The following is a 53,174-nucleotide window of genomic DNA, read 5'->3' on the forward strand; positions in this document are numbered from 1 at the left end:
GGGCGATCGCCAGCGCGACCTTGTCGTCGTCGCTGGCGTAGGCCGCCGAATGATCGACGAACTCGTGGACCCACGCGGGCAGGGTCAGGTGGACTTGCGCGTAGAGCATCATTTCACCGGGTTGGGGACGGGCGCCGGGTCTTCGATCGGCATCACGCCGCTGCCGGCGGCGGTGCACTGGCCGCTGCGGCATTGGCAGGACGTGATCGACGGAAAGCCGCACACGCCGACCATGCCCTTCGACTGGCACTGCGCGCGCACTCCGGCCGGGTCGGTGGGGCTGTCCTTGTTGACGCAGGCAGGGTAATAGCCGCAGCAGTTGCCGACGTCCTTCACCGCGCAATCGGCATCGGTCTTGCAGCTCATGTCGAGGACGACCGAGCCCGATTTCACGGCCGTCGATTGCGACGAGTCCGCAGGTCGATCCGCCAAGGCGTGATCCGGCGCCGCAGCGGGCGCTGCGCAGGCGACGAGCAGGAGGAAGATGAAGACGGCGAGGAACGACTGCAGCTTGCGCATGGTGGTTCCGGAAGGTGCGGTGATGCAACGGATTCTAAGTCATCCCGGCTTGAAGGCGGCCGCAAGCGTGCCTTGTAGAGCCGAGCATGCTCGGCTGCTTTCGCTTTCGCCGTTGTGGAAGCCTGGCTCGTCCCGGCTTGCCTCGCTATCGCCACGAAGGTCAAAAGCGTGCCGGGCAAGCCCGGCACCCCCGCCTACGCGGGGGCAGGCTCTACGAGAGCAAGAGCAGCCGAGCATGCTCGGCTCTACCGAGCAGGGCGGCTCGTCAGCCTTTCGACGCCCACGTATCGCGCAGGGTCACGCTGCGGTTGAACACCGGTGCGGCCGGCTTGTGGTCGTAGCGATCGGCGACGAAATAGCCGACGCGCTCGAACTGGAAGCTCTGCTCGGGCGCAGCCTCGGCGGCGGCCGGTTCGACGTAGCCGGTGACGACCTTGCGCGAATCCGGATTCAAATAGTCGACATAGCTCTTGCCGCCCTCGTCGTTGTCCGGATCCGCGACGGTGAACAAGCGGTCGTACAGGCGGATTTCCGCCGGTACCGCGTGCTTCGCACTGACCCAATGGATGGTGCCCTTGACCTTGCGGTTGGCGCCCTCCATGCCCGGGCGCGAAGTCGGATCCAGGGTGCAGCGCAGTTCGACGACCTTGCCGTCCGTGTCCTTCACCACTTCGTCGCAACGGACGATGCCGGCGCCGCGCAGGCGCACGTCGCCGCCCACGGTGAGGCGCTTGAAGCCCGGCGGCGGCACTTCCTCGAAATCCTCGCGCTCGATCCACAGTTCGCGCGAGAACGGGATGCTGCGCTCGCCCTGGCTGGCGTCCTTCGGGTGGTTGGAGAAGGTCAGCGACTCTTCGTGGTTCCCGTCCAGGTTGGTCAGCACCATCTTCAACGGATCGATCACCGCCATGCGGCGCTGCGCGTGCGCGTCGAGGTCGTCGCGCAGGGCGCCCTCGAGGATGGAAATGTCGAGCAGCGAGTTCTGCTTGCTGATGCCGACGCGGTCGACCATCAGGCGCAGCCCGGAAGGCGTGTAGCCGCGACGGCGGATGCCCTGCAGGGTCGGCATGCGCGGATCGTCCCAGCCGTCGACACGGCCGGACTCGACCAGCTGCAGCAGCTTGCGCTTGCTCATCACCAGCCAGTTGAAGTTCAGGCGCGAGAATTCGATCTGGCGCGGCTTGGCGGCCTCGAACGGCAGGCCCTTGTCGGTCAGCGGCTTCACCAGTTCCGGCGAATGCGCCAGGTCCACCTTGTCCACGCACCAGTCGTACAGCGGGCGGTGGTCCTCGAACTCAAGCGTGCACAGCGAATGGGTGATGCCTTCGACCGCGTCGCTGAGCGAATGCGCGAAGTCGTACATCGGGTAGATAGGCCACGTGTTGCCGGTGTTCTGGTGCTCGACGTGCTTGATCCGGTACAGCGCCGGGTCACGCAGGTTCATGTTGCCGCTGGCCATGTCGATCTTCGCACGCAGGGTGCGCGCGCCGTCGGGGAACTCGCCCGCGCGCATGCGCCGGAACAGGTCGAGGTTCTCTTCCACGGAACGATCGCGGTACGGCGAGTTGCGGCCCGGTTCGGTCAGGGTGCCGCGGTACTCGCGCACTTCCTCGGCGCTCAGGTCGCAGACGAAGGCGTCGCCCTGCTGGATCAGCTTCTCGGCGGCGAGGTACAGCACGTCGAAATAGTCGGAAGCGTGGCGCAGCGAATGCCAGTCGAAGCCGAGCCAGCGCACGTCGTCCTGGATCGCCTCGACGTATTCGGGGTCTTCCTTGGCCGGGTTGGTATCGTCCAGGCGTAGATTGCACCAGCCACCGAACTCGGCGGCGACGCCGAAGTCCAGGCAGATCGCCTTGGCGTGGCCGATATGCAGGTAGCCGTTCGGCTCCGGCGGGAAGCGGGTGCGCACCGCCGATTGCCGGCCGCTGGCCAGGTCGTCGCGGACGATCTGGCGGATGAAATCCTTCTTCTCAGGGGTGGCGTCGGCGGGCGAGGAGGTATCGGACATGCGGGGAATGGCGCTGCGGCGGCAAAACGCGATTTTAGCCGACCCCGTCACCCGGCCGCGACGGCGGAAGCCTATGCTGTGCCCTTTTTCCGAGGAAATCCCCGCATGAGCCGTCCGGTTTTGGTCATCGGCAACAAGAACTACTCGTCGTGGTCGCTGCGTCCGTGGCTGCTGCTGCGGCATTTCGGCGTGGATTTCGACGAGATCCGCCTGCCGCTGGACACGCCGGAGTTCCACGCCCGGATCAGGCAGTACTCGCCCACGGCGCGGGTGCCGGCGCTGGAGGACGGCGAACTGTCGCTGTGGGATTCGCTGGCGATCTGCGAATACGCCAACGAACGCTGGCTGGATGGGCGCGGCTGGCCCCGGGAGCAGGCCGCACGCGCGCTGGCACGGGTCGCGGCGGCGGAAATGCATTCGGGTTTCGTCGCCCTGCGCAGCCAGCTGCCGATGAACAGCCGTCGCCGGCCCGACGGTTATCGCTGGGACGACGCGGCGCAGCGCGACATCGACCGGATGCAGGCGTTGTGGGGCGAATTGCGCGGACGTTTCGGTGGCGAAGGCGGGTTCCTGTGCGGCGATTTCGGCATCGTCGACGCGATGTTCGCGCCGGTCGCGGTGCGCTTCGACGGCTATGGCGTGCCGGTAACTGGCCCAGCGGCCGATTACCTGCAGGCGCTGCTGGCCCTGCCGGCCTTGCGCGAATGGCGCGAGGCGGCCGCGGCCGAAACGGAAACCGTCGCGGCCACTGATGCCCTGCGCGCTTGAAAGCGTTGGACACGGATTTACGCGGGTAACCGCGGATAGAACGATTTTGCCATTCCTCCCCGGAATGGCACTCCATTGCGGGTTCTTGACCTTATCCGTGCGTATCCGCGTAAATCCGTGTCCAAACGGTTTTCCCGGCGTATGCTGCCGCCCATGCAGGTCGCCTACCGAGCCGAAAACCTGTTCGACGCCCATCTGGCCCGACACGCGCTGGAGGACGCCGGCATCCCCGCGTTCGTGTTCGGCGAATCGCTGCTGGGTGCGGGCGGCGAGTTGCCGCTGTTCGGCGTGCTGCGGGTCTGCGTGCCGGAGGCGGCGTGGCCGCAGGCGCGCGACGTGCTGCAGGCCGCGGGCTTGCTGGACGCCGCCATCGACCCCATCTCCGACGGTGCGGAAGACCCGGGACTGCTCCCGGCCTGAAAGGAGGTCCGCATGAGCGACCTGTTGGAAAAACTCGGCATCGGCGCCTTCAAGCAACGCCTGCCGCGCGAAGGCGAGGCATTGCCCGGCCGCGCCGAAGCGCTGCCGCTGCGCAACGTGCATTACGTCAACGGCCATCCGCTGCGCGGCGAATTCCCCGGCATGGAGACGCTGGACGTCGGCATGGGCTGCTTTTGGGGTGCCGAACGCAAGTTCTGGCAGCTGCCGGGCGTGTACGTCACCGCCGTGGGCTACCAGGGCGGGCAGACGCCCAATCCGACCTACGAGGAGGTCTGTTCGGGCCTGACCGGGCACACGGAAGTGGTGCGCGTGGTGTTCGATCCCGCGCAGGTATCCCTGGAGCAGGTGCTGCGCGCGTTCTGGGAGAACCATGACCCGACCCAGGGCATGCGCCAGGGCAACGACAGCGGCACGCAATACCGCTCCGCGATCTATTGCCACACCCAGGCGCAGTACGACGCCGCGCTCGCCAGCCGCGATGCCTACGCGCAGCGGCTGCGCGCCGCAGGTTACGGCGACATCACCACCGAGATCGTGTTCCCCGCGCCGCCGTTCTATTTCGCCGAGGACTACCACCAGCAATACCTGGCGAAGAATCCCGGCGGTTATTGCGGAATCGGCGGCACCGGGGTCAGTTGCCCGGTGGGACTGTAGGAGCGCCCCTGGGCGCGACCGCAGTTCTCCGATGCGTGGTAGTGCCCAAGGGTGCTCCTACAGCCAGATGGCGTTCCACCAGGGATAATCGCCGACACGACGAACCAAACCTGCGCGAATTGGATTGGCGACGATATAGCGTGCGACTGCCAGCATGTCATCGTCGTGCCGTAAGGCGCGGTCATGGTAAGCGTGAGCCCACAGACGACCTTGTCGTTTCAGCAAGCGATTGACTTCGTGTGAGCTAACCGATTTCAATCGAGCGACAGTGTCCGGCAGGGTTTCTCCTTCGCCCAATTGCAGCAGCCAATGTGCGTGGTCGGGCATCAGTACCCAAGCCAGAAGACGAGTGGCAGTCAGTCGGTTCCCGGCGTGGAAACAGCGGCAGGCAATGTCGGCGGCACGTGGATCTGCGAAAACTGGTTCGCGCGCGGACGTGACGGCGGTAACGAGGTATATGTGGTGTGCGAGGCTGACGCGGCCTTTGCGCAAGGCGCGGTGGCCGGGAGGAGTATTTGCCATGTCGGCAACATAGAACCGCGCGAGAGTCGTGACTGTCGGCGGACTTGGTCTGCCGAGGTAGGAAAAATCCGAGTCTCAGCCGCGATGATTAGGTCGCGCCCAGGGGCGCTCCTACTGGGCTATCGCATGCCCTGGCGGCTGATGGAACAGACGTAGACCACTTCGCAGGCCCCGGCGCCGCTGTCGTCGCGGCTCAACGAGCTGCGCCAGCGCCAGCCATCGCCGGCATCGGCCTGGACCAGCCAGCCGTCGATGCGCACGCGGTCGTCCTTGCGCACGTCGGCCAGGGCACGGGCGACCGTGTCGTCGGCTGGGATCATGTGCATGTTCGACGCGCTGCGGACGATCTCGGCCGGATCCAGCGGCGGCTGGTCTTCCCAGGAATAGCTGAAGAAGCGCACCGACTGGCTCAGCGACAGGCGCGACAGCGCGTCATCGTCGGCCATGCGTCCCCAGCCCAGGGCCAGGTCGGTCGGCGAAAGCTTCGCCTCGCGATCCCATGAATAGTCTTCGCGCGACAACACCCGCGCATCGACGCTGAAACCGGCCAACGGGGTCAGCGTCGCCGCCTGCAAGGCGAACGGCCGCAGCGACGCAGGCACGTCGCTTTGCAGCGGCGGAGCGCCGGCCGCGACTTGCGGCGGCGGCGGGCAGAACGAGTTGCCGGCGACGCCCGTCGGCGCATGCACCGGACGCGGCGAATACGGCGAGAACCACCAGCCGAGCAGGCCGAGCAGCAACCCGGCGAACAGCAGGCGGTTCAGGGTCACCGACGGATTCCGCTCAGGCCAGGCGCGCGGCGATGCTGTCGCGCAGGGCGTGCAGGTCCTTGGCGAAGATCTCGATGCCGGTGGACAGCTTTTCCTTCGCCATGGCGTCCGCGTCCAGCGCGGCGGCGTAGCCTGCGGCGGTGACGGGCGCGTAGTCGCCCGGGACCGCAGCGCCCGGGGTCAGCTTGCGCGGCAGTTCGCCGTGGTCGGCGTCGAGCTTTTCCAGCAGGTCGGGCGAAATGGTCAGGCGGTCGCAGCCGGCCAGCGCTTCGATCTGCGCGGTCGAACGGAACGACGCGCCCATCACCACCGTCGCGTGGCCGCGCTTCTTGAATTCGGCATAGACGCCGCGCACGAACTTCACGCCCGGATCTTCGTCGATGTTCGCGGGCACCTGGCCGTTGGCCACGTACCAGTCGAGGATGCGGCCGACGAAGGGCGAGATCAGGAACGCGCCGGCTTCCGCGCAGGCCAGCGCCTGCGCGGGGTTGAAGATCAGGGTCAGATTGCAGTCGATGCCCTCGGCCTGCAGCTGGCGCGCGGCTTCGACGCCTTCCCAGGTCGCCGCGACCTTGATCAGCACGCGATCCTTCGCCACGCCGCGTTCGGCGTACATGGCGATGAACTTGCGCGCCTTGGCCACGGTGGCGGCGGTGTCGTGGGCGAGGTCGGCGTCGACCTCGGTGGAAACGCGGCCGGGGATCAGCGCGCTGAGCATGGCGCCGACGCCGACGGTCAGGCGGTCGGCGACTTCGTTGACCACCGCGGCCCTGTCGCCGCCCTGGGCGCGCGCCCAGGCGAGTTCGCGTTCGATCAGTTCGGCGTACACCGGCAGGTCCAGCGCCTTCTTCACCAGCGTGGGGTTGGTCGTGCAATCGACCGGCTTGAGCCGCTTGATCGCGTCGTAATCGCCGGTGTCGGCGACGACCACGGACAGTTCGCGCAGTTGCTGGAGCTTGGAGGGGGCGGATGCGTTCATGCGTTCGGAGAAGTGGAGGGAACGGGATGCACAAGTATGCCCTGTCCCGTGGCGCGGATCGGCCACGGAAAAGTGCTTTCTGCGTGCGGATCAGCGGTGCAGGTCGCCGCTGGCTTCGGGTTGGTAGTCGATTCCGGTCACGCGCAGGCGCAGGGCACGGCCGCCCGGCGCGTTCCAGTCGATGCTCTGGCCGACCGACAGGCCGAGCAGGGCGCTGCCGACGGGGGCCAGCACGGAGACGCGGCCTTTCTCGACTTCGGCTTCGTTCGGATAGACCAGGGTCAGGCGATGGATTTCGCCGGAAAGTTCGTCGCGGCATTCCACCCGCGAATGCATCGTCACCACGTCGCCGGGCATGTCTTCCGGCGCGCGCACCTCGGCGCGGTTGAGTTCGTCCATCAACGCGAGGGCGGCGGGGTGGCGGCGCAGCACCGGCGTGTCCAGCAGGGCTTCCAGCCGGGCGAAGTCGCGGCTGGAAACGATCAACGAAGGCGGCAGGCCGCTGACGGGAAGGGTCGACATGGGAGGTTCCTCTTGTTTTTGATGGGCGCAGAAAAGGAAACGGGCGACGCGTCGCCGCGCCGCCCATCGGATTCCTGATTTGCAGGGCAACCGTAGCCCGGTTGTGCGCCCGGTTCAAGCCGGGGCTGAACGGCGAAAAATATTCAACCAAACCGTTGACAATCGTCCGGGCCGGCGTATATTCAACCTTATGGTTGACAAATACCCGAATCGCCGCGACGCCCAGCTGCTCGACAGCGTGTTCCACGCCCTGGCCGATCCCACCCGGCGCGCGATGCTGAACGACCTGGCCGCAGGCCCATGCACGGTCGGCGAGCTGGCCGCGCCGTTCGACATCTCGCTGGCCGGCGCGTCCAAGCACATCCAGGTGCTGGAACGCGCCGGACTGATCCAGCGCGAAGTGCAGGGACGCGTGCATACCTGCCGGCTCGACGCGCGGCCGCTGCACATGGGCGCGGAATGGATGCGCCACTACGAACGCTTCTGGACCCGCAAGCTCGACGCCCTCGAAGCCCTGCTCAAGGCCGAGGACGCCGCCACCAAGCCCGCCGACGGACGCACGGCCAAGCCGGCGCGCAAACCCCGCAACCCACGGAGCAAGCCATGAACATCGCCATCACCCCCGAAGCCGATTACGGCACCGTGACCGCGCCCGGCACCGTGCGCATCCAGCGCCTGCTGCCCGGCCCGATCGAACGCATCTGGTCCTACCTCACCGACGGCGAGTTGCGCCGGCAATGGCTGGCCGCGGGCGACATGTCGCCGCAGGCCGGTTCGTCGTTCGAACTGGTCTGGCGCAACGACGAGCTGACCGATCCGCCCGGCAACAAGCCGGCGAATTTCGGCGAAGAACACCGGATGCAAAGCCGCATCGTCGAATTCGATCCGCCGCGCCGGCTGGTGTTCACCTGGGGCGACAGCGGCAAGGTCGCCTTCGACCTCGAGCGCCACGGCGACAAGGTCATGCTGACCGTGCTGCACGAAGGCATCTCCGACCGCAACAACATGCTGATGATCGGCGCCGGCTGGCACATGCACATCAACGTGCTGGAAGCGCGCGTCGGCGGGCGCGAGACCGAGCCGTTCTGGGACGGCTGGCAGCGCCTGCGCGGCGAATACGAGCGGCGCCTGTCGGCCTGATCGATCGAATACCCGGAGAACAATCCATGGTCGATATCCTGCATCGGGTCGGCATCGTGTCGGCCCCGGAATCCGTTTACGCCGCGCTGACCACGCAACGCGGCCTGTCCGGCTGGTGGACGGACCAGGTGGACGGCGAGGGCGCCGTCGGCGACACCGTGCACTTCCGGTTCGGCGAGCACGGCTTCTTCGACATGGAGGTGCTGGAAGCCGTGCCGGGCAAGCGCGCGCTGTGGCGGGTCGTCGATGGCCCGCAGGAATGGATCGGTACCCAGGTGTCGTGGGACCTGCGCCGCGAAGGCGACTACACCATCGTCTTGCTCAGGCATGCAGGCTGGAAGGAGCCGGTCGAGTTCATGCATCACTGCAGCACCAAGTGGGCGGTGTTCCTGCTCAGCCTGAAACAGCTGGTCGAAACCGGGAAAGGCAGGCCGTACCCGGACGACGTGAAGATCGACGACTGGAACTGAACCTGGCCCCCGCACCAACCCATCGAGGCGGAACATGAAATACCAAGGCAGTTGTCATTGCGGGCGTATCGCATTCGAGGTCGAAGGCGAACTGGGCGAGGTCGTGGCCTGCAATTGCTCCATTTGCCAGCGCAAGGGCGTGCTGATGTGGTTCGTGCCGCGAGGGCAGATGCAACTGCTTGCCGGCGCGGACGCGATGCGCACCTACACCTTCAACCGGCATGCGGTACGGCATCGCTTCTGCCCGGACTGCGGCATCCATCCGTTCCTCGAAGCCGAAGTCTCCGATGGGCGGGAAATGACGGCGATCAACGTCCGTTGCCTCGAGGGCGTCGACTTGGCGTCGCTGCCGGTCCGGCATTTCGACGGGCGCGCGCTCTAGCTGTCGATTCCGGGCGCGTTGGTTCGTCGAGGAAACGAATTCCCCAGGAAATCGCCGACATGCACCGAGTTCCCACTCCCGCTTACCTGGCCACCGACCGCAACTGGCCGCTGGTCGCCGCCGGCGCCCTGATGGGCTGCGTCGGCGTGGGCGTGCTGTTCGCTCTGGCCGTGCTGCTGACGCCGATGAGCGCCGCCACCGGATGGTCGCGCGCCGGCCTGTCCAGCGCGATGACCCTCGCCTTCCTCGCGATGGGCCTGGGCGGTTTTCTGTGGGGCATGCTGAGCGACCGTTTCGGGCCGCGCGTGTGCGTGCTGGCCGGTTCGATCCTGCTCGGGCTGGCCTGCGTGCTGGCCAGCCATGCCGGCAGCCTGCTGCAGTTCCAGCTCGCCTACGGCGTGCTGATGGGACTGTCGGTCGCCAGCTTCTTCGCCCCGGTGATCGCGGCCGCCGCGTCGTCGTTCGAAAAGCGTCGCAACCTGGCGATATCGCTGGTGTCCGCGGGCGTCGGCGTGGCGCCGATGACGATTTCGCCGCTGGTGGCGTGGCTGGTGACCCAGCACGACTGGCGCACCGTGCTGCAGATCGTCGGCGTGCTGGCCTGGGCGCTGACCTTGCCGGCGGTGTGGTTCGTGCGCACGGCGCCGATCGAAGCGCATGCGGGTGGCGAAACCGCCGGCGGCAACGGCATGGGCTTGGCCCAGGCGGTACGCTCGCGTGCGTTCATCGTGCTGGCGCTGGCGTTCTTCGCCTGCTGCGCGGCGCACTCCGGGCCGATCTTCCACACGGTCAGCTACGCGGTCGGTTGCGGCCTGCCGATGACCGCCGCGGTGACCATCTACAGCATGGAAGGCGCGGCTGGCCTCGGCGGTCGTTTGTTATGTGGCGTGCTGGCCGACAAGTGGGGCGCGAAGCCGGTGCTGGTCGCCGGTCTGGTGGTGCAAGCACTGGCGGCCGCGGCGTATTTGCTGGCAGATAGGTTGGGAAGTTTCTACGCGGTGGCGATCGTGTTCGGCATGGCCTACGGCGGCACCATGCCGCTGTACGCGTCGCTGGCGCGCGATGCCTTCGCGCCGCGGATCCTCGGCGGCGTGCTCGGTGCGGCGACGATGCTGTCCAGCCTAGGCATGGCGCTGGGCCCGCTGTTCGGCGGCTGGCTGTACGATCGCTTCGGCAGCTATGCCTGGCTGTATCTCGGCTCGATGATCATCGGCCTGGCCGCGGCGGGTATCGCACTGCTGTTCCCGGGCAGGCGCCCGCCGGCCGGCGGTATGCCGGCGCTGCAGCCGGGCTGAGCCGATCAGGCGCGCTTCGCGGGCGCCGGCTTGGGTTGGCGCGGCACGGCGTCGAACTGCGGCGAAAACAGTTCGTCCGGCAATTGCTTGAACACTTCCGCCAGCTTCAACAGGAAACCGTGCATCGCCGAACTCTTGCGCCACAGCATGGCGATGCGGCGGCTGGGATGCGAATCGCTGAAGCCGAGCAGGTGGATGTTGTCCGAACGCGCCACCGGCGGCTTCACCGCCAGGGTCGGCAGCAGGGTGATGCCGACATCGGCGGCGACCATCTGCCGCAAGGTCTCCAGGCTCGTCGCGCGGAATTCGGATTTTTCGTTGGCACCGGAGAGGCGGCATACTTCCAGCGCCTGTTCGCGCAGGCAATGACCGTCTTCCAGCAGCAGCAGTTTCTGGTCCGACAATTCGTCGAGCTTCAGCGCATCGCGCCGCGCCAGCGGATGGGTTTCCGGCACCGCCAGCAGGAACGGTTCCTCGAACAGGAATTCCGCATGCAGTTGGTCGTCGTGCACCGGCAGGGCGAGCAGGCCGGCGTCGAGGCGGCCTTCGCGCAGGCGCGACAGCAGCACTTCGCTCTTTTCCTCGACCAGGAGCAGCTCCAGTTGCGGGAAGCGCTCGCGGATGAGAGGCACCACGTGCGGCAGCAGGTACGGGCCGAGCGTGGGGAAGATGCCCAACCGCACGGTGCCGGCTTCCGGATCCTGGCTGCGGCGCGCCGCTTCCTTCATCTGCTCGACTTCAGCGACGATGCGCCGCGCGCGCTCGGCGGCATCGCGGCCGGCAGGCGTGAGCATCACCTTGCGCGGCGCGCGCTCGACCAGCGACACGCCGAGTTCCTCCTCGAGCTTGCGGATCTGGGTCGACAGCGTCGGCTGGCTGACGAAACTGGCCGCGGCGGCCTTGCCGAAATGCTTGTGGTCGGCCAGGGCAACGAGGTACTTCAGGTCGCGCAGGTTCATGCGGGTCCCTTCAGTTCGAGGGTGTTGCCGTCGGGGTCGTGGAAGTACAGCGAAGGGCCGTCGCCCTCGGCGCCGAAATTGATGCTGGCGGGCCCTTGCGCTGCGACGCCATGCGCGGCGAGGTGGGCGACGATGGCGGCTTCATCGAACGGCTCGATGCGCAGGCAGACGTGGTCTACGTTGCGCGCCTCGTCGCCCGCGGCCGCGCCGCCGCGTCGGCCGAGTTTCCCGTCGACCGAAACCAGGTCGATCATCGACGCGCCCGCCCGCAGGTGGCGCAGCCCGAGGTCGTCGCGGCGGCGTTCGACCGCGCAGCCGAGAACGTCGCGGTAGAACGCCTCGGCACGGTCGAGGTCGCGCACGCGCAGCACCACGTGGTCGAGGCGCTGGACGGCAAACGGGCGCGACGCGGCGGCCATGGTTCAGGCCGCCTTCGCTGCGGACTCGGCGGGGGCCGAGTGGCGAATCAGGAAATCGAAGGCCGACAGCGCGGCGGTCGAACCGGCGCCCATCGCAACGACTATCTGCTTGAACGGCTCGGTAGTCGCGTCGCCGGCGGCGAACACGCCCGGCACGCTGGTGTGGCCGCGGTCGTCGATGACGATCTCGCCGCGCGGACTCAGTTCCACCGTGCCCTTCAGCCATTCGCTGTTCGGCAGCAGGCCGATCTGCACGAACACGCCGGCCAGCTCGACCTCGTGCGATTCGCCGCTGCTGCGGTCGGTGTAGCGCAGCGCCCGCAGCTTGCTGCCGTCGCCGCGCATTTCGATGGTCTGCGCGTTCACGTGCACGGTCGCGTTGGGCAGGCTGCGCAGCTTGCGCTGCAGCACTTCGTCGGCGCGCAACTTGCCGTCGAACTCGAGCAGGGTGACGTGGTCGACGATGCCGGCAAGGTCGATGGCCGCTTCCACGCCGGAGTTGCCGCCGCCGATCACCGCGACCTTCTTGCCCTTGAACAGCGGGCCGTCGCAGTGCGGGCAGTAGGTCACGCCCTTGTTGCGGTGCTCGGTTTCGCCGGGCACGCCGGTCTGGCGCCAGCGCGCGCCCGGCGACAGGATCACCGTCTTCGCGCGCAGGGTCGCGCCGCTTTCCAGTTCGACGCCGATCAGCCCGCCCTCGCGCGCGGCCGGGTGCAGGGCCTTGGCGCGCTGCGCGGTGATCAGCTCGACATCGTAGTTGCGCACGTGCGCCTCCAGCGATGCGGCCAGCTTCGGGCCTTCGGTGTATTCGACCGAAGGGAAGTTCTCGATGGCCATCGTGTCCAGCACCTGGCCGCCGAAACGCTCGGTGACGATGCCGGTGCGGATGCCCTTGCGCGCGGCATAGATCGCCGCCGCCGCACCCGCCGGGCCGCCGCCGACGACCAGCACGTCGAACGGCGCAGCGTCCTTCAGCGCTTCGGCCGCGCGCGCCGCCGCGCCGGTGTCGAGCTTGGCGAGGACCTGTTCGATGCTCATGCGGCCAGCGTCGAATTCGGCGCCGTTGAGGTAGATGGTCGGCACCGACAGGATCTGCTTGGCTTCGACTTCGGCCTGGAACAGCGCGCCATCGATGGCCACGTGGCGGATGCGCGGGTTCAGCACGCTCATCGCGTTCAGCGTCTGCACCGTGTCCGGGCAGCTCTGGCAATGCAGCGACATGTAGGTTTCGAACACGAAATCGCCGTCGAGCTCGCGCACCTGCCGGGCCAGCGCGTCGTCGATCTTCACCGGATGGCCGCCGACCTGCAGCAGGGCCAGCACCAGCGAGGTGAATTCATGGCCGAGCGGGATGCCGGCAAAGCCGACCGCGATGTCGGTACCGGCGCGGCGGATCAGGAACGAGGGCTTGCGCGCGTCGTTGCCGCTCGCGCGGGAGATCTTCGGCGACAGCGAAGCGATGTCGGCGAGCAGGCCATCGAGTTCGCGCGAAGCGTCCGAATCGTCGAGCGAGGCGACCAGTTCGATCGGCTGCTGCAGCTTCTCGAGGTAGGCGGCGAGTTGGGTCTTGAGGTCGGCATCCAACATGGTGGGCTCCTGTTTGCGGGCAGGCGTTGCCGCTCGGCAACGCGGGTGCAGAGGCGGAATGGAGAAGGCTGGGGTCAGGGCGGCGTCGCGCCGCCCTCAGCCCAACCCCCTCCCGTTCGGGAAGGGGTGGGTGGTCCGGCTTAGATCTTGCCGACCAGGTCCAGCGACGGCTTGATCGTCTGCGCGCCTTCCTTCCACTTCGCCGGGCACACTTCGCCCGGGTGGCTGGCGACGAACTGGGCAGCCTTCAGCTTGCGCAGCGTCTCGGTGACGTCGCGCGCGATGGCGTTGTCGTGGATTTCCAGGGTCTTGATCACGCCGTTCGGATCGATCACGAAGGTGCCGCGCAGGGCCAGGCCTTCCTCGTCGATGTGCACGTCGAACGCGCGGGTCAGCTGGTGGGTCGGATCGCCGACCAGCGGGAACTGGGCCTTGCCCACGGCCGGCGAGGTTTCGTGCCACACCTTGTGCGAGAAGTGCGTGTCGGTGGTGACGATGTAGACCTCGGCGTTGGCCTTCTGGAACTCGGCGTAATGCTCGGCCGCGTCCTCGACCTCGGTCGGGCAGTTGAAGGTGAAGGCGGCGGGCATGAAGATCACGACCGACCACTTGCCCTTCAGGCTCTCGTCGGTCACTTCGATGAACTTGCCGTTGTGGAAGGCCTGGGCCTTGAAGGGTTTGACTTGGGTGTTGATCAGGGACATCGCGGATCCTCGAGGTTGGAGGGAGGGGTGGGAAACTGCAGCCATACTAGGTTGGCCCGATAGATATCTCAAATTGATTGATGGGATTGGATAGATAGATGATGCCTATCGAGCCGATTTCCAAGCCCTGCACCGGATATATGACCCGCATTGCCGAATTGTTGCGTGAAGCCACCGTCGACCAGCCCGCCGAGGCCCGTTTCGACGCGGAAACCCTGCTCGGCCACGTCCTGGGCCGCGATCGCGCCTGGCTGTTCGCCCATGCGGGCGATGCGGTGGAGGACGCTGCGGCCGGGCGTTTCGCCGGGCTGTGGCGCCGCCGCCAGGCCGGTGAGCCGGTCGCCTACCTGACCGGCCGGCGCGGTTTCTGGACGCTCGACCTCGCGGTGAGCCCGGCTACGCTGGTGCCGCGCCCGGAAACCGAGTTGCTGGTCGAGCTGGCCCTGGCTCGCCTGTCGGCCGGGGCGCCCTCGCGGGTCGCCGATCTCGGCACCGGCAGCGGGGCCATCGCCTTGGCCATCGCCAGCGAACGCCCGCAAGCGCAGGTCGTCGCCACCGACGCCAGCGCGGACGCGCTGGCCGTGGCCCAGGCCAACGCGGGCGAAAACCGGTTGGCCAACGTCGCTTTCCGCCACGGCTCGTGGTTCGCGCCGTTGGCCGGCGAGGTGTTCGACCTGATCGCCAGCAATCCGCCGTACATCGCCGAGGGCGATCCGCACCTGCGCGAGGGCAGCCTGCCGCACGAGCCGGCGGCGGCGTTGTCGTCGGGGCGCGATGGCCTGGATGCGATCCGGGAAATCGTTGCGGACGCGCCTGCGCACCTGCGCGCGGGCGGCTGGCTGCTGCTGGAGCATGGACTCGACCAAGGCGCGGCGATCCGCGAGTTGTTGGCGGCGGCCGGTTTCATCGAAATCGCCACGGAAGCCGACCTCGAGGGTCGCGATCGCGTCACCCTTGGTCGCATTCCGTAGGAGCGCCCGTGGGCGCGACCGGGCTTTCTCGTGAAAGCGTCGTCGCGCCCAGGGGCGCTCCTACAATAGACGGACAGATTTCACCCGAGGACCACCATGCGCACGCTCTATCCCGCCATCGAACCCTACGACACCGGCACGCTGGCCGTGGACGAGCGCCACACCTTGTACTACGAACAGTGCGGCAACCCGAAGGGCAAGCCGGTGGTGTTGTTGCACGGCGGCCCCGGGGCCGGTTGCAGCGAGAAGATGCGCTGCTTCCACGATCCGAACAAATACCGCATCGTTCTGTTCGACCAGCGCGGCAGCGGGCGTTCGACCCCGCACGCGGACCTGGTCGGCAACACCACCTGGGACCTCGTCGCCGATATCGAGAAACTGCGCGAGAAGCTCGGCATCGAGCGCTGGCAGGTATTCGGCGGCTCCTGGGGTTCGACCCTGGCGCTGGCCTACGCCGAAACCCATCCGCAACGCGTCACCGAACTGGTGCTGCGCGGGATCTTCATGCTGCGTCGCTGGGAACTGGAGTGGTTCTACCAGGAAGGCGCCAACCGCCTGTTCCCGGATGCGTGGGAGCACTACCTCGCCGCGATCCCGCCGGTGGAACGCCACGACCTGATCTCCGCGTTCCATCGCCGCCTGACCTCCGGCGACGAAGCCGTGCGCCTGGCCGCGGCACGCGCGTGGAGCGTATGGGAAGGCGCGACTTCGTTCCTGCACGTGGACGACGATTTCATCAGCGGCCACGAGGATCCGAAGTTCGCCCTGGCCTTCGCCCGCATCGAGAACCACTACTTCGTCAACGGCGGTTTCTTCGAAGCGGACGACCAGTTGCTGCGCGACGCGCATCGCATCGCCGACATCCCCGGCGTGATCGTGCATGGCCGCTACGACGTGGTCTGCCCGATCCAGAACGCATGGGACCTGCACAAGGCCTGGCCGAAGGCGCAGCTGCATGTCAGCCCGGCCTCGGGCCATTCGGCGTTCGAGGCGGAGAACGTCGATGCGCTGGTGCGGGCGACCGACGGTTTCGCGTAAGGCCCGAGCCTTCCCGGGAAGCAGGGCGCTCAGCTGGCGATCCAGGCCCGCGCCGCTTCCCGATCGGCGGTGGCGAACGCCTTGACTTCGATGCCGGGCGCCATGGCGTGGCCGAGCGGGGTGATCTTGCGTATCCAGGCCTCGTCGGTGACCACCGCTTCGCGTTCAATATCGCGCCAGTGGCGCATGGCCAGGCGCAGGTCGTCGAACACCGCTTCCGGGGTCACGCCTTCGAAACGCGGCATTTCGGCGTAGATGCGCACCTTGGCATGCCGGCGCAACTTGTCTTCCAGGCTCGCGGAAATGGCGTCGAGGGTTTCGCCGCGCAGCTTGCCGGTGATGCGGAAGCCGACAACATTGTCGGCATCGAAGGGAATGGTTTCGATCATGGCGTCCTCGCTGCGTTGACGATGCCGGTACTCCGCCACAGGACGGGGGAAGTCGGCGTCAAGCGAACGCTGCGCGGGCGTTAAGCGCGGATCCCGGGAAGGATCACTCGCGCGGCGTGCCGTCGAGATTGTGGTCGATCATCCATAGTCCCGCCCACAGCTTCGCGTCGAGTTCGTAGCCTTCGCCCATCTTGCGCGCCAGCCACGCCGCGGCTTCGCTGCGCGGTATTTCGTGCACGGTGATGTCCTCGCTGCCGTCGCCGCCGCCCGGGCCGACCTTGCGCAGGCCGGTGGCGCGGACGAAGGCGACGCGTTCGTTGCTCATGCCCGACGAGGTCGGGCCGGTCATCAGCAGTTCGGCGCGCTCTGCGGTCCAGCCGGTTTCCTCTTCCAGTTCGCGGATCGCGGATTGCTCGATGCTTTCGCCCGCATGGATGTCGCCGACCAGGCCGGCCGGCATTTCGATGGTCGGTGCCTGCAGCGGCACGCGGAACTGTTCGACGAACACGACCTTGTCGTCCGGCGTCACCGCGACGATGATCGCGGCCAGGCCGCCGGCATGGGTGCGTTCGGCGTATTCCCAGGTGCCGCGCACCTGCATGCGCAGATAGCGGCCGTCGTACACGGTTTTCGCGGGTGCGGTCTTCGGGTTCATGCCGCCATGGTAACTGCAGGCGGATGACAGGCGTTCGCTACAGCGCGGCTTCCTGCAGGCGCCGGCGGGTCATCGGGCCGAAGCGCAATGCCTCGGACAAGCCGTCGAGCATGCCGGCGTCCGCGCCGTTGCGGCGGAAATCGGCTTCGGCCTCGTGCAACGGCGCGTCCAGCGCGATGGTGGTCAGTTGGCGCCACAGCAGGGCCTGTTCGCGCTGCTCGCGCAGGCGCGCGGCCATCTGCGCGGCGCCGCGCAGGCGCAGGAACTGCACTTCGTCGACCCGCGCCAGCAGCGTATCCAGGTCGCCGAAATGCGCCAGCAGGACGGCGGCCGACTTGCTGCCGATGCCGCTGATTCCGGGGATGTTGTCGACCGCGTCGCCGCACAGGGCCAGGTAGTCGGCGATCTGCCGCGCTTCGACGCCATGGCGCGCCTTGACTCCGGACTGGCCCCAGCGCTGGTTGCGGGCGAAATCCCATTGCTCGTCGTGCTCGTACAGCAGCTGCGACAGGTCCTTGTCCGCCGACACGATCACCCCGCGGAAGCCGCGCGGGCGCAGCGCGTGGAGGGCGCTGCCGATCAGGTCGTCGGCTTCGTAATCGTGGTGCGCCAGCACGTTGAGGCCCAACGCAGCGCACAGCGCCTTGCAATGGCGGAACTGGCGCCTGAGTTCCTCCGGCGCGGCTTCGCGGTTGGCCTTGTACGCGGGATACAGGCGGTTGCGGAAGCAACTGTCCAGCGCTTCGTCGAAAGCCACGGCGATGTGTTGCGGGCGTTCCCTTTCCAGCAGTTCCAGCAGGAAACGGGCGAAGCCGTGCACCGCATTGGTCGGCCAGCCTTCCGCGTCGTGGAATTCGTCCGGCATCGAATGCCAGGCACGGAACACGTAAAGGCTGGCGTCGATCAGGTGCAGGGTCGGCTTGACTGCCGGCAGCGGGGCCGCGCTCACGGCGCGAAGTCGCTCAGCAGCGCCGCGGGGTCCGGACGCTCGCGTTCGGGCGCATCGAGCTTCGGCGTGCCGATATGGATGAAGCCGACGACCTTCTCGTGTTCGCTTACGCCCAGCCGTTCGTGGATGACTTCGTCGTAGGCCGCCCAACCGGTCAGCCATTGCGCGCCGAAGCCCAGCGCCTGCGCGGCTTGCAGCAAGGCGAAACACACGCTGCCGGCGCTGAGCAGTTGCTCCTGTTCCGGCACCTTGTGGCCGGGCGTCAGTCGCGCGATTACGGCGATGATCAGCGGCGCATGGGTGAAGCGCCCGCGTTCCTTGTCCAGCGCGGCTTCGGAGGCGTTGGGTTCGCGTTGCAGCGTGCGCTGCACCAGCCACTCGCCCAGCGTGTGGCGCGCGTCGCCGGCAATGCGCAGGAAGCGGAACGGCACCAGCTTGCCGTGGTCGGGCACCCGCACCGCGGCCTGCAGCATGCGTTGCAGGGTGGCGTCGTCGGGGCCGGGTTCGCCGAGTTGTTTGGAGGGCACCGAGCGGCGCCGATCCAGCGCCTCGAGTAGGGGAAGGTCGCTCATGCAACCAGTTTACCGGCTGGCGCGAGCTGGCGCCGCCGGGCTTTGCTAGCATCGGCGGCGATGACCGATCCGGCGAGGGCCCCCATGGCAGTCGAAGTGCTGGTGTTGAAGGAAACCGCGGCGGGCGAGCGCCGCGTCGCGGCCACGCCGGAAACGGTGAAGAAACTGGCCGCAACCGGCGCCAGCGTGCGCATCGAGGCCGGCGCGGGGCTTTCCGCCGGCTTCACCGACCGGGCCTATGCCGATGCCGGCGCGAAGATCGCCGAAGGCGATGCGCGCGGCAGCGCCGACCTGGTGCTGTGCGTGCAACCGCCGGACGCGGCGGCGATCGGCCAGCTGAAACCTGGCGCCACGCTGGTCGGCGTGCTGCAACCGCAGGGCGACGCTGCGCGCGGCGAAGCGATCAAGGCGCAAGGGCTCACGGCATTTCCGTTGGAAAGATTGCCGCGCACGACCCGTGCGCAGGCGATGGATGTGCTCAGCTCGCAGGCCGGCATGGCCGGCTACAAGGCGGTGCTGATCGCCGCGCAACTGGCGCCGCGCTTCTTCCCGATGCTGACCACCGCGGCCGGCACCATCCGGCCGTCGAAGGTGCTGATCGTCGGCGCCGGCGTGGCGGGATTGCAGGCCATCGCCACGGCCAAGCGCCTCGGCGCGGCGGTGGAAGGCTTCGATGTGCGTCCGGAAACGCGCGAGCAGATCGAATCGCTGGGCGGCAAGTTCCTCGACCTGGGCGTCAGTGCGGCGGGCGAGGGCGGTTATGCGCGCCAGCTGACCGACGAGGAACGCGCGCTGCAGCAGCAGCGCCTCGCCGACCACCTGAAGGGCATCGACGTGGTGGTCTGCACCGCGGCGGTGCCGGGCCGTCCGGCGCCGAAGATCATCAGCCGGACGATGGTCGAAGGGATGAAGCCGGGCAGCGTTATCGTGGACCTGGCGGCGGAAACCGGGGGCAACTGCGAGGTGACCGTGCCGGGGGAGAACGTCGAGCATGGCAACGTGCTCGTTTCCGGTCCGTTGAACCTGGCCAGCATGGGCGCAGTGCACGCGAGCGAGATGTACGCGCGCAACGTGTTCAATTTTGTTTCGCTGTTCCTCAAGGATGGGGCGGTGAACTTCGATTGGGGCGATGAGTTGTTGGCGAAGACGGTTTGGCCGGAGCGCGCCGGCCAGTAGTCCGGCGCATGGCGAGACTTGTCTGCAAATCGTGCGGAGCAGATATCGGCGCCTTGCGCGTCATCTCGTGTTGGCCGTCCCGAATAAGGTGCAGGCGATGTTCGGCCAGGCATCGCATCAGCCATGCGGGGGTCGTGGGGGCCGTTTATCTGCTGGCGTTCGTGGCGCTTGTGCTTGGAATCAAGATGTTCGCCGATCGCTTCGAGGTCAGACACGGAACTACGGTTTCCGTCGGGCCGATTCAGAGTGTTCTCGAATTCGGTGCGCCCTTCCTCGCCCTAGCGATAGTCGGCCCGATTTACGCATGGGTTCTTGGCCGCTACTTTCCTTTGCGGCTTGATCCTAGCAAGTAGGATGGGTGGAGCGTAGCGATACCCATCATCAAAGTGTCCGCGAGTGGATTGATGGGTATCGCCTTCGGCTCCACCCATCCTACCTAAGCTGCCCAAGCAAAAACCGCCGGAAATCCGTCGGTTTTTGCATTTCAATTCCTCGGCGGCGGCGGGATTGGTGGCATGTCGTCCTGCTTGGACGCATTCTTGTCCATCCACTCGCGCCGCTGTTCCGGCGTCATCTTGCCCCACTGATTGCGGAGCTGCTGGCGTTGCTCCGGCGTCATCCCGCGCATCTTGAAGAACAGGGCGCGTGCCTCGCGGCGCTGCTCGGGACCCATGTGCTCGAAGCGGCGCATGCCCTTGCGCGCCTGCTGGCGCTGTTCCGGCGTCATCGACTTCCAGCGGTTGGCGTGCTCGAACATGCGCGCGCGTTCTTCCGGCGAACTGTTCCAGCGATCGCGCATCGGCGAGATCAGGGTTTCGCGCTGCTGCGGCGTCAGCTTGTCCCATTCGGGCAGGTTCCCTGCTGGCGCGGCCTGCGCCAGTGCGTTGCCGCACAACAGGCCCAGCGCAAGCAAAAAGGAAAGGCGGATGTTCGTCTTGTTCATGGCTTACTCCGAGGCCAGGCGCTGCCCTTCGGCAGAAGCCAGCCACACGTACAGATCGGGGTTTTCGTCCAGCGAGGTGGAATAGTCGGAAGTGGCGGAGGCCGACGCGACCGGTTGCGCGGGCGCCACCGGGGTGGAAGTGCGTGGCACGAACTGCACACCGATGGCCACCGCGAACACCGCGGAGAACGCGGTCGCGGCGATCCAGCGCCAGGCGTGGCCCGGACGCGCGGGTTGGGCGGCGGCCTGGCGCGCGGCACGCAACTTCGCCAGCGTCTGCGGCGAAATGCTGGCCAGCGCCGTCGCGTGCAACTGTTTTGCGCGGCGGTCGAAGGCGTCGTTGTCGTGGATGTCGCTCACCGGAATTCCTCCAGCTGTTTCTGCAAAGCGTCGCGCGCGCGCGACAGATGGGTTTTCACCGAGCCTTCCGAGCAGCCCATGATCCGCGCGGTGTCGGCCACGTCCAGCTCTTCCAGCACGCGCAGGGTGAAGGCCTCGCGCTGGCGCGCGGGCAACGCGCGCAACGCCTGGGTCAGGCGCGCGTAGGCCTCGCGCTGATCGTGCGCCTGCGACGGCCCCACGCCGGGATCGGCCCAGTCGACCAGGCTGTCTTCGCTGCGTTCGCTGGGCGGGGCGAGCCAGCGCAGGCGGAAGCTGCTGCGCCGCTGCACGTCGACGATCTTGCGCCGCAGGATGCTCCAGAACAGCGGGGTCCATTCGGCGGCGGGGCGCTCGCGATAGGCCAGCATCTTCATCATCGCATCCTGCACCGCGTCGAGCGCGTCGTCGCGGCTGCGCAGGCCCGCTTCGGCGAAGCGGAACGCGCGCGTGCCGATTTCGGCCAGGAACTGTTCCAGCGACGCCGCCAGGCGGGGCGGCGCCGGGTTTTCAAGTTCCGGGCTGGCGACGGGATTCACCAGCAAAGCTTAGCTCCTGCGATCCCAGCGCCGGTCGAAGCGGTCGCCGCGACGATCCCAGCGGGCTTCGGCACGTTCGCCCTTGCGGTCCAGGCGGCGGTCGATGCGCTCGCCGCGCGCGTCGAGTCGCTGGGCCAGGTGGAAACGGCCATGGGCTGCGGCGACCGCGGCGCGCCGGTCGTAGCGGGCTTCGATGCGGTCGCCACGGGCGTCGAGCCGGTGCTCGATGCGTTCGCCCTTGCGATCGAGGCGATGGTCGACGCGGTCGCCGAAATCCCTGGCGGCGGCGCTGCCGGCGACGCCGAGCAGCAGGATGGTCAAGCCGAGCAATGAACGGTGTCGCATGGCGGTCTCCTCTTCTCGTGGCGGGGGCGGTGTTGCGAGGGTGAAAACGCCCGCGGAACGTTGCGGTTGACACCTTTCCTCGATTTCCCGACGGGTTCAGCCGCGGTTATGATGCGGGAGGGCGGCGTGCCCCGGAGGGAAGCGGATGAACGACGGTTTCGTGGCCTTGTACATCTTCATGCTGGCGGCCATCGCCGGCCACGTGATCATCTCGCGGGTGCCGGTGATCCTGCACACGCCGCTGATGTCGGGTTCCAACTTCATCCACGGCATCGTGCTGATCGGCGCGATGGTGGTGCTGGGCCACGCCGACACCACGCTGGAAAAGGCCATCGGCTTCCTCGCCGTGCTGCTGGGCGCGGGCAACGCCGCCGGCGGCTACGTGGTCACCGAGCGCATGCTGGAAATGTTCAAGTCCAGCAAGAAGCCCTCGGGCAAGGAGGGCAAGTAATGGGCCTTTCCGAATTCCTGCCGATCCTGGTCAAGACCAGCTACCTGGTCGCCGCCACGCTGTTCCTGCTGGGCCTGCAGCGCATGGCCAGCCCGACCACCGCGCGCAGCGGCATCCGCTGGGCCGGCCTGGGTATGGTCATCGCCACCGTGGCGACGCTGTTCCTGCCGGGGCTACACAACATCACCCTGATCCTGCTGGCGGCGGTGATCGGCATCTTCGTCGCCTGGGCCTGGGGCAAGCAGGTCGCGATCACCGACATGCCGCAGATGGTCGCGCTGTTCAACGGCATGGGCGGCGGCTCGGCCGCGGCGATCGGCGCGGTGGAATTGCTGCGGTTCGCCGCGCTGGCCAACCGCGACACCTCGAACTGGAGCCCCAGCGCCATCGCCGAACTGGCCGCGCGCCAGCCGGGCAAGGTCACGCTGGCGCTGGCGGTGGTCGGTTCGTTGATCGGCGCGGTGTCGCTGTCCGGCTCGATCATCGCCTGGGCCAAGCTCGACGGGCGCATGGACAAGCGCTACACCTTCCCCGGCCAGCAGTGGTTCAACGCGCTGGTCGCGCTGGGCACGGTGGTGCTCGGCGCGCTGGCGGCCTGGAAACTCGGTGTGCCGGTGATCGTCGCATTCTTCCTCGCCGCGCTGGCGCTGGGCGTGCTGATGACCCTGCCGATCGGTGGCGCCGACATGCCGGTGGTGATCTCGCTGTACAACGCGTTCACCGGCCTGGCGGTGGCATTCGAAGGCTATGTGTTGGGCAACGAATCGCTGATCATCGCCGGCATGATGGTCGGTGCGGCGGGCATCCTGCTGACCCGGCTGATGGCCAAGGCGATGAACCGGCCGATCAGCAACGTGTTGTTCTCCAACTTCGGCGGCAGCAGCGGCGAGGCGCAGGAAATCAGCGGTTCGCAGAAGCCGATCGAGGCCGCCGACGTCGCCGCGATGATGGCCTTCGCCGAACGCGTGGTCATCGTGCCCGGCTACGGCATGGCGGTGGCGCAGGCGCAGCACAAGATCTGGGAACTGACCCAGCGGCTGCTGGATCGCGGGGTCAAGGTCAAGTTCGCCATCCACCCGGTCGCCGGGCGCATGCCGGGACACATGAACGTGCTGCTGGCCGAGGCGGGCGTGCCCTACGACCTGATCGCCGACATGGACGACATCAACCCCGAATTCGCCAACACCGACGTATCGCTGGTAATCGGCGCCAACGACGTGGTCAACCCGGTGGCGAAGACCGACCCGGCGTCGCCGATCTATGGCATGCCGATCCTCGACGTGGTCAATTCGAAGAACACCATCGTGATCAAGCGCGGCAAGGGCACCGGCTTCGCCGGCATCGAGAACGCGCTGTTCTACGCCGACAACACGCGCATGCTGTATGGCGATGGCGCGGAAATGGCCAGTGCGCTGGTCAGCGAACTGAAGGCCCTGGACGGCGGGCATTGAGTCGGCGTTTGCAGGTCGGGGCAACGTCCCCGACCTTTGCCGAGACGGTCGGGGCGTTACCCCGACCTGCCCGTGACGACGATCAGCGATCCAGCGCCTTTTTCACGAACCACGCGATCAGCACGCCGATCAGCATGTGCATCGCGATGCTGGACGCCACCCATGCGACGTTGTTGAACTTCGGCATGCCCGCTGCCGACAGCGGCAGCACGATGAAGTTCATGACCAGGTACAGCAGCAGGCCATAGGCTGCGCCGAGCGCGATGACGTGCCGGCGGAAGACCGCGTGTACGCGCGCCGCCAGCCAGTAGGCCAGCAACATGCCGAAGATGATCATGTAGTGAGACAACGCACCGACCAGCGCGCTGCTCATGCCCATGCCTTCGCTGGCCTTGCCGTACCAGCCGCGGGCGATGGAATGCAGGATGTCGACGAAGCCCACGCCCTTCGACGCCCAGAACAACCAGGCGAACAGCAGGTCGGCGCTGCCGATGAGCGCAGTGCCGATCAGGAACGGGCGCCAGGGAAGGCCGGTTCCGATTCCTTCCGCGGCAACGCGCCCAGGCGCGGCAGGCGAGAGACTCTTGAGCATGGTTCGATTCCCCGAGGTGGTGATTGTCAGGCGGCGCGGATCCGCAATCCCTCGATGCCGCGTCGCACTTCGGATGCGGTCGTTCCGAACGCGCTCTTGAAGACGCGGCAGAACGCGCTCTGGCTTTCGAAGCCCAGCATCTCGGTGATCTCGCAGACCGGCATGTCCGTGTCGTTGACCATGCGCCATGCGCGCTCCATGCGCAAGCGCGCGGCATACTCGAACGGCGTTTCGTCGAACACCATGCGATGCACGCGGATCAGGTGGAAGGTCGAATAGTTCGCCATCCGGGCAAGACCGGCCAGGTTGGGGCGCTGGTCCTCGCTGTGGCGGATCGCATGCCTGACCCGCAACAAGCGCATCAGCATCTGCTGCCGCCTGGCGAGCCCGCGGCCGCCGCACCGGGCCAGCCTGCCATGCAGTTCCTTCTGCGAATCGTGCAGGCTGTCCGAAAGCGCGATGGCCAGGGTACGGTCGTGTTCCGGCGTACGCGGCGCGCCTTCCTTCGCCATGCAGCAAAGAACATGGGCGACATCGCGGCAGATGCGGCCTTGCCAAAGCAACAGCTCGGGGCAGGGAATCGGGTCGCGTTGCGGAGATAGCCAGTTCCATGCGCGCCTCGGGCCGGTAACGACGATCCAGCCGTGGTGCGCGCCACTGCGGCATTGCAAGGGTGCGTCGCGCCACACCTGGACTTGTCCGGAAGTCAGTTCCCACTCGCGGCCATTGGCCTCAAGGCGCAAGCGGCCGCGTACGGCCCAGCACACGCTGATCCATCCGGCGGGGATTTCGACTCGCGCGCCGCGGCCTCGCGCCAGGACCGAATGCAGCTCGATGCCCGGATCGTTCCCCAGGACCAGCTGATCCGACATGCGAAGCCTGTGCCGATGCAGTTCCATCGAGGTGGGTCCCGGACGAGGTGCGCGACGGAGGTCGCGCTCATGGCGGAAACATAGACCTGTACCCGCGGCCCATTGAGAGCCAATGCATCCGTTCGCATGGGAGCCAATCGCCGGATTGGCGAGGGCATTCCGGCAAAAGGAAGGCCGCAGCATCCGCCGCGGCCTTCCAAATTCCGACAGAGAGAGCAATGCCGGTGCAGGCACTGTGCATCCTGGAGGAATCGGCTGCTGTGCGTGCGTTGCGCCGCTGTTGCGCTGGAATTGCTCGAAACCGTGTGCACGGATACGGGCGCCAGGTACGCAATTCCCGCATAACGCGCGGGCCCGTCCACGGCTAGAGTACGTTCACTGACGTCGGAATCGCGGAGCGAACAATGCGCCTGACGCCCTTCTGTTCGATGCTGCTGCTGGTTTCGCTGGCGCCTTCGCATGCTGCCGCAATGGAGGCGACGTGCCAGGCGGCCAGCGGTATGACGTTCGTCCCGCTGATCGAGCTGTACACCGCGGAAGGCTGCAACCAATGCCCGCCTGCGGATCAGTGGATGGAGCGCTGGAAAGGCCGGGCCGACGCCACTGCGCTCGCTTTCCATGTCGACTATTGGAATGACCTGGGTTGGCCCGACCGGTTTTCCTCGGCAGCGAATACCGCGCGCCAGCAGACCCGCGTTGCCAGTGCCGGCAAACGTGTGGTGTACACGCCGCAGGTGATGCTGGGCGCGAAGACCATGCTGGACTGGCGCAAATCATCGTCCGTAGACGCGCTGGTCGAACGATTGGGGCAAGACCCCGCGTCCGTCAGTCTGAAACTTGCGGCATCGCGTTCGGGCAAGGGCGTCGATGTGGGCGTGCAGGCCGCGCCGGTACTGACCGGAACGAAGGCAATGGCAGCCGACGGTCGGCTTTGGCTGGCGCTTTACCAGGATGGGCTGGTCACCGATCGCGTCGCCGCGGGCGAAAACAAGGGAAAACGGTTGCGCCACGAGCGTGTGGTGCGCGCATTGCATGGCCCATGGCGGCTAGGGGAAAAGGGGATTTCTGGCCACGTCTCCGTGGAGTTTCCAGCCGACGCCGTGGACGCCGACATGGGGCTGGTGCTGTTCGCGGAAACCGCCGATCTGGGAAAGGGGCTGCAGTCGCTGCAGCTGCCGTTGTCCTCGTGCACGCCGTAGATCCGTCCGAGCCTCCACGAACGTCGCGGGCGAAGCTCACGCTTAAGTTCTAAGGCGAGTCAACCTCGCCTCCGTCATCAGGGCGTTATGTGGCGGATGAGCCGACGTCGACGGAGTCCTTTCGAGAGTCTTTCCGCAACCATCGGGAATCCGCCAGTCGAGCGGTGAGAAGCCATGCGCGTCGTCCGTCTTCTGTACGGATCGATGCGCATGCCTTGCGCCAACCATGTGCAAGTCTTGCGAAAAGAGATGGGCTATCGAGAAGCGGGCGAGATCCGCCGGAAGTGGAAAGTTTCCTGCGGGAGAAATACGCAATCCCCGCATAACGAACTCATAAAGATAACGTTAACGTCGATTGGGCGACGTCATCGTCGCACTTGCTTCGCTGGCCGGCGCGACAGTCGATCGCGTTTCTCAAGACCCAATCGCAGAGAGTGCAAATGATCATTTCCCGGAATTCCAGGAATTTCTACAAGAATCTGAAACGAACCGCGCTGAGCATGGCGTTGGGCATGTGTTTCGCGGGCGGCGTGCAGGCGCAAAGCACCAGCGGCTCCATTTTCGGCAAGGCCCAGGCTGGCCAGGCCATCACCATCACGAACGTCGATTCGGGCGCGAGCCGCACGGTGACCGCGGATGCGAACGGCAACTATCGCGCGGTGTCGGTGTTGCCGGGCAACTACAAGGTCAGCATCGGCTCCGACAGCCGCAACGTGCTGGTGCACGTTGCGACCGGCTCGCAGGTCGACTTCACGACGGGCGCCGCCACTACGCTGGACACGGTAACCGTCACCGGCTCAACAGGACCCGGCATCGACGTCTCGCAGACCGATACGCGCACCGTATTCACCGCCAAGGAACTGGCGCAGTACGCGGTAGGCCAGAACCTCAACGACGTGTCGCTGCTGGCCCCGGGCGTGATCTCCTCCACCTCGTACGACATGTCCGCCGCGCCCGGCATGGCCATGGCAGGCAGGCCTGCCGTTTCGCGTAGCGGCATTGGCAGTTTCGGCGGCGCTGCTGCTTCGGAAAATGCCTACTACATCAACGGCTATCCAGTCACCAATCCGTTGGCCGCCATCGGCTTCACCGCATTGGGCTTCGATTCCATCGATCAGCAGCAAGTGCTGCTGGGCGGTTACGGCGCCGAGTACGGCCGTTCGACCGGCGGCGTGGTCAGTGTCATCACCAAACGCGGCACCAACGAATGGAAGGGCGGGGTGTACGCGGTCTGGACCCCGAAGTCGCTGAAAGGCAACGCGGAGGACATCTACTACCCGGATACCGGCCACTGGTCCGCCGACAGCCACTACACCGACACCGCCGCGGCCCAGAACCCATTGAACTGGACGGACGGCACGCTGTACCAGCACCGCAGGCAGAACACGGCGGAAAGCTTCAAGTACGGCGTGTGGGCAAGCGGCCCGGTCGTCGAGGACAGGCTGTTCGTTTATGCCAACGCCGAGCGCGAAAAAACCGATGGCACCGCCGTACGCTTCTCGCGTCTGGCCAACGTGGCGGCTCAAGGTTGGAACGATTTCAGCTACACCTATCCGCGCTGGACGGCGAAGGTGGACTGGAACATCACCGATAAGCACATCCTTGAATTGACCGGCGTCCAGGACAATACCCAATACGATTTCGCCTATTCCGGCTTCGACTACAACACTCTCCAGCACGACAACATCGTGGCCGTCAGCGGCACCACGGAGGATAATGCCCGCCTGTACATCGGCAAGTACACCGGCTACTGGACCGACAACCTGACGGTCTCGGCCCTGTATGGCCAGCAGAAGATCGACCACCTGCCCGCGAAGGTGCCGGGCTACGACCCCAGCAAGACTTTCATCAATATCAATTCGGCCAACGTGCCGGCTGCCTATTCTTCGATCACCAGTCCCCAGCCTTACCTGAGCGTCGGCGTACCGACATTCGACAAGACCAAGGGTTATCGTTTCGACGTGATCTACGCCCTGGGCAACCACGAGTTGCGTGCCGGCGTGGACCATTTCGAGGCCGAGTCGTTCCGCTTCAACAGCTTTTCAGGACCCGGCTACCGCTGGACCTATGCGTTCGGCAGCCCAAATGCAGCGATTGATGCGAGCCATGGCGTAGGTTCGCCGGCCAGCGGCGGCGGCCTCGGCACGCAGGGTTACTACGTGACGAAGGACTACAACACGACCGGGGGCAACGTGCGCACCGTGCAGCATGCCTGGTACCTGGAGGACCGCTGGCAGGTCACCGACAACTTCCTGCTGTCGCTGGGCTTGCGCAACGATGGCTTCGACAATTACAACGGCGACGGCAAGATCTACGTCAGCCAGAAGGACAACTGGGCGCCTCGTATCGGCTTCTCCTGGGACGTGAAGGGCGATTCCAGCCTGAAGGTCTACGGCAATGCCGGCCGCTATCACCTGGCCATGCCGAACAACGTGGCCATCCGCGCGGCCAATGGCAGTCTGATTGCCAGCCAGTTCTACACCTACACCAGCATCAATGCCGATGGCACCCCCAACGGCCTCACGCCGATCCCGTTGACCACGCAGGAGTTCGTCTGCGGCAATGGTGCCGTTTCGACGAACAAGGAATGCGGCGTGGCCCCCGATCCGCGCACGGTTTCGGCTGACGGTCTGAAGGCGCACTACCAGGACGAATACATCCTGGGCATGGAACAGGTGCTCAGCGATACCACGAGTTGGGGCGCCAAGCTGACCTATCGCGACCTGAAAAGTGCGATCGATGACAACTGCTCGCCGGTGCTTGGCGGAGCCTGCTTCATCCTCAACCCGGGCGAAGCGAACACTTTCTGGATCCAGCAAGAGGATGGCAGCTTCGAGAAGGTGACCTATAGCGCCGAGGAACTGGCCCTGCCGAAGTTGAAGCGCCGGTACGCCGCCCTGGATCTTTTCACCGAATACAACGATGGCATGCTGCGCGCCAAGCTGGAGTACACGCTGGCGCACAACTGGGGCAACGCCGAAGGCCAGCTGAACTCTTCGACCGATACCGGTGCCGGCGGCCAGGCCGACGTGTCCGTATCCCAGGACTGGGACTTGCCGGAGCTGATGGCGGGTGCCGGCGGTCCCCTGCCGAACAATCGGACCCACCAGGTCAAGGCGTTCGGCTCCCTCAAGCTGAGCAACCAATGGCGCGTGGGTGGTTCGGTGATCGTCCAGAGCGGCCGTCCACGCAGTTGCACCAGCTTCTGGCCATACGCCAAGTCGGGCATTTACAACAGCGCTTCCTACTACTACTGCGGCGTGCCCGGTGGCCAGACCGCGGTCAACGATCCGAATGCCGTACCGAATGCGGACTACCACTTCTCGCCGCGAGGCGCAGCCGGCGAAACTCCGTGGACCGCTACCTTCAACCTCAACGTGACCTACACGCCCAACTGGCTCGAAGGCCTCAGCGTCGGGGTGGATGTCCTGAACCTGTTCGACACCCAAACCCCGACCGCGTTCTTCGACCGCTCCGCGGCTAACCGTACGCAGATTTCCCAGCGATATGGCCAGGTGCTGTACTACACCGATCCGCGTAGCGTCCGTCTCACCGTCCGCTACGATTTCTGACGGAGGGGCTGTCCTGCCGAGTCGTGGGCCGACCCCGAAAGGGGTCGGCCTTCTGCTTCGGGAGGCTTGAAGCCACGACCGAATGTGCGGGCTGGACAGCAGCCGACCCGTGCCGGGAAACAAACCCGATTTTCGTGCACATCAGCGGTGCGGGCATCCGGGCCAACAGCATGGCCTGCGCATCCCTCCGCGCATCTTGTCGAGGCCGACTTCGATACGCCGTTTTCGGGTTTCTTCCTTCTTGGCCGATGTAACCCAGCATATCCACTCATTTCGCGCGATCGGGGTTATTCCGGTCCAGAGATTCCTGGCTACATCATCGGATTCGATGGCCTTCCGAAGGTCGGATGGGAGCTCATGGACCGTGCCGCCCGCGATCGCTTTGGTAGCCATGCGTCAATCGTGCCACGCCTTGCGGTCGCCCGACATCATGCCGGCCTTGCGTTCGCCTGATATTGATTTCCAGCAGTCAGGACCGTAGATCCGAAGCATCGCGACGCAATGCCACCGAGGTCGATTTATGTGCTCGCGCCAGAGCCGACCAGCCAGTTCTGGCGGCTCTCGCAATCACGCCGAGGGACATGCACGAGTGGCCGCAGTCGCTTGCGGCAAGGTGAAGCGGTGATTCGCCGCGCGCGTTACCCGTTTCCGCGCACCACGTGCGTGCGTGCCAGGAATGCACAGGGAATGCCGATCAGGCCGATGTAGACGGCATAGCACAAGGCTTCCCACTCCAATGGCAGCGCGTGCGCGTGGGTGACGGCGGCACTGAAGTAGCGCACGAAGACGTGGAAGATCAGCCAGTACATCAGCGCGCCGTACAAGGCGCCGCAGACCACGGGCCTGCGCAACAGCACGCGGAAGCGGCGCGACAGATGCTGGTAAGCCGCCATCACCGCCGACAAGGTGCCGATGTAGAGCAGCACGCCGAACGCGGCGCTGGCCCATCCGCCCTGGTAGGCGGCGGGGCCCATCGCCCATGCGGCGATCGATTGCAGTACGCGCAGGCCGGCGGAGCCGTGTCCGCTCCAGTACAGGGCAGCCAGGGCCAAGTCGACCACGGCCGCCGCGGTTCCGCCGAGCAGCCAGAGGGGAGGGGTGAGCGATGGCGCGATCCGGATCGGCGAGGGGAGGGAATGCGTGGTCATGGCGGCCTCATCGGTGGCGTCGGCGATTGGCCCCATCAAACCCCGGATAATTGGCCCTATAAAGATCCAATTGGCTACACTGCAATGGGGCCAATTGATCGAAGGGCTTCGCGTGTACCTGGAACTCGATGGCAAAGGCCCGCTGCACGGGCAACTGACCCGGGCGCTGAAGGCGGCGATGTTCGGCGCCAGCGTGCAGACCGGCTCGCGCCTGCCCCCGACCCGGGTACTGGCGCGCGAACTCGGAGTGTCGCGCAACACGGTGCTGGCCGCCTACGAACAACTGCGCGCCGAAGGTTTCCTCGATAGCCGGGTCGGGTCGGGCAGTTACGTCACTCCACCGCTGCAGACCACCACCGCCCCGGTGGCAACGGGCCCTGTCGAGCCCCAATCGGCGTACGCCCGGCGTGCGCGCGAGCTGCTCAACCCGGCGCGCCTGTTCGGCCAGCGCGAGTCGATGCCGAGATATGCGTTCCATTACGGCAAGCCGTCGACCAATCCGGCGTTGACCAGTGCGTGGGCGCGCGAGCTGTCGCGCGCGGCCCAATACACCCAGCCCGACTATCCGACGGCACAAGGCCTGCCCGTGCTGCGCGAAGCGGTCTGCGACTACCTCGCCCGGCGCCGCGGTGTGCATGTCGTCCCGGACGACGTATTGATCGTCGGCGGCACCCAGCAGGCGATGACGTTGACCGCGCGCGTGCTGCTCGACGAAGGCACCGAAGTGGCGATGGAGGACCCGCAATACAACGCGGTCCGCACGGTGTTGAAGGCGCACGGAGCGCGCGTGGTGCCGGTGCCCGTGGATGCGCAGGGCATGTGCGTGGATGCGCTGCCGGCGCGGCGCCCCCAACTGATATGCGTGACGCCGTCGCACCAGTTTCCGCTGGGATCCGTGCTGTCGTTGCCGCGACGACTGGCCTTGCTGGAATACGCGCGCCGCCACGATTGCTGGATCTTCGAGGACGACTACGACGGCGAGTTCCGTTACGACAGCAAGCCGCTGGCGGCCCTGCGCTCGCTCGACAGCGACAACCGGGTCGTCTACATCGGCACGTTCTCCAAGACCCTGTTCCCCTCGGTCCGGCTCGGCTACATGGTGGTGCCGCCGCAACTGCGCGGCGACTTCGTCGCGGCGAAATGGCTGGACGACTTCGGCGCACCGACCGTGGAGCAGGCGGCATTGGCCGGATTCATGGCCGATGGCGGCTTCGAACGCCATCTCGCCCGCACCGCCAAGACCCTGAAGGAGCGGCGCACCGCGCTGCTCGACGGCCTGCGGCGGCTGGCGGGCGACCGGGTCGAGATCGCCGATTCCCACGCCGGCATGCATCTGGTGGCATGGCTGCGGGGGCGTGATCGCATGCAGGGCGAGGCCTTCATCGCCCACGCACGCACGCGGGGACTGTGGCTGGCGTCCATTTCCCAGTACTACATGACGCCACCGGACCGGGCGGGGCTGTTGCTGGGCTACGCGACCTTGTCCGTGGCGGAGATCGAGCAGGCGGTAGCCCTGTTCGCGCAGTGCCTGGACGAAATGCCGGAGTAATCGCGAAGCCGGATCAGCGCCCAAACCACGCCGCAATTGCGACCGCCACCGCGATGCAGGCCTTGTCGAAGGCAGTGTTGGCCAGTCCGGCCAGCAACCACACGTAGCCGAGACCCGGTTTCGACAGCGACTCCCACAGGTCCAGGCCCATCGGCAGGCCGATCTGCAGCGCGGCGATGCCCCAGTTGGCCAAGGCGACCACGGACAACGTACCCGCCACCGCCAGCGCGGCACGCGCCCAGCCCGGGCGCCAGCCGCCCAAGCGCAGCATCCACGCCGCATCCAGCGCCGCGATCACGGCCATCCAGCCTTTCTGTCCGTTGCCGTACAGCGCCAGCAGCACCCATGCGGCGGCCACGCCGAGGCAGCCGACAGCGAGCATGAACAAGGGGAAGGCGACGGATCGGCCGGAGCCGCGCGCGGTGGAAGGTTCGCTCATTGGGGCTCCGGCATGGCCGCGCAGGATAGCGCGACGGCACCTCGATGCGCCGGGTGGGACATTGTGTCCGCCGCATGGCCCCGGCGGGCGGTGCGTCGAACCGTTAAAATGCGGCTTGCGCCGCGCGATGCGGCCCCCATCTGTCTTCCATGTATTCCCGCAGCAGCGAACCCGTCCAATTCGAACGCGATTGTGCCGCCGTCATGGTGCCGCAGGGCGACAGCGTGACCCTGCCCGCGGGCAGCTACGGCTACATCACCCAGGCGCTGGGCGGCAGTTACACGGTGTTCGTCGAAGGCAACCTGTTCCGCATCGCCGGCAAGGACGCGGATGCCATCGGCAAGGAGCCGCCGGAATCGCTGAACCTGCCCGAAGGCGCCGGCGACGATGAGGTCGAGGCGCTGGTATGGAAGCAGTTGCGCACCTGCTTCGATCCCGAAATCCCGTTCAACATCGTCGACCTGGGCCTGGTGTACGAAGCCAACCTGAAGCGCCGCGACGATGGCAAGCGCGAGGTCGAGGTCAAGATGACCCTGACCGCGCCGGGCTGCGGGATGGGCGAGATCCTGGTCGACGACGTGCGCAGCAAGCTGGAGATGATCCCGACCATCGCCGAGGCCGACGTCGAGCTGGTGTTCGACCCGCCGTGGGGCCGGCACATGATGAGCGAAGCGGCGCGGCTGGAAACCGGGATGCTGTAGGCGGGGTGGTTGCCGGCGCATGCGTCGCCGGTGAAAGCCCGGCGGACGCTTCGGCGGCATAATGGGCGGGTTTCCACGAGGATTTCCCCCATGAACGCCCCCGCCGCCTCCCCGCTGGTCTACCAGGTCACTCCTTCCGATCGTGCCCGCAGCGCCGAACAGCGTGCGGCGATCCTTGCCGGCGAACTCGGCTTCGGCAAGTACTTCACCGACCACATGGTCGCCATCCAGTGGGACAAGGCGAAGGGCTGGCACGACGCCCAGGTCCACGCCTACGGTCCGCTCGCGCTGGATCCGGCGGCGTCGGTACTGCATTACGGCCAGGAAATCTTCGAAGGCATCAAGGCTTATCGCCATGCCGACGGTTCCATCTGGACCTTCCGTCCCGACGCCAACGGGGCGCGCCTGCAGCGTTCGGCACGGCGCCTCGCGTTGCCGGAACTGCCGGTGACGGAATTCACCGAATCGCTGCGCCAGCTGGTCGCCATCGACCACGACTGGGTGCCGTCGACGCCGGAAAGCAGCCTGTATTTCCGCCCCTTCATGATCGCCACCGAAGCCTTCCTCGGCGTGCGCGCGGCGCAGGCGGCGGGCTACTACGTCATCGCCAGCCCGGCCGGTGCGTACTTCGCCAAGGGCGTGGCGCCGGTGTCGATCTGGCTGTCCGAGGACTATGCCCGCGCAGCCAAGGGCGGCACCGGCGCGGCCAAGTGCGGCGGCAACTATGCCGCTTCGCTGCTGCCGCAGCAGGAAGCCTATGCGCAGGGTTGTTCGCAGGTGCTGTTCCTCGATCCGGTCGAAGGCAAGTACCTCGAGGAGCTCGGCGGCATGAACGTGTTCCTGGTCTACAGGGATGGCCGCATCGTCACTCCGGAACTTTCCGGCAGCATCCTCGAAGGCATCACCCGTTCCAGCATCCTGCAACTGGCGCGCGACCGCGGTCTGAAGGTGGAAGAGCGCAAGGTGTCGATCGACGAATGGAAGGACGGCGTGGCTTCGGGCGAAATCAGCGAAGTATTCGCCTGCGGCACCGCCGCGGTGGTCACCCCGATCGGCGAACTGAAGGGGAAGGGCTTCTCCGTCGGCGACGTCAACGCACCGGCTGGCGAAGTGACCATGGCGATCCGCAAGGAATTGACCGACATCCAGTACGGACGCTTGCCTGATCGCCACGGTTGGCTGGTCAAGCTGCGCGACTGATCTCGCGCCGCAGACAGCATCATGACAAGGCCGGCCATGCGCCGGCCTTTTCTTGTCCGTGTCCTTGCCCGCATTCGCGCAATGCGGACATTGCGCTGCGCAAATCGGTAGCCGCGTCCGGCGGAGAATCGCGTGCATTTCACGCCGTCGTCACGGCGGGCCGCGCGCACGCCCGTGAAATCGTGACTGCTGCCGCAATCGCGAGCCAGTGCGGAAACGGTTTCACTTATTACCAATTTTCCTTTACCGAATCCGGTCCGCCAATACGGCAGATGGGCTAGGTTCCGGTCAGCCCGCGGTCACATGGGCTACTCCCGTTCGGAATCCGTCGCGTGCGCCCAGGCGAACGCGGCCGGGGGTTTGTTGTTGCGATACCACCCGATCCGCCATCACAAGAGGGAAGTTCTGATGTCCGAGATTTCGCAGCACCGCGTGCACAAGAAAACGAAGATCCTGGCCATGGCCACCGCCACGGCGATCGCCGCGCTGGTCGCGACTTCGGCCAGCGCCAGCGGCCGCGTCGAACTGAGCGGCTTGCAGTCCGATACCCGGTTCGACCGTTTCATCGTCAAGTTCCGCGACGGCAGCGACGCCACCGCGCTGCAGGGCTCGCTGAATGCCGCCGCGCGCGCGTTGCCGGCCGCCAAGGGCAAGGCGCTTGGCCTGCAGAAGCTGCGTCGCCTGGCCGTCGGCAGCGACGTGGTCAAGGCCGACCGCAAGCTGGATCGCGCCGAAGCCGAAACGCTGATGCGGCAGATCGCCGCGAACCCGGACGTCGAGTACGTCGAAGTCGACAAGCTCAACCACGCCACCCTGACTCCCAACGACACTCGCTACAGCGAGCAGTGGGGCTACTCGGGCACCTACGGCATCAAGGCCAACCAGGCCTGGGACACGACCAACGGCAGCGGCGTGGTCGTCGCCGTGCTCGACACCGGCATCACCAACCACAGCGACCTCAACGCCAACATCCTGCCGGGCTACGACTTCATCGGCGACACCAGCGTGTCGAACGACGGCAACGGCCGCGACAGCGACCCGAGCGATCCGGGCGATTGGGTCGCGGCCAACCAGTGCGGCGGCACCCATTCCGCGCAGAACTCGAGCTGGCACGGCACCCACGTGGCCGGCACCATCGCCGCGGTCACCAACAACGCCAAGGGCGTGGCGGGCGTGGCCTATGGCGCCAAGATCGTCCCGGCACGGGTGCTCGGCACTTGCGGCGGTTACGACTCGGACATCGCCGATGCCATCGTCTGGGCTTCCGGCGGCACGGTCAGCGGCGTGCCGGCCAACGCCAATCCGGCGGAGGTGATCAACCTCAGCCTGGGCGGCAGCGGCGCCTGCGGCACCACCACGCAGAATGCGATCAACAGCGCCGTTTCGCGCGGCACCACCCTGGTCATCGCCGCCGGCAACGACAACACCAACGTGTCGAACGCCTCCCCGGCCAACTGCAACAACGTCATCGCGGTCGGCGCCATCACCAGCACCGGCGCGCGCGCGTCGTATTCCAACTACGGCTCGCTGATCGACATCGCCGCACCGGGTTCCAACATCCTGTCGACGCTGAACTCCGGCACCACCACGCCCGGCAGCGAAACCTATGCCGCGTACAACGGCACCTCGATGGCGACCCCGCACGTGGCCGGCGTCGTCGCGCTGATCCAGTCCGTCGCCACCACGCCGAAGACGCCCGCGCAGGTCGAAGCGCTGATCAAGGCCAACGTCACCGCGTTCCCGTCGACCCCGTCGCAGCCGATCGGCCCGGGCATCCTCAACGCCAAAGCCGTCGTCGATGCCGTCAACGGCACCACGCCGCCGACCGGCAACACGCTGACCAAGGGCGTCGCCGCGACCAACCTGTCGGCCTCGACCGGCGGCTACGTGAAGTACACGATGGACGTGCCGGCAGGCGCATCGAACCTGAGCTTCACCATCTCCGGCGGGACCGGCGACGCGGACCTGTACGTCAAGTTCGGCAGCGAACCGACCGACAGCGTGTACGACTGCCGTCCGTACAAGTCGGGCAATGCCGAGACCTGCACCTTCGCCACGCCGTCCGCGGGCAAGTACTACGTCAACCTGAAGGCCTATTCGTCGTTCTCGGGCGTCAGCCTGGTCGGCGACTACAGCACCGGCGGTGGCGGCGGCACGCAGACCTACACCAACTCGGGCGACTACACGATCAGCGACAACGCGACCGTGGAAAGCCCGATCACGGTGTCCGGTCGCACCGGCTCGGGCCTGAGCAGCACGCAGGTGGCGGTGAACATCATCCACACCTACATCGGCGACCTGAAGGTCGACCTGGTCGCACCGGACGGTTCGGTGTACACGCTGCACAACCGCAGCGGCGGCAGCGCCGACAACATCAACAGCACCTATACGGTGAACCTGTCGGGCGAAGCGTTGAACGGCACCTGGAAGCTGCGCGTCAACGACAACGCCGGCGGCGATACCGGCTACATCAACAGCTGGAGCATCACCTTCTGATCGGCGATCAATGATGCGAAACGAAGAACCCCGGCGATGCCGGGGTTCTTTCTTCAGGCCGCCTCGAAGCGGTTTTCGGCGACGTTCTTGCGCACCTTGGCCGGATCCCAGATGCGGCCGTTCATCGCGATGTACACGCCAGCCGGCAACGATTGCACCGCGCCGATAGCGCAGCCGATGTTGAACTCGGCGTCCGAGCCACGGAAGCGCGCCGGGCTCAGCGCACCGGTCATCACGATGGTCTTGTCGGGGATCGATTTCAGCACCGCGCCCGTCTGCACCATGCTGTCGGTGCCATGGGTGACCAGCACGTGGCGGGTCGGCTGCGCGGCGATGGTGGCGCGGATCAGTTCGCGGTCGGCATCGGTGATGTGCAGCGAGTCCTTGCGCAGGATCGGAATCACCGTGAAACGGAAGGTCACGCCGAGTTCGCGCAGGATCATGCCGATCTGCGGGTCGCCGATCTGGTAATCGGACTTGTCGTCGAAGTAGATCTTGTCGATGGTGCCGCCGGTGGTGACGATCAGCAGTTCGTCCATCGTGGTGCTCCGTCAGGTTCCAATGGGTGAATTTTACGGCGTGCCGGTCTTGCGGCCGAAGCGCTTGCGCAGCCCCGGCCAGCTCGACGCGAGCACCACGACCAGGGCGAGCACGATTTCCAGCCACGCGTAGGCGGCTTCGCCCGGTCGTGTGTACGCCACCATCACCCCGTGGCTGAACCAGAACAGCGCCAGCACGCCGGCCCAGAACGCCGCCTTCGCGCTGCCGCGCAGCACCCCGGCCAGCGCAAGCAACGGGGGCAGGGCGAACACCAGCAGCGCTGCGGTGCGATGGCGGTCGTCGTGGAACCACAACGAATACAGCAGCGACAAGGCGAACAGCGCCGTGCCCAGCAGCAGGCGCGATACCTTCATGCTCCCGCCCCGATGCGGCTGGCCAGTGCGGCCACGCGCCGTCCCAGTGCACGGGCGAGGGCGGCTTCCTCTTCGCTCGGCTGCGGATCGTCGCTGCCGCCGGCGACATGGCTGGCGCCGTACGGCGTACCGCCGCTGCGCGTGCTACTGAGCAGGGTTTCGGTGAACGGAATGCCGACGATGACGCAGCCGTGGTGCAGCAGCGGCACCTGCATCGACAGCAGGGTCGATTCCTGCCCGCCGTGCATGGTGGCGGTCGAGGTGAACACCGCTGCCGGCTTGTCGACCAGGGTGCCGCTGGCCCATTCGGCGCCGAGGCCGTCGATGAAGTGCTTCATCGGCGCGGCCATGTTGCCGAAGCGGGTGGGGCTGCCGACGATCAATCCCGCGCATTCGGCGAGATCGTTCTTCTCGACATAGGGCGCGCCGTCTTCCGGCACCGGCGGCGCGGCCGTCTGCGTCGCCGCGACCACCGGTGGCACCGTACGCAGGCGCGCGGCCATGCCGGGCACTTCGCCGATGCCGCGCGCGATCTGCCGCGCCAGCCGCGCGACCGAGCCGCCGCGGCTGTAGTACAGCACCAGGATTTCGGGCATGGGTTCTCCGGGGAGTGATCCGAGGTCCGACGCATTATCGGTTAACCTTGCCGCGATGGAACCGCTGACCACGCTGAACCGTTGGGGCGAGCGACTGCGCGACCGCGACCGGATGCGCACCTTCGCCCGTTTCCTCGCCCGCCGCTTCCTCGACGACCGGCTGTTCCAGGCGGCCGCGGCGCTGGCCTACACCACGGTGTTCGCGCTGGTGCCGCTGGCGATGGTCGTGTTCGGTGTGCTTTCGGCGTTCCCGGTGTTCAGGGAATGGAGCGCCGACCTGCAGGACTACATCTTCTCCAACTTCGTGCCCGGCGCGGCCAGCGCGCTGAAGTCGAGACTCGCCGACCTGCTGCAGAACACCGGCACCCTGACCGCGACCGGCGTGATCGGCGTGATCATCTCGCTGCTGCTGACCCTCAACAGCGTGGAAAGCACGTTCAACCGGATCTGGCGCGTGGCCGGCGCCCGGCCCAAGGTCTCGCGCTTCCTGGTGTACTGGACCGTGTTCACCCTGGGCGCGCTGCTGGCCGCCGGTTCGTTCGCGCTGTCGGCCAGCTTCTATGCCCTGCCGCTGTTCTCGACCGCGGAAGGCAAGGTGCTGGAGCGCATCTCGCTGGCGCTGGCGCCGGTGTTGATCGAATTCATCGCCATCGTCGCGATCTACCGGGTAGTGCCGCACCGGACGGTCAAGCTACGCTACGCCATGGCGGGCGCCTTGCTCGCAACGTTGTTGCTGGAAGCGATCAAGTGGGGGCTGAGCGTCTACCTGTCGACGTTCAACTCGTACCAGAACCTGTACGGCGCGTTGGCGGCGCTGCCGATCCTGCTGCTGTGGATCTACCTGTGCTGGGTCGCGGTGTTGCTGGGCGCGTCGCTGGCCTCGTCGATTTCGGCGTTCCGCTACCAGCCGGCGTCGCAACGCCTGCCGTTGGGCTACGAGCTGTACGGCCTGCTGCGCCTGATCGGCCGCTTCCGCGAGGCGCGCGGCGAAGGCCAGGGCCTGCACATCGACCAGATCATGGAGCTGGAGCCGTCGCTGACCGACTCGCTGATCCAGCATTTCATTTCCCAACTCGAACAGGCCAGCGTGCTGCGCCGGGCCGAGAACGGCGAATGGCTGCTGGCGCGCGACCTGGACGGCGTCAGCCTGGCTGAGCTCTACGAGACCTGTCGCCTGCGCATTCCGGTGGCCGAGGCGTACCTGCCCGCGCAGGGCGATGCGCTCGGCGCGGCCTCTATCGCGGCGCTCAACGAATTGCGCGTGCCGCTGCGCGAACTGCTGAAGACACGCATCGACGATCTGTACAAGGTGGACCATGGAAAACAGTAGGAAAACCCGCGGGCTGCTCGGCGTCGTCGCGGCGTTGGCGCTGGCGGGTTGCAGCCGCAGCGCGGAACCGCCCGCGCCTGCGAAGGCCGAACCGGCGAAGGCCGAAGCCCCGGCCGTGGCCGCCGCGACCGCGGATTTCCCCACGCTGAAACTGCCTGCCGTCGATGGTTCGACCTATGAGCTGGCCGCGCATCGCGGCCGCTGGGTGGTGGTCAACTTCTGGGCGACGTGGTGCGGTCCGTGCCTGAAGGAGATGCCCGAACTGTCCACGCTGGACCAGCGCCGCGGCGACATCGACGTGGTCGGCCTGGCCTACGACGACATTGAAACGAAGGACATGCAGGCGTTCCTGAAGGAACACCCGGTCGCGTACCCTATCGTGATCGTCGATACCTTTTCGCCGCCTGCCGATTTCGCCACGCCACGCGGCCTGCCGACGACTTACCTGATCGCGCCCGACGGCAAGGTGGCCAAGCAGTTCCTCGGCCCCGTGACCGCCAGGGAAATCGAAGCGTTCGTCGCCAAGGGCGCGTGATGGCTGCGGCGCGCTTCATCGTGGGAGGCAAAGTGCAAGGCGTGTTCTTCCGCGCCTCGACCCGCGAGCAAGCGCTGAAGTCCGGCTTGCGTGGTTACGCGAAGAATCTTGCCGACGGCTCGGTAGAAGTGCTGGCGGTCGGCGATGCGGAATCCATCGACGCGCTCGAAGCGTGGTTGCGCGTGGGCCCGCCCAAGGCGCAAGTCGACACGCTGGTCCGTGTCGCGACGGGCGATGGCGGAGCAGGCGAGGGTTTCGCGGTCCTTTGAAGACGCTGCCGATGCGTTACGGCGCGCTTTCCTGCAAGCGGGCCGCGCGTTTCATCTGTTCTTCGGTCAACGGCGGCGGCCTTGCGATAGCGGGCTGTTCGCGATCCTTCCAGCCGGGAATCCTGCTTGCGCCCTTGGCGACCTTCTGCGCGACGTAGCCGACGAGTAGCGGGATCACGCCGCCATTCTGGCCGACCTGTTCCAGGCTGGGCGGTTCGCGATAGGCACGGTCGAAGCGCGATGACTTCGGGTCGATGGGGTTCTTGAACCGGTCGAGATCGAGGAACTCCGGGCGCGGCGCGGTCACGCGGATGGTGTCCAGCGTGGTCGCGTTCCCGTCGGCCGGAACGATAGCTTCCTTGCCTGAATCTTGCGCCATGGCTTTGAGTGAAAAGACCAATGGCAAGGCAAGAAAGATCGCGTGGGTGCTTATCGCCATTGCCTACCGCGCATCCAGCCGTGGCCCGACAAGAAGATCCCTCCCGCCAAAATTAACAACGTGCCCGTCAAAGACACAGAGGAGAGAGTCAGTTCCTGCCGGCGGGAGAAGAAGACGATGTAGCCATGCTGGTTGTATTCGATAACCTGGCCGGTCGCCGGATTCGGCGTGCGTGGGGCGCTGGAGACATAATCTTGCTTCAGCCATGGCCCAAATCCGAATAGCAACAGAGCTCCGAAAAAGCACAGCACCATCGGCAGCGCTAACTTCTTAACGCCGGACATCGAAATCCGCGATCGGTTCGAGCACCCCATAACGCTCCTTGCACGGTTTGGCCTTCAATGGCGGGAAGTCGACCTTGGCCTCGGGCACGCGCGTGTCGGGCAGGCGTTCCAGCAAATGGTGGATCAGGGTCAGGCGGCCGCGCTTCTGGTCGTCGAAATCGACCAGCGTCCACGGCGCGTTGGGCGTGTGCGTGGCCTTCAGCATCGCCTCGCGCGCCTTGGTGTATTCGTCGTACTTCGCCCGCGCCTGCACATCGATCGGCGACAGCTTCCAGCGCTTCAACGGGTCGTCGAGGCGTTCGGCGAAGCGCTCTTCCTGCTTGTCCTGGTCGCAGCACAGCCAGTACTTGAACAGCAGGATGCCGTCGTCGGTCAACAGTTTCTCGAAGGCCGGGGCCTGCTGCAGGAAGGCCTTGTATTGGGCGTCGGTGCAGAAGCCCATGACCTTCTCCACGCCCGCGCGGTTGTACCAGCTGCGATCCATCAACAGGATTTCGCCGGCGCCCGGCAGGTGCGGCACGTAGCGCTGGAAATACCACTGGGACGCCTCGCGCTCGGTCGGCTTCGGCAGCGCCAATACATGGCATTGGCGCGGGTTGAGGTGTTCGGCGATGGCGTTGATCGCGCCGCCCTTGCCGGCGGTGTCGCGGCCTTCGAAGATCACCACCACGCGCTTGCCGGCGTGCTGCACCCAGCGCGCCATCGCCACCAGGTCCAGTTGCAGCGGTTCCAGCAGCGCTTCGTAGTCCTTGCGTTTCAGTTTTTTCATGGTGTTCCTGAAATGCGCTCTTGACGCGGATCATCACGGATGAGCACGGATAAATGAAAAATTCAGAATGCTTTATCTGCATTCTTCCGTGTAAATCCGCGTCCAAAAAATCAGCGTTTCTTATGTTGTGCCATGCTGCGCGCGACTTCGAGCAGCGCGCCCTGCTGGCGCGTATTGAGTGCGCGATAGGCGGCGAGCAGATCGTGTTCGCCCCTGGTACGCGCCGGATCCAGCGTGCTGGCCAGTTCGCCGAGCAGCGTGCCCGCAGGCACGCCGAAGGTGCGCGCCAGCTCGGTCAGCTGGTCCTTGCCCGGCAGCTTGTCGCCGCTGAGCCAGGACTTCACCGTGGCCGCGCCCGCGCGCGGGATTGCGGCGGCGATGTCGGTGGCGGTCAGGCCGCTGGCCTTGGCCAGCAGGCGTAGCGTGGTGTCCAGGGACATGCTTGCTCCTTCGAGGATGGCCGCCGTGCCGGCAGCGTAGCACTCAGGCGGTCAGCGGCAATCGGAAGCGCAGCGTGTCGTCGTGGGCCTCCCAGCCGAGGTGGCGGTACAGCGCCTGCGCGCTGGCGTTGTCGTGGTTGGTTTCCAGTTCCAGGCGAAGCGCGCCCTCGCCGCGCGCGAAATCGGCGGCGGCCTGCAGCAACGCTTTCGCCACGCCATGCCGGCGCGCTTCGGCGACGACATACAGATCGTTGAGGACCCAGACGCGTCCGGCGGACACCGACGAGAACGACGGGAACAACTGGGTGAAGCCGACGGTTTCGCCATCGATGCGCGCAAGCAGCACGACCGATTCGCCGCGACGCAGGCGTTCGCCGACGAAATCGCGCGCGATGGCCGCGTCCGCCGCTTTTCCGTAGAACTGCCGGTACAGGTCGAACAAGGGCGCGACCGCATCGAGGTCGTCGATGCCGGCGCGGTGGATGGAAACGGTCATGGTCGGGCTCGTTGCGGGACGAACCCGGAATTTACGGTGCCGCGGTCAGTCGCGCCAGTTCGTCGGCCTGGTATTCGCGGGTCAGGCGGTCGACGAGTTCGTCGAGGTCGCCCTGGGAGCCCTGGCGGCGGTCCGTCTTGGGATCAGATTGCTGGCTTTACATCGACATACCATCGGAGGGTCTGTCTATAAAATTGACCGTTGCGCCTGATGATTTGGGCGACTATAACTACTAATGCACCTTGGCATGGTCATGTGCGTATGGAGGTGCGTAGTGGCAGGAGTATCGCTGCTGTTTTGTGAGCTCCTAGCTCCCTATGGAAAGAAGGTGCTGCTGACAAGGATAAAGACCAATGGGTACATGGAAAAAGCGCAGTCTAGTTGCAACGACTTTTATTGCTGCTGTACTTATAAGCGCTAGTGCTACCGCAGTGAACGCAAATAAAGTGACTATGCTCTATTACCAAGATGCTGCTAAGACGATCCTGGTTGGAGAGAAGACGGTTTTTTGCGATGGAACCACTGAAATGGAAGGCATAAGGACGCAATACGCAACGCAGGTTACCGAACCCTGCAGTCCGCCGGTTCCGGATTGCTACTATTGGTACTTCAACGCATTCGGCGAAAAAATCTGTTACTAGGCGTGATCGATGTTGTGATCATCGCTTTATTCGGGGGGTTCTGGCTCTTTGTGGCCATAATTGCTAGTTGTTCCCGAACTTAAGCCCCAATTCTTGGGGGCTTTTTTATGCGTTCGTAGTCAAGCGCGCCAGTTCGTCGGCTTGGTATTCGCGGGTCAGGCGGTCGACGAGTTCGTCGAGGTCGCCCTGGATGATGTTGGGCAGGTCGTACAGGGTCAGGCCTTCGACGCGATGGTCGGTGATGCGGCCCTGCGGGAAGTTGTAGGTACGGATGCGCTGGCTGCGGTCGCCGCTGCCGACCTGCAGGCGGCGCGTCTCGGCCTGCGCGGCCAGCTGCTTGCTGCGCTCGGCTTCCAGCAACTGCGCCTTCAGCCGCTTCATCGCGCGCTCGCGGTTGGCGTGCTGGCTGCGTTCGGTCTGGTTCTCGACGACGATGCCGGTCGGGACGTGGGTGATGCGGATCGCCGATTCGGTCTTGTTGACGTGCTGGCCGCCCGCGCCCGAGGAGCGGAACGTGTCGATCTTCAGGTCGGCCGGATTGATCGCGACCTCGTCGACCGCTTCGTCCTCGGGAATGATCGCCACGGTCGCGGCCGAGGTGTGGATGCGGCCCTGCGACTCGGTTTCCGGCACGCGTTGCACGCGGTGCGTACCGGATTCGAACTTCAGCTTAGCGAACGCGCCGCGCCCGCTGACCTTGGCGACGATTTCCTTGTAGCCGCCATGCTCGCCGGGATTGTCCGATTCGACCTCGACCTTCCAGCCCTGGCGTTCGGCGTAGCGCGCGTACATGCGGAACAGGTCGCCGGCGAAAATCGCCGCTTCGTCGCCGCCGGTGCCGGCGCGCACCTCGAGGAACAGGTTGGCGTCGTCGCGCGCATCCTTGGGCACCAGCAGCAGCGAGAGCTCGTCTTCCAGCTGCGCCAGCCGGGCCTGTGCGGCTTCGATTTCCTCGTCGGCCAGTTCGCGCAGCTCGGGGTCGTCGCGCATCGCCTGCGCGGCGTCGAGATCGCGCTTGGCCTGGGCCTCGGCGGCCAGCGCCGCGGACACCGGTTCGAGCTGGGCGAATTCGCGCGAGTAGTCGCGGAAGCGCTGGTTGTCGCCGAGTACCGAAGGATCGGCGAGCAGGCGTTCGAGTTCTTCGCGGCGTTCGGCGAGGGCTTCGAGTTTGCGGCGCAGGCTGGGGAGCATGGGAAGGCGACGAACGAATGGAGGAGAGGAAACGAACAAAGGCAAGCGCGCGTCGCTAACCCTCGCGTTCCTCGTTCCTTTCCTTTCGTTCATCGCTTCCAGCGAACAGCTTTTCCGCCGCCCGCGCCAGTTCGGCGTCGCCGCTGAGCGCCGCTTCGCGCAGCGCGGCAGTCGGCGGGTGCAACAGGCGGTTGGTCAACGTGTGGGCGAGGAAGTCGAGCACTTCCGCCGGATCGCGGCCATTGGCGAGCTGCTGGCGGGCCCGTCCCAGCACCTCGTCGCGCGCGGCTTCGCCTTGCGCGCGCATGCGCTTCAGCGGGGCGTGATGGGCGCTGGCCTGCACGGTTTCGAGGTAGCGACCGACCTGCAGTTCGATGATCGCCTCGGCGGCGTCCGCGGCTTCGCGGCGGCTACGCCGGTTGTCTTCGACCGCACGCTCCAGATCGTCGACCGTGTAGAGGAAGGCATCGCCCAGCTCGCCCACGCCGGCCTCGATGTCGCGCGGCACGGCCAGGTCGAACAACAGCATCGGCTTGTGCTTGCGCGCAGCGAGGGCGGCGGCGACCTGCGCGCGACGGATCACCGGCTCGCGGCTGGCGGTGGCCGAGAACACCACGTCGGCTTCGGCCAGGTGGCGGTCCAGTTCGGCCAGCGGCAAGGCGTAGCCGCCGTGGCGGCTGGCCAGTTCCTGCGCGTGGGCGAGGGTGCGGTTGGCGACCAGCAGGCGGCGCACGCGTCCGTCGCTGAGGTGCTTGGCGGCGAGCTCGATGGTTTCGCCGGCGCCGACCAGCATCACGGTCGATTCGCTGAGCCGCGCGAACGATTCCTGCGCCAGCCGCACCGCCGCCGAGGCCACCGAGACCGGGTTGGCGCCGACGCGCGTGTCGGTGCGCGCGCGCTTCGCCACCGCGAAGCTCTGCTGGAACAGGCGGTCCAGTTGCGGACCCAATGCGCCATGCTCGCGCGCCAGCGCCCAGGCTTCCTTCACCTGGCCGAGGATCTGCGGCTCGCCGAGCACCATCGAATCCAGCCCGGTGGCGACGCGGAACAGGTGGCGCACGGCATCCCCGTCGCGATGACGGTACAGATAGGCGTCCAGGCCTTCGGCGTGGTCGGAGAGCCACTTCGCCAGCGCGTCGCCGTCCTCGGCCACCGCGTACAACTCGGTGCGGTTGCAGGTGGACAGCAGTGCGGCTTCGCCGACCTGCGGCAGCGCATGCAGCGAGGCCAGCGACGCGGGCAGGATTTCCGGGCCGAACGCCACCCTTTCGCGCAGGTGAACCGGCGCGGTCTGGTGATTCAGGCCGAGGACCCACAACGTCATCGTTCAGGTGCTTGCGTTAAGCTGCTGGCTGCCAAGAGTCGCCATTTTACGGCCCACATCCGCCTTATGCCCGCAATGATGCGTATTGCCGCCGTTTTCTGCCTGTCGCTGGCGCTGGCCGCGCCGGCTGCGGCGAAAAAAACCACGACCGCCAAGCCCGACGACGGCCTGACCGCGGTGATGGCCGGCGAATTCGCCCTGCAGGCCGGTCGCCTGCCCGAGGCGACCCAGTGGTACCTGCAGGCCGCGCGCGCCGAATCCGGCGACGCCGGCCTCGCCGAGCGCGCGACCCGCATCGCCTTGCTCGCCGGCGACGACAAGAGTGCCGCGCAGGCGCTGAAGCTGTGGCAGCAACGCGGCAAGCGCACCGAAGTGATGCGCGGCGCCGAGGCCACGCTGGCCTTGCGCCAGGGCGACCTGGCCGCGGCCAGGCGCGAGCTGATCGCCTTGCTGCGCGAACCGGACGATCTGGGCTGGCGCTTCGCCCTGGCCGCGTTAACCAGTGGCCAGCGCAAGCCGGAAGTCGTATCCAAGACGATCGGCGAATTGCTCGACGCCAACGCATTGCCGGGCAAGCTGCCGGCGTGGATCGGTTTCGGCAGCCTGGCCCAGCGCCTCGACCAGAAGGACCTCGCCGAACGCATCGTCGGCGAAGCGGTGAAGCGTTTCCCCAACGAGCCGCGCATCGCCTTGCTGCATGCCAGCCAGCTACGCCAGATCGGCAAGCCGGACGAGGCGGCGAAACTGCTGGCGACGCTGGAGCCGGCTTCGTTGCTGGTGCCGGAATTGCGCAGCGGCATCGCCTACGAATACGACGCGATGGGTCAGCCGGTCGCCGCCGCCCAGGCGATGGCGCGCGGTCCGCAAGACAACCGCACCTACGGTACGCGCGCCTCGCTGCTGGCCAAGGCCAAGGACCAGGCCGCGCTGGCTGCGCTGTACGACGAATTGCGCAAGCAGGCCGCATCGCCCGATCCGCAGCGCCTGCTGCTGCTGGGCGAAATCGCCCAGTTCCTCGAGCGCCCTCAGGAAGCGCTGGAGTGGTACCAGCGCGTGCCGGGTGGCCAGGAGCGCGTCGAAGCGCGCCTGCGCATCGCCAACAGCCTGTACGAGCTGGGCCGGAAGGACGAAGCCTTCGCCGCTGCGCGCAAGATGCAGGCCGACGCCGCGATCGACGACACCGCGCGACAGGCGGCCTACCTGTTGGAAGCCGAGCTGCGGCAGAAGGACAAGGACGACGCGGGCGAATTCGACGCGCTGGCGCGTGGCTTGGCCGCGTGGCCCGACGACAACGCGATCCTGTACGCGCGCGCGCTGGCCTGGGAGCGTCGCGACCGCATCGACCATGCCGAAGCCGACCTGCGCCGCATCCTGGTCACCGAGCCCGAGAACACCGCCGCATTGAACGCGCTGGGTTACACGCTGGCCGACCGCACCAATCGCTACCAGGAAGCGCTGGAGCTGATCGATCGCGCGCGCGCCGCCGAACCCGATGACGCGGCGATCATCGACAGCTTCGGCTGGGTGCTGTATCGCCTCGGACGCATCGACGAGGCGCTGGTGCAGCTGCGCCGTGCCTACACCATGCAGAAGGATCCGGAAATCGCCGCACATCTCGGCGAGGTGCTGTGGGTGCAGGGCCAGAAGGACGAGGCGCGCAAGTATTTCGAAGAGTCGCGCAAGCTCGATCCGGAAAACCGCTCGCTGTTGCGCGCGCTGCAGAAGACCGGCGCATGAGGAACGTCTTCCTGTTCGCGCCGTTGCTGGCGCTGCTGCTCGCATCCTGCGCCACGCAATCGGCCAGGCCGGTGCCGCCGGCGGATGCCGGTTCCATCGATTCGGCACGACAAATGCAGCTCGAACGCGAACGCATCCTGCGCGGGCAAACCGACTGGTCGTTGGCCGGTCGCGTCGCGATCAGCAATGGCCGCAAGGGCGGCAGCGGGCGCATCGACTGGCAGCAACAGGGCGACACGTACACGGTCTCGCTGAGCGCGCCAGTCACCCGGCAGAGCTGGCGACTCAGTGGCGGCTCGCGTGGCGCTCGATTGGACGGTATCGAAGGAGGTCCACGCGAGGGCGCCGACGCCGCGCGATTGCTGCGTGAGGCGACCGGTTGGGAAATCCCGGTCGAGGCCCTGGGTGATTGGGTCCGTGGGGTATCCGCACAGGGTTTGCCGCAAGCCACGATGCAATTCGACAGCCAGGGCCACCTGAGCCATATGGAGCAGGGCGGCTGGGCCATCGATTACCGCTGGCCGGAAACGACGTCGGCCGCGCCGGTCCTGCCGCAGCGCGTCGACGCGGTGAAGGGCGAGGCCAAGGTCAAGTTGATCGTCGACGAATGGGCGCCGATTTCCCCATGAGTCCCGTCGATGTCGATGCCGGCTGGTCGTCCTGGCCAGCCCCGGCGAAGCTGAACCTGTTCCTGCAGATCACCGGCCGCCGCGCGGATGGTTACCACGAGCTGCAGACCGTGTTCCGGCTGCTGGTCTGGGGCGATACCGTCCGCCTACGGATCCGTGACGATGGCCAGATTCGCCGTGTGGGCGAATCCGTGCCGGGCGTCGCCGAGGCCGACGACCTGCTGGTTCGGGCAGCCAGATTGCTGCAAATGGAATCAAATTGCAGTCAAGGTGCGGACATCTCCGTCGAAAAGCGCATCCCGGCCGGCGGCGGTTTCGGCGGCGGCTCGTCCGACGCGGCGACCGTGCTGGTGGCCTTGGACCGGCTCTGGGGGCTGGATTTCGACCTGGACCGGCTGGCTGCGCTGGGCCTGCGCTTGGGCGCCGACGTGCCGGTCTTCGTCCGGGGCGAGAACGCCTGGGCCGAGGGCGTCGGCGAAAAGCTGGTGCCGATCGACCTGCCGCCGGCCTGGTACCTGCTGGTCGATCCGGGCGTCCACGTCCCCACCGCGGGACTTTTCCAAGCCCATGATTTGACGCGCAATGCTGCACCCGCGAAAATAGAGGACTTCGCTTTTGGTCACTTGCTCGGCAATGCGTTCGAGCCGGTCCTGCGTCGCCGCGAACCGGCCATCGAGGCCGCCTTCGTTGCGCTGGCGCAATCCGGCACGCCACGCCTGACCGGCACCGGCAGCGGCTGTTTCGTCGAATTCGCCGATCGCGCCTCCGCCGAGGCCGCGCTCGCGGGCTTGCCGGAAGGCTTGCGCGGCTGGGTCGCCGCGGGTGCGGCGCGTTCGCCGTTGCTGGACGTGCTTGAAGCGGGAACAAACGCCTAGGGGCGTCGCCAAGTGGTTAAGGCACCGGGTTTTGATCCCGGCATTCGTAGGTTCGAATCCTTCCGCCCCTGCCATCCCATCCACCGCCGAAGTCAGAGTGAAGCGGAGTACGACGATGCAACCCGAAGATCGCCAGTTGTTGGTGTTTTCCGGCAACGCCAACAAACCGTTGGCCGCCAGCATTTGCCGCGAACTGGGCATCCGCCAGGGCAAGGCGCTGGTCTCGACCTTCTCCGACGGCGAAGTCCAGGTGGAGATCGAAGAGAACGTGCGCCGGCAGGAAGTGTTCGTCGTGCAGCCGACCTGCGCGCCGAGCGCGGAGAACCTGGTGGAGCTGCTGGTGCTGATCGACGCGCTGAAGCGCGCCAGCGCCGCCAGCGTCACCGCGGTGGTGCCGTACTTCGGCTACGCCCGCCAGGACCGCCGCCCGCGTTCCTCGCGCGTGCCGATCACGGCCAAGGTCGCGGCGAAGATGTTCAACGCGGTCAGCGCCGACCGCGTGCTGACCGTCGACCTGCACGCCGACCAGATCCAGGGTTTCTTCGACATCCCGGTCGACAACGTCTACGCCTCGCCGCTGCTGCTCGCCGACATCTGGCGCGCCTACGGCACCGACAACCTGATCGTGGTGTCGCCCGACGTCGGCGGCGTGGTCCGCGCCCGCGCAGTGGCCAAGCGCCTCGACGACGCCGACCTGGCGATCATCGACAAGCGCCGTCCGCGCGCCAACGTCGCCACGGTGATGAACATCATCGGCGACGTCGAGGGCAAGGATTGCGTGCTGGTCGACGACATCGTCGATACCGCCGGCACCCTGTGCGCGGCGGCCGCGGCGCTGAAGGCGCGCGGCGCCAAGCGCGTGGCGGCGTACTGCACTCACGCGGTGCTGTCCGGGCCAGCGGTGGACAACATCAATGGCTCGCAGCTGGACGAACTGGTGGTGACCGACACCATCCCGCTGTCCGAAGCCGCGAAGGGCTGCAGCCGGATCCGCCAGCTCAGCGTGGCGGAACTGCTGGCCGAAACGATCCGCCGCATCGCCTTCGGCGAGTCGGTCAGTTCGTTGTACGTGGATTGAAATCCGGTCCGCGGCCGCGAGGCGGCGGACCCAACCTGGCTCTTCTGGTCGCGGAAGAGTCGTCAACGCCGCCGCGAGGCGGCTTACAAAGCGAGTAGTGAAAATGTCCGATACACATGTCATCAACGTGCAGCGCCGCGAGGACGAGGGCAAGGGTGCGAGCCGCCGCCTGCGTACTTCCGGCAACGTGCCCGCCATCGTCTACGGTGGCGAACTGAAGCCGGTCAGCATCCAGCTGAACCACAACGAGGTCTGGCTGGCCAGCCAGAACGACTGGTTCTATTCGTCGATCCTCGACCTCAGCCTCAACGGCGACATCCAGAAGGTGTTGCTGCGTGACCTGCAGCGCCATCCGTTCAAGCAGCAGATCATGCACCTGGACTTCCAGCGCGTGAACGAGAACGAGACGCTGCGCACCGCGGTGCCGCTGCACTTCCTCAACGAGGACAAGTCGCCAGCGGGCAAGTCGGCCGAGGCCGTCGTGACCCACGAGCTGAACGAAGTCGTGGTCGAGTGCTTGCCGAAGGACCTGCCGGAGTTCATCGAAGTCGACCTGGGCAACCTGGCCGTCGGCGACGTGATCCACCTGTCCGAGATCAAGCTGCCGGCCGGCGTCACCGTGCCGGAACTGAAGCTGGGCAAGGAACACGACGTGGCCGTGGTCATCGCCAAGCTGGGTCGCGAGGAAGCCGTCGACGCCGAAGCGCCGGAAGCCGCCGAAGTGCCGGCCGCCAAGGTCGCGAAGAAGGAAGAAGAGAAGAAGGACGCCAAGAAGTAATCGTCCCGCGTCGCGCCCGCTCCGGCGGGTGCGATGGCGACGGTCTTGCTCATGGCAGGCTTGCGACTCATCGTCGGGCTGGGCAATCCCGGTGCCGAACATGCGAAAACCCGCCACAACGCGGGTTTTCGTTTTGTCGACGCGCTCGCCGAAAAGGAGGGCGTGCGCTTCGGCGTGGAAGCCAAGCTGTTCGGCGAAACCGCCAAGGTGCACGTGGCGGGGCAGGCGATCTGGCTGCTGAAGCCGTCCACCTACATGAACCTCAGCGGCAAGTCGGTGACGGCGGCGCTGCGCTACTGGAAGATCGCGCCGGAAGAGGCGCTGCTGGTCCACGACGAACTCGACCTGCCGCCGGGCGCGGCGCGATTGAAGTTCGACGGCGGCCACGGCGGCCAGAACGGCCTGCGCGACACGATCCAGTTGCTGGGCCATGGCAAATTCCACCGCCTGCGCATCGGCATCGGTCATCCGGGCCACAAGGACAAGGTCACGCCGTGGGTGCTGGGCAAGCCGGGCAAAGACGACGACATCCTGATCGGCCGCGCCATCGATGACGCCATTGCGGTGCTGCCGCTGGCGGTGCAGGGCAACTTCATGGATGCGATGACCCGCCTGCACACACAGAAATGAGGGGAGCCGTTAACCGATAGCCGGTAGCCGAAACATCGCTTTCGGCACGCCGGCTACCGGTTACCGATTTCCGGTTACCGGAGCAAGACATGGGCATCAAATGCGGCATCGTCGGCCTGCCGAACGTCGGCAAGTCGACCCTGTTCAACGCGCTGACCAAGGCGGGCATCGCTGCGGCCAATTTCCCGTTCTGCACGATCGAGCCGAACGTCGGCGTGGTGCCGGTGCCGGATCCCCGCCTGAACCAGCTGGCCGAGATCGTCAAGCCGCAGAAGTGCGTGCCGACGGCGGTCGAGTTCGTCGACATCGCCGGCCTGGTCGCCGGCGCGGCCAGCGGGGAAGGGCTGGGCAACAAGTTCCTGGCCCACATCCGCGAGGTCGATGCGATCACCCACGTGGTACGTTGCTTCGAGCATGGCGACATCGTCCACGTCGCCGGCAAGGTCGACCCGATC

63 protein-coding genes, 1 tRNA gene and 2 pseudogenes (2 of these 66 only partly in view) are annotated in these 53,174 nt (G+C 66.4%); 32 read left to right on the forward strand and 34 right to left on the reverse strand.

Annotation, left to right across the window (positions count from 1 at the left end; translation table 11 throughout):
• The 3 genes from J5837_RS09520 to J5837_RS09530 all read right to left on the reverse strand — a co-directional run.
• Positions 1-109, reverse strand: partial view of a nucleoside deaminase gene (locus tag J5837_RS09520; RefSeq protein WP_210536522.1) — the start only. It extends 455 nt beyond the left edge of the window; only the first 109 of its 564 coding nucleotides appear in the window; it begins with the start codon at positions 107-109; the stop codon falls past the left edge of the window.
• On the reverse strand, positions 109-519 hold the full coding sequence (locus tag J5837_RS09525) for a hypothetical protein (RefSeq protein ID WP_210536523.1): 411 nt from the start codon (positions 517-519) through the stop codon (positions 109-111). Before J5837_RS09525 ends, J5837_RS09520 begins: the two co-directional genes overlap by 1 nt.
• A 265-nt stretch (positions 520-784) precedes the next feature.
• Complete coding sequence (locus J5837_RS09530; RefSeq protein WP_210536524.1) at positions 785-2,527, reverse strand: glutamine--tRNA ligase/YqeY domain fusion protein; 1,743 nt, start codon at positions 2,525-2,527, stop codon at positions 785-787.
• Between the two features lie 105 nt (positions 2,528-2,632).
• Here J5837_RS09530 and J5837_RS09535 point away from each other — a divergent pair, with 105 nt between their 5' ends.
• The 3 genes from J5837_RS09535 (at position 2,633) to msrA (ending at position 4,390) form a co-directional block, all read left to right on the forward strand.
• Positions 2,633-3,295 carry a glutathione S-transferase gene (locus J5837_RS09535; protein ID WP_210536525.1) on the forward strand — a complete coding sequence of 221 codons (663 nt, stop codon included), beginning with the start codon at positions 2,633-2,635 and terminating at the stop codon, positions 3,293-3,295.
• A 153-nt stretch (positions 3,296-3,448) separates the two neighbouring features.
• Entirely contained in the window at positions 3,449-3,715 is a 267-nt protein-coding gene (locus tag J5837_RS09540; RefSeq protein ID WP_210536526.1) for a putative signal transducing protein, read from the forward strand.
• 12 nt (positions 3,716-3,727) lie between these two features.
• The gene (msrA, locus tag J5837_RS09545; RefSeq protein ID WP_210536527.1) at positions 3,728-4,390 is read left to right on the forward strand and encodes a peptide-methionine (S)-S-oxide reductase MsrA; all 663 of its coding nucleotides are present in this window, start codon (positions 3,728-3,730) and stop codon (positions 4,388-4,390) included.
• Between the two features lie 57 nt (positions 4,391-4,447).
• Here the strand turns inward: msrA and J5837_RS09550 are convergent, their stop codons facing one another.
• From J5837_RS09550 to rnk, 4 genes are all read right to left on the reverse strand, one after another.
• Positions 4,448-4,912, reverse strand: coding sequence for an REP-associated tyrosine transposase (locus J5837_RS09550; protein ID WP_210536528.1), 465 nt, complete (start codon positions 4,910-4,912; stop codon positions 4,448-4,450).
• Positions 4,913-5,031: 119 nt separating this feature from the next.
• The gene (locus J5837_RS09555) at positions 5,032-5,682 is read right to left on the reverse strand and encodes a hypothetical protein (protein ID WP_210536529.1); all 651 of its coding nucleotides are present in this window, start codon (positions 5,680-5,682) and stop codon (positions 5,032-5,034) included.
• A 13-nt stretch (positions 5,683-5,695) separates the two neighbouring features.
• A complete protein-coding gene (locus tag J5837_RS09560; protein WP_210536530.1) occupies positions 5,696-6,661 on the reverse strand; it encodes a transaldolase in 966 nt (321 codons plus the stop codon).
• Between the two features lie 90 nt (positions 6,662-6,751).
• Entirely contained in the window at positions 6,752-7,183 is a 432-nt protein-coding gene (gene rnk, locus J5837_RS09565; RefSeq protein WP_210536531.1) for a nucleoside diphosphate kinase regulator, read from the reverse strand.
• A gap of 190 nt (positions 7,184-7,373) precedes the next feature.
• On the opposite strand from rnk, the gene J5837_RS09570 reads away from it, so the two are divergent.
• From J5837_RS09570 to J5837_RS09590, 5 genes are read left to right on the forward strand one after another with little or no spacing between them, the layout of a single operon-like run.
• On the forward strand, positions 7,374-7,790 hold the full coding sequence (locus J5837_RS09570) for an ArsR/SmtB family transcription factor (protein WP_210536532.1): 417 nt from the start codon (positions 7,374-7,376) through the stop codon (positions 7,788-7,790).
• A complete protein-coding gene (locus tag J5837_RS09575) occupies positions 7,787-8,323 on the forward strand; it encodes an SRPBCC family protein (RefSeq protein WP_210536533.1) in 537 nt (178 codons plus the stop codon). The genes J5837_RS09570 and J5837_RS09575 overlap by 4 nt, the downstream gene beginning before the upstream one ends.
• A gap of 26 nt (positions 8,324-8,349) precedes the next feature.
• Positions 8,350-8,793, forward strand: coding sequence for an SRPBCC family protein (locus J5837_RS09580; protein WP_210536534.1), 444 nt, complete (start codon positions 8,350-8,352; stop codon positions 8,791-8,793).
• A gap of 34 nt (positions 8,794-8,827) precedes the next feature.
• Complete coding sequence (locus J5837_RS09585) at positions 8,828-9,175, forward strand: GFA family protein (protein ID WP_210536535.1); 348 nt, start codon at positions 8,828-8,830, stop codon at positions 9,173-9,175.
• A 59-nt stretch (positions 9,176-9,234) separates the two neighbouring features.
• The gene (locus J5837_RS09590; RefSeq protein ID WP_210536536.1) at positions 9,235-10,470 is read left to right on the forward strand and encodes an MFS transporter; all 1,236 of its coding nucleotides are present in this window, start codon (positions 9,235-9,237) and stop codon (positions 10,468-10,470) included.
• A gap of 5 nt (positions 10,471-10,475) precedes the next feature.
• On the opposite strand, the gene J5837_RS09595 is transcribed toward J5837_RS09590, so the two are convergent.
• From J5837_RS09595 to ahpC, 4 genes are all read right to left on the reverse strand, one after another.
• Positions 10,476-11,429 (reverse strand): LysR substrate-binding domain-containing protein, encoded by a 954-nt coding sequence (locus J5837_RS09595; protein WP_210536537.1) that lies wholly within the window; start codon positions 11,427-11,429, stop codon positions 10,476-10,478.
• Positions 11,426-11,848, reverse strand: coding sequence for a VOC family protein (locus J5837_RS09600; RefSeq protein WP_210536538.1), 423 nt, complete (start codon positions 11,846-11,848; stop codon positions 11,426-11,428). The genes J5837_RS09595 and J5837_RS09600 overlap by 4 nt, the downstream gene beginning before the upstream one ends.
• Before the next feature lie 3 nt (positions 11,849-11,851).
• Entirely contained in the window at positions 11,852-13,435 is a 1,584-nt protein-coding gene (ahpF, locus tag J5837_RS09605; protein WP_210536539.1) for an alkyl hydroperoxide reductase subunit F, read from the reverse strand.
• 140 nt (positions 13,436-13,575) lie between these two features.
• Entirely contained in the window at positions 13,576-14,139 is a 564-nt protein-coding gene (gene ahpC / locus J5837_RS09610; protein ID WP_210536540.1) for an alkyl hydroperoxide reductase subunit C, read from the reverse strand.
• 140 nt (positions 14,140-14,279) lie between these two features.
• On the opposite strand from ahpC, the gene prmC reads away from it, so the two are divergent.
• A complete protein-coding gene (gene prmC, locus J5837_RS09615; RefSeq protein ID WP_210536541.1) occupies positions 14,280-15,110 on the forward strand; it encodes a peptide chain release factor N(5)-glutamine methyltransferase in 831 nt (276 codons plus the stop codon).
• 96 nt (positions 15,111-15,206) lie between these two features.
• Positions 15,207-16,148 (forward strand): prolyl aminopeptidase, encoded by a 942-nt coding sequence (gene pip / locus J5837_RS09620; RefSeq protein WP_210536542.1) that lies wholly within the window; start codon positions 15,207-15,209, stop codon positions 16,146-16,148.
• 29 nt (positions 16,149-16,177) lie between these two features.
• On the opposite strand, the gene J5837_RS09625 is transcribed toward pip, so the two are convergent.
• The 4 genes from J5837_RS09625 to J5837_RS16420 all read right to left on the reverse strand — a co-directional run bounded on the left by J5837_RS09625 (position 16,178) and on the right by J5837_RS16420 (position 18,713).
• The gene (locus tag J5837_RS09625) at positions 16,178-16,537 is read right to left on the reverse strand and encodes a SpoIIAA family protein (protein WP_210536543.1); all 360 of its coding nucleotides are present in this window, start codon (positions 16,535-16,537) and stop codon (positions 16,178-16,180) included.
• Between the two features lie 103 nt (positions 16,538-16,640).
• Positions 16,641-17,192, reverse strand: a complete 552-nt coding sequence (locus tag J5837_RS09630) for an NUDIX hydrolase (protein ID WP_210536544.1) — start codon at positions 17,190-17,192, stop codon at positions 16,641-16,643.
• 37 nt (positions 17,193-17,229) lie between these two features.
• Complete coding sequence (locus tag J5837_RS09635; protein ID WP_425504836.1) at positions 17,230-18,141, reverse strand: 5'-3' exonuclease; 912 nt, start codon at positions 18,139-18,141, stop codon at positions 17,230-17,232.
• A complete protein-coding gene (locus J5837_RS16420) occupies positions 18,138-18,713 on the reverse strand; it encodes a nitroreductase family protein (RefSeq protein ID WP_244755854.1) in 576 nt (191 codons plus the stop codon). Before J5837_RS16420 ends, J5837_RS09635 begins: the two co-directional genes overlap by 4 nt.
• 84 nt (positions 18,714-18,797) lie before the next feature.
• Here J5837_RS16420 and J5837_RS09640 point away from each other — a divergent pair, with 84 nt between their 5' ends.
• Positions 18,798-19,889 (forward strand): NAD(P) transhydrogenase subunit alpha, encoded by a 1,092-nt coding sequence (locus J5837_RS09640; RefSeq protein WP_210536546.1) that lies wholly within the window; start codon positions 18,798-18,800, stop codon positions 19,887-19,889.
• Positions 19,890-20,373: 484 nt separating this feature from the next.
• Here J5837_RS09640 and J5837_RS09645 read toward each other — a convergent pair whose 3' ends face one another.
• The 4 genes from J5837_RS09645 to J5837_RS09660 are packed head-to-tail and all read right to left on the reverse strand — an operon-like array spanning position 20,374 to position 22,094.
• A complete protein-coding gene (locus J5837_RS09645) occupies positions 20,374-20,832 on the reverse strand; it encodes a DUF3106 domain-containing protein (RefSeq protein ID WP_210536547.1) in 459 nt (152 codons plus the stop codon).
• A 3-nt stretch (positions 20,833-20,835) separates the two neighbouring features.
• Positions 20,836-21,192 carry a hypothetical protein gene (locus J5837_RS09650; protein WP_210536548.1) on the reverse strand — a complete coding sequence of 119 codons (357 nt, stop codon included), beginning with the start codon at positions 21,190-21,192 and terminating at the stop codon, positions 20,836-20,838.
• Positions 21,189-21,755, reverse strand: a complete 567-nt coding sequence (locus J5837_RS09655) for an RNA polymerase sigma factor (protein WP_210536549.1) — start codon at positions 21,753-21,755, stop codon at positions 21,189-21,191. The genes J5837_RS09650 and J5837_RS09655 overlap by 4 nt, the downstream gene beginning before the upstream one ends.
• 3 nt (positions 21,756-21,758) lie before the next feature.
• Positions 21,759-22,094 (reverse strand): hypothetical protein, encoded by a 336-nt coding sequence (locus J5837_RS09660; protein ID WP_210536551.1) that lies wholly within the window; start codon positions 22,092-22,094, stop codon positions 21,759-21,761.
• Between the two features lie 145 nt (positions 22,095-22,239).
• Between J5837_RS09660 and J5837_RS09665 the strand changes: the two genes are divergently transcribed.
• Positions 22,240-22,545 carry an NAD(P) transhydrogenase subunit alpha part 2 gene (locus J5837_RS09665; RefSeq protein WP_210536553.1) on the forward strand — a complete coding sequence of 102 codons (306 nt, stop codon included), beginning with the start codon at positions 22,240-22,242 and terminating at the stop codon, positions 22,543-22,545.
• Positions 22,545-23,996: an NAD(P)(+) transhydrogenase (Re/Si-specific) subunit beta gene (locus J5837_RS09670; RefSeq protein ID WP_210536554.1), complete on the forward strand. Its 1,452-nt coding sequence runs from the start codon at positions 22,545-22,547 to the stop codon at positions 23,994-23,996. The genes J5837_RS09665 and J5837_RS09670 overlap by 1 nt, the downstream gene beginning before the upstream one ends.
• A gap of 82 nt (positions 23,997-24,078) precedes the next feature.
• Here the strand turns inward: J5837_RS09670 and J5837_RS09675 are convergent, their stop codons facing one another.
• Positions 24,079-24,588 carry a hypothetical protein gene (locus J5837_RS09675; RefSeq protein WP_210536555.1) on the reverse strand — a complete coding sequence of 170 codons (510 nt, stop codon included), beginning with the start codon at positions 24,586-24,588 and terminating at the stop codon, positions 24,079-24,081.
• A 26-nt stretch (positions 24,589-24,614) separates the two neighbouring features.
• Positions 24,615-25,460 carry a helix-turn-helix domain-containing protein gene (locus tag J5837_RS09680; protein ID WP_210536556.1) on the reverse strand — a complete coding sequence of 282 codons (846 nt, stop codon included), beginning with the start codon at positions 25,458-25,460 and terminating at the stop codon, positions 24,615-24,617.
• 404 nt (positions 25,461-25,864) lie between these two features.
• Here J5837_RS09680 and J5837_RS09685 point away from each other — a divergent pair, with 404 nt between their 5' ends.
• Together J5837_RS09685 and J5837_RS09690 are read left to right on the forward strand one after the other, a co-directional pair.
• Positions 25,865-26,659: a DUF1223 domain-containing protein gene (locus J5837_RS09685; RefSeq protein WP_210536557.1), complete on the forward strand. Its 795-nt coding sequence runs from the start codon at positions 25,865-25,867 to the stop codon at positions 26,657-26,659.
• 440 nt (positions 26,660-27,099) lie between these two features.
• Complete coding sequence (locus J5837_RS09690; protein ID WP_210536558.1) at positions 27,100-30,231, forward strand: TonB-dependent receptor; 3,132 nt, start codon at positions 27,100-27,102, stop codon at positions 30,229-30,231.
• A 141-nt stretch (positions 30,232-30,372) separates the two neighbouring features.
• Here J5837_RS09690 and J5837_RS16640 read toward each other — a convergent pair whose 3' ends face one another.
• Both J5837_RS16640 and J5837_RS09700 read right to left on the reverse strand, forming a co-directional pair.
• Positions 30,373-30,624, reverse strand: a complete 252-nt coding sequence (locus J5837_RS16640; protein ID WP_210536559.1) for a YdeI/OmpD-associated family protein — start codon at positions 30,622-30,624, stop codon at positions 30,373-30,375.
• 245 nt (positions 30,625-30,869) lie between these two features.
• A complete protein-coding gene (locus J5837_RS09700) occupies positions 30,870-31,379 on the reverse strand; it encodes a hypothetical protein (protein WP_210536560.1) in 510 nt (169 codons plus the stop codon).
• 70 nt (positions 31,380-31,449) lie between these two features.
• Between J5837_RS09700 and pdxR the strand changes: the two genes are divergently transcribed.
• On the forward strand, positions 31,450-32,928 hold the full coding sequence (gene pdxR / locus J5837_RS09705) for a MocR-like pyridoxine biosynthesis transcription factor PdxR (RefSeq protein ID WP_244755855.1): 1,479 nt from the start codon (positions 31,450-31,452) through the stop codon (positions 32,926-32,928).
• A gap of 13 nt (positions 32,929-32,941) precedes the next feature.
• Here pdxR and J5837_RS09710 read toward each other — a convergent pair whose 3' ends face one another.
• Positions 32,942-33,367, reverse strand: coding sequence for a hypothetical protein (locus J5837_RS09710; protein WP_210536561.1), 426 nt, complete (start codon positions 33,365-33,367; stop codon positions 32,942-32,944).
• Between the two features lie 149 nt (positions 33,368-33,516).
• Here J5837_RS09710 and sufT point away from each other — a divergent pair, with 149 nt between their 5' ends.
• The 4 genes and pseudogenes from sufT to J5837_RS16425 form a co-directional block, all read left to right on the forward strand.
• Complete coding sequence (sufT, locus tag J5837_RS09715) at positions 33,517-34,068, forward strand: putative Fe-S cluster assembly protein SufT (RefSeq protein ID WP_210536562.1); 552 nt, start codon at positions 33,517-33,519, stop codon at positions 34,066-34,068.
• A 90-nt stretch (positions 34,069-34,158) separates the two neighbouring features.
• The gene (locus J5837_RS09720; RefSeq protein ID WP_210536563.1) at positions 34,159-35,268 is read left to right on the forward strand and encodes a branched-chain amino acid aminotransferase; all 1,110 of its coding nucleotides are present in this window, start codon (positions 34,159-34,161) and stop codon (positions 35,266-35,268) included.
• 408 nt (positions 35,269-35,676) lie between these two features.
• Positions 35,677-37,401 (forward strand): annotated as a pseudogene (locus J5837_RS09725) (S8 family peptidase); the annotation flags it as partial.
• Between the two features lie 129 nt (positions 37,402-37,530).
• Positions 37,531-37,764 (forward strand): annotated as a pseudogene (locus J5837_RS16425) (proprotein convertase P-domain-containing protein); the annotation flags it as partial.
• 53 nt (positions 37,765-37,817) lie between these two features.
• Here the strand turns inward: J5837_RS16425 and J5837_RS09730 are convergent.
• Genes J5837_RS09730 through wrbA form a run of 3 tightly spaced genes read right to left on the reverse strand, consistent with a single transcriptional unit; the run spans position 37,818 to position 39,274 of the window.
• Entirely contained in the window at positions 37,818-38,303 is a 486-nt protein-coding gene (locus J5837_RS09730) for an asparaginase domain-containing protein (protein ID WP_210536565.1), read from the reverse strand.
• Positions 38,304-38,336: 33 nt separating this feature from the next.
• On the reverse strand, positions 38,337-38,678 hold the full coding sequence (locus J5837_RS09735) for a DUF2069 domain-containing protein (RefSeq protein ID WP_210536566.1): 342 nt from the start codon (positions 38,676-38,678) through the stop codon (positions 38,337-38,339).
• On the reverse strand, positions 38,675-39,274 hold the full coding sequence (gene wrbA / locus J5837_RS09740; RefSeq protein WP_210536567.1) for an NAD(P)H:quinone oxidoreductase: 600 nt from the start codon (positions 39,272-39,274) through the stop codon (positions 38,675-38,677). The genes J5837_RS09735 and wrbA overlap by 4 nt, the downstream gene beginning before the upstream one ends.
• Before the next feature lie 55 nt (positions 39,275-39,329).
• Here wrbA and J5837_RS09745 point away from each other — a divergent pair, with 55 nt between their 5' ends.
• From J5837_RS09745 to J5837_RS09755, 3 genes are read left to right on the forward strand one after another with little or no spacing between them, the layout of a single operon-like run.
• Positions 39,330-40,604, forward strand: coding sequence for a YihY family inner membrane protein (locus J5837_RS09745; protein WP_210536568.1), 1,275 nt, complete (start codon positions 39,330-39,332; stop codon positions 40,602-40,604).
• The gene (locus J5837_RS09750) at positions 40,591-41,139 is read left to right on the forward strand and encodes a TlpA family protein disulfide reductase (RefSeq protein ID WP_210536569.1); all 549 of its coding nucleotides are present in this window, start codon (positions 40,591-40,593) and stop codon (positions 41,137-41,139) included. Before J5837_RS09745 ends, J5837_RS09750 begins: the two co-directional genes overlap by 14 nt.
• A complete protein-coding gene (locus J5837_RS09755) occupies positions 41,139-41,408 on the forward strand; it encodes an acylphosphatase (RefSeq protein WP_210536570.1) in 270 nt (89 codons plus the stop codon). The genes J5837_RS09750 and J5837_RS09755 overlap by 1 nt, the downstream gene beginning before the upstream one ends.
• Positions 41,409-41,424: 16 nt before the next feature.
• On the opposite strand, the gene J5837_RS09760 is transcribed toward J5837_RS09755, so the two are convergent.
• The 5 genes from J5837_RS09760 to J5837_RS09780 form a co-directional block, all read right to left on the reverse strand.
• A complete protein-coding gene (locus J5837_RS09760; protein ID WP_210536571.1) occupies positions 41,425-41,847 on the reverse strand; it encodes a hypothetical protein in 423 nt (140 codons plus the stop codon).
• Positions 41,838-42,131 carry a hypothetical protein gene (locus tag J5837_RS09765; RefSeq protein ID WP_210536572.1) on the reverse strand — a complete coding sequence of 98 codons (294 nt, stop codon included), beginning with the start codon at positions 42,129-42,131 and terminating at the stop codon, positions 41,838-41,840. The genes J5837_RS09760 and J5837_RS09765 overlap by 10 nt, the downstream gene beginning before the upstream one ends.
• Entirely contained in the window at positions 42,118-42,900 is a 783-nt protein-coding gene (gene ppk2, locus J5837_RS09770) for a polyphosphate kinase 2 (RefSeq protein ID WP_210536573.1), read from the reverse strand. Before ppk2 ends, J5837_RS09765 begins: the two co-directional genes overlap by 14 nt.
• Before the next feature lie 110 nt (positions 42,901-43,010).
• Positions 43,011-43,340, reverse strand: a complete 330-nt coding sequence (locus J5837_RS09775; RefSeq protein ID WP_210536574.1) for a hypothetical protein — start codon at positions 43,338-43,340, stop codon at positions 43,011-43,013.
• 43 nt (positions 43,341-43,383) lie between these two features.
• Complete coding sequence (locus tag J5837_RS09780; RefSeq protein ID WP_210536575.1) at positions 43,384-43,836, reverse strand: GNAT family N-acetyltransferase; 453 nt, start codon at positions 43,834-43,836, stop codon at positions 43,384-43,386.
• Positions 43,837-44,288: 452 nt separating this feature from the next.
• Between J5837_RS09780 and J5837_RS16645 the strand changes: the two genes are divergently transcribed.
• Positions 44,289-44,477, forward strand: coding sequence for a DUF6289 family protein (locus tag J5837_RS16645; RefSeq protein WP_425504842.1), 189 nt, complete (start codon positions 44,289-44,291; stop codon positions 44,475-44,477).
• 105 nt (positions 44,478-44,582) lie between these two features.
• Here the strand turns inward: J5837_RS16645 and prfA are convergent, their stop codons facing one another.
• Positions 44,583-45,668: a peptide chain release factor 1 gene (gene prfA / locus J5837_RS09785; protein ID WP_210536576.1), complete on the reverse strand. Its 1,086-nt coding sequence runs from the start codon at positions 45,666-45,668 to the stop codon at positions 44,583-44,585.
• 55 nt (positions 45,669-45,723) lie between these two features.
• Positions 45,724-46,992: a glutamyl-tRNA reductase gene (gene hemA, locus J5837_RS09790; protein ID WP_210536577.1), complete on the reverse strand. Its 1,269-nt coding sequence runs from the start codon at positions 46,990-46,992 to the stop codon at positions 45,724-45,726.
• A gap of 66 nt (positions 46,993-47,058) precedes the next feature.
• On the opposite strand from hemA, the gene J5837_RS09795 reads away from it, so the two are divergent.
• From J5837_RS09795 to ychF, 8 genes are all read left to right on the forward strand, one after another.
• Complete coding sequence (locus tag J5837_RS09795) at positions 47,059-48,729, forward strand: tetratricopeptide repeat protein (protein ID WP_210536578.1); 1,671 nt, start codon at positions 47,059-47,061, stop codon at positions 48,727-48,729.
• A complete protein-coding gene (gene lolB / locus J5837_RS09800; RefSeq protein ID WP_210536579.1) occupies positions 48,726-49,358 on the forward strand; it encodes a lipoprotein insertase outer membrane protein LolB in 633 nt (210 codons plus the stop codon). The genes J5837_RS09795 and lolB overlap by 4 nt, the downstream gene beginning before the upstream one ends.
• Entirely contained in the window at positions 49,355-50,233 is an 879-nt protein-coding gene (gene ispE, locus J5837_RS09805) for a 4-(cytidine 5'-diphospho)-2-C-methyl-D-erythritol kinase (protein ID WP_210536580.1), read from the forward strand. Before lolB ends, ispE begins: the two co-directional genes overlap by 4 nt.
• Positions 50,232-50,307: transfer RNA gene (locus tag J5837_RS09810), tRNA-Gln, on the forward strand. The genes ispE and J5837_RS09810 overlap by 2 nt, the downstream gene beginning before the upstream one ends.
• Before the next feature lie 41 nt (positions 50,308-50,348).
• The gene (locus tag J5837_RS09815) at positions 50,349-51,311 is read left to right on the forward strand and encodes a ribose-phosphate diphosphokinase (RefSeq protein WP_210536581.1); all 963 of its coding nucleotides are present in this window, start codon (positions 50,349-50,351) and stop codon (positions 51,309-51,311) included.
• Between the two features lie 103 nt (positions 51,312-51,414).
• Positions 51,415-52,089, forward strand: a complete 675-nt coding sequence (locus tag J5837_RS09820) for a 50S ribosomal protein L25/general stress protein Ctc (RefSeq protein ID WP_210536582.1) — start codon at positions 51,415-51,417, stop codon at positions 52,087-52,089.
• Between the two features lie 51 nt (positions 52,090-52,140).
• Positions 52,141-52,719: an aminoacyl-tRNA hydrolase gene (gene pth, locus J5837_RS09825; protein ID WP_210536583.1), complete on the forward strand. Its 579-nt coding sequence runs from the start codon at positions 52,141-52,143 to the stop codon at positions 52,717-52,719.
• 89 nt (positions 52,720-52,808) lie between these two features.
• Positions 52,809-53,174 carry the start of a redox-regulated ATPase YchF gene (gene ychF, locus J5837_RS09830; protein WP_210536584.1) on the forward strand. Its footprint extends 726 nt past the window's final position, so the window shows 366 of its 1,092 coding nt (coding positions 1-366); its start codon is at positions 52,809-52,811; the stop codon falls past the right edge of the window.

The organism is Pseudoxanthomonas helianthi (assembly GCF_017939625.1).
Taxonomy (GTDB): Bacteria; Pseudomonadota; Gammaproteobacteria; order Xanthomonadales; family Xanthomonadaceae; genus Pseudoxanthomonas_A; species Pseudoxanthomonas_A helianthi.

Coding starts and splice junctions, on each gene's coding strand:
- J5837_RS09525 (WP_210536523.1), bottom strand. CDS start 519: ATGCGCAAGCTGCAGTCGTTCCTCGCCGTCTTCATCTTCCTCCTGCTC.
- J5837_RS09530 (WP_210536524.1), bottom strand. CDS start 2,527: ATGTCCGATACCTCCTCGCCCGCCGACGCCACCCCTGAGAAGAAGGAT.
- J5837_RS09535 (WP_210536525.1), top strand. CDS start 2,633: ATGAGCCGTCCGGTTTTGGTCATCGGCAACAAGAACTACTCGTCGTGG.
- J5837_RS09540 (WP_210536526.1), top strand. CDS start 3,449: ATGCAGGTCGCCTACCGAGCCGAAAACCTGTTCGACGCCCATCTGGCC.
- msrA (WP_210536527.1), top strand. CDS start 3,728: ATGAGCGACCTGTTGGAAAAACTCGGCATCGGCGCCTTCAAGCAACGC.
- J5837_RS09550 (WP_210536528.1), bottom strand. CDS start 4,912: ATGGCAAATACTCCTCCCGGCCACCGCGCCTTGCGCAAAGGCCGCGTC.
- J5837_RS09560 (WP_210536530.1), bottom strand. CDS start 6,661: ATGAACGCATCCGCCCCCTCCAAGCTCCAGCAACTGCGCGAACTGTCC.
- rnk (WP_210536531.1), bottom strand. CDS start 7,183: ATGTCGACCCTTCCCGTCAGCGGCCTGCCGCCTTCGTTGATCGTTTCC.
- J5837_RS09570 (WP_210536532.1), top strand. CDS start 7,374: ATGGTTGACAAATACCCGAATCGCCGCGACGCCCAGCTGCTCGACAGC.
- J5837_RS09575 (WP_210536533.1), top strand. CDS start 7,787: ATGAACATCGCCATCACCCCCGAAGCCGATTACGGCACCGTGACCGCG.
- J5837_RS09580 (WP_210536534.1), top strand. CDS start 8,350: ATGGTCGATATCCTGCATCGGGTCGGCATCGTGTCGGCCCCGGAATCC.
- J5837_RS09585 (WP_210536535.1), top strand. CDS start 8,828: ATGAAATACCAAGGCAGTTGTCATTGCGGGCGTATCGCATTCGAGGTC.
- J5837_RS09590 (WP_210536536.1), top strand. CDS start 9,235: ATGCACCGAGTTCCCACTCCCGCTTACCTGGCCACCGACCGCAACTGG.
- J5837_RS09595 (WP_210536537.1), bottom strand. CDS start 11,429: ATGAACCTGCGCGACCTGAAGTACCTCGTTGCCCTGGCCGACCACAAG.
- J5837_RS09600 (WP_210536538.1), bottom strand. CDS start 11,848: ATGGCCGCCGCGTCGCGCCCGTTTGCCGTCCAGCGCCTCGACCACGTG.
- ahpF (WP_210536539.1), bottom strand. CDS start 13,435: ATGTTGGATGCCGACCTCAAGACCCAACTCGCCGCCTACCTCGAGAAG.
- ahpC (WP_210536540.1), bottom strand. CDS start 14,139: ATGTCCCTGATCAACACCCAAGTCAAACCCTTCAAGGCCCAGGCCTTC.
- prmC (WP_210536541.1), top strand. CDS start 14,280: ATGACCCGCATTGCCGAATTGTTGCGTGAAGCCACCGTCGACCAGCCC.
- pip (WP_210536542.1), top strand. CDS start 15,207: ATGCGCACGCTCTATCCCGCCATCGAACCCTACGACACCGGCACGCTG.
- J5837_RS09625 (WP_210536543.1), bottom strand. CDS start 16,537: ATGATCGAAACCATTCCCTTCGATGCCGACAATGTTGTCGGCTTCCGC.
- J5837_RS09630 (WP_210536544.1), bottom strand. CDS start 17,192: ATGAACCCGAAGACCGCACCCGCGAAAACCGTGTACGACGGCCGCTAT.
- J5837_RS16420 (WP_244755854.1), bottom strand. CDS start 18,713: ATGAGCGACCTTCCCCTACTCGAGGCGCTGGATCGGCGCCGCTCGGTG.
- J5837_RS09640 (WP_210536546.1), top strand. CDS start 18,798: ATGGCAGTCGAAGTGCTGGTGTTGAAGGAAACCGCGGCGGGCGAGCGC.
- J5837_RS09645 (WP_210536547.1), bottom strand. CDS start 20,832: ATGAACAAGACGAACATCCGCCTTTCCTTTTTGCTTGCGCTGGGCCTG.
- J5837_RS09660 (WP_210536551.1), bottom strand. CDS start 22,094: ATGCGACACCGTTCATTGCTCGGCTTGACCATCCTGCTGCTCGGCGTC.
- J5837_RS09665 (WP_210536553.1), top strand. CDS start 22,240: ATGAACGACGGTTTCGTGGCCTTGTACATCTTCATGCTGGCGGCCATC.
- J5837_RS09670 (WP_210536554.1), top strand. CDS start 22,545: ATGGGCCTTTCCGAATTCCTGCCGATCCTGGTCAAGACCAGCTACCTG.
- J5837_RS09675 (WP_210536555.1), bottom strand. CDS start 24,588: ATGCTCAAGAGTCTCTCGCCTGCCGCGCCTGGGCGCGTTGCCGCGGAA.
- J5837_RS09680 (WP_210536556.1), bottom strand. CDS start 25,460: ATGTCGGATCAGCTGGTCCTGGGGAACGATCCGGGCATCGAGCTGCAT.
- J5837_RS09685 (WP_210536557.1), top strand. CDS start 25,865: ATGCGCCTGACGCCCTTCTGTTCGATGCTGCTGCTGGTTTCGCTGGCG.
- J5837_RS09690 (WP_210536558.1), top strand. CDS start 27,100: ATGATCATTTCCCGGAATTCCAGGAATTTCTACAAGAATCTGAAACGA.
- J5837_RS16640 (WP_210536559.1), bottom strand. CDS start 30,624: ATGGCTACCAAAGCGATCGCGGGCGGCACGGTCCATGAGCTCCCATCC.
- J5837_RS09700 (WP_210536560.1), bottom strand. CDS start 31,379: ATGACCACGCATTCCCTCCCCTCGCCGATCCGGATCGCGCCATCGCTC.
- J5837_RS09710 (WP_210536561.1), bottom strand. CDS start 33,367: ATGAGCGAACCTTCCACCGCGCGCGGCTCCGGCCGATCCGTCGCCTTC.
- sufT (WP_210536562.1), top strand. CDS start 33,517: ATGTATTCCCGCAGCAGCGAACCCGTCCAATTCGAACGCGATTGTGCC.
- J5837_RS09720 (WP_210536563.1), top strand. CDS start 34,159: ATGAACGCCCCCGCCGCCTCCCCGCTGGTCTACCAGGTCACTCCTTCC.
- J5837_RS09730 (WP_210536565.1), bottom strand. CDS start 38,303: ATGGACGAACTGCTGATCGTCACCACCGGCGGCACCATCGACAAGATC.
- J5837_RS09735 (WP_210536566.1), bottom strand. CDS start 38,678: ATGAAGGTATCGCGCCTGCTGCTGGGCACGGCGCTGTTCGCCTTGTCG.
- wrbA (WP_210536567.1), bottom strand. CDS start 39,274: ATGCCCGAAATCCTGGTGCTGTACTACAGCCGCGGCGGCTCGGTCGCG.
- J5837_RS09745 (WP_210536568.1), top strand. CDS start 39,330: ATGGAACCGCTGACCACGCTGAACCGTTGGGGCGAGCGACTGCGCGAC.
- J5837_RS09750 (WP_210536569.1), top strand. CDS start 40,591: ATGGAAAACAGTAGGAAAACCCGCGGGCTGCTCGGCGTCGTCGCGGCG.
- J5837_RS09755 (WP_210536570.1), top strand. CDS start 41,139: ATGGCTGCGGCGCGCTTCATCGTGGGAGGCAAAGTGCAAGGCGTGTTC.
- J5837_RS09760 (WP_210536571.1), bottom strand. CDS start 41,847: ATGGCGATAAGCACCCACGCGATCTTTCTTGCCTTGCCATTGGTCTTT.
- J5837_RS09765 (WP_210536572.1), bottom strand. CDS start 42,131: ATGTCCGGCGTTAAGAAGTTAGCGCTGCCGATGGTGCTGTGCTTTTTC.
- ppk2 (WP_210536573.1), bottom strand. CDS start 42,900: ATGAAAAAACTGAAACGCAAGGACTACGAAGCGCTGCTGGAACCGCTG.
- J5837_RS09775 (WP_210536574.1), bottom strand. CDS start 43,340: ATGTCCCTGGACACCACGCTACGCCTGCTGGCCAAGGCCAGCGGCCTG.
- J5837_RS09780 (WP_210536575.1), bottom strand. CDS start 43,836: ATGACCGTTTCCATCCACCGCGCCGGCATCGACGACCTCGATGCGGTC.
- J5837_RS16645 (WP_425504842.1), top strand. CDS start 44,289: ATGCTCTATTACCAAGATGCTGCTAAGACGATCCTGGTTGGAGAGAAG.
- prfA (WP_210536576.1), bottom strand. CDS start 45,668: ATGCTCCCCAGCCTGCGCCGCAAACTCGAAGCCCTCGCCGAACGCCGC.
- hemA (WP_210536577.1), bottom strand. CDS start 46,992: ATGACGTTGTGGGTCCTCGGCCTGAATCACCAGACCGCGCCGGTTCAC.
- J5837_RS09795 (WP_210536578.1), top strand. CDS start 47,059: ATGCCCGCAATGATGCGTATTGCCGCCGTTTTCTGCCTGTCGCTGGCG.
- lolB (WP_210536579.1), top strand. CDS start 48,726: ATGAGGAACGTCTTCCTGTTCGCGCCGTTGCTGGCGCTGCTGCTCGCA.
- ispE (WP_210536580.1), top strand. CDS start 49,355: ATGAGTCCCGTCGATGTCGATGCCGGCTGGTCGTCCTGGCCAGCCCCG.
- J5837_RS09815 (WP_210536581.1), top strand. CDS start 50,349: ATGCAACCCGAAGATCGCCAGTTGTTGGTGTTTTCCGGCAACGCCAAC.
- J5837_RS09820 (WP_210536582.1), top strand. CDS start 51,415: ATGTCCGATACACATGTCATCAACGTGCAGCGCCGCGAGGACGAGGGC.
- pth (WP_210536583.1), top strand. CDS start 52,141: ATGGCAGGCTTGCGACTCATCGTCGGGCTGGGCAATCCCGGTGCCGAA.